This window comes from Aeromonas bivalvium (assembly GCF_046078285.1).
In the GTDB taxonomy this organism is placed as follows: domain Bacteria; phylum Pseudomonadota; class Gammaproteobacteria; order Enterobacterales; family Aeromonadaceae; genus Aeromonas; species Aeromonas bivalvium.
In genome coordinates, this window is record NZ_JBGXBV010000011.1 from 1 (window position 1) to 56775 (window position 56775).

The 56775-nt window shown below is 62.4% G+C and carries 52 protein-coding genes and 1 tRNA gene (1 of these 53 only partly in view); 37 read left to right on the forward strand and 16 right to left on the reverse strand.

Features of this window, described 5'->3' with window-relative positions; genetic code table 11:
• Nucleotides 1-7 precede the first annotated feature (7 nt).
• The 3 genes from ACEUCR_RS18250 (at nucleotide 8) to ACEUCR_RS18260 (ending at nucleotide 3683) form a co-directional block, all read left to right on the forward strand.
• Nucleotides 8-84: transfer RNA gene (locus ACEUCR_RS18250), tRNA-Asp, on the forward strand.
• A 431-nt stretch (nucleotides 85-515) separates the two neighbouring features.
• Nucleotides 516-1424, forward strand: a complete 909-nt coding sequence (locus ACEUCR_RS18255) for a bifunctional methionine sulfoxide reductase B/A protein (protein ID WP_041995260.1) — start codon at nucleotides 516-518, stop codon at nucleotides 1422-1424.
• Nucleotides 1425-1538: 114 nt separating this feature from the next.
• On the forward strand, nucleotides 1539-3683 hold the full coding sequence (locus tag ACEUCR_RS18260) for an AsmA family protein (protein ID WP_408791741.1): 2145 nt from the start codon (nucleotides 1539-1541) through the stop codon (nucleotides 3681-3683).
• 97 nt (nucleotides 3684-3780) lie between these two features.
• Here the strand turns inward: ACEUCR_RS18260 and ACEUCR_RS18265 are convergent, their stop codons facing one another.
• The 3 genes from ACEUCR_RS18265 to bufA2 form a co-directional block, all read right to left on the reverse strand.
• Entirely contained in the window at nucleotides 3781-4566 is a 786-nt protein-coding gene (locus tag ACEUCR_RS18265) for an HvfC/BufC family peptide modification chaperone (protein ID WP_408791743.1), read from the reverse strand.
• Nucleotides 4550-5401 (reverse strand): MNIO family bufferin maturase, encoded by an 852-nt coding sequence (bufB, locus tag ACEUCR_RS18270; protein ID WP_392444376.1) that lies wholly within the window; start codon nucleotides 5399-5401, stop codon nucleotides 4550-4552. Before bufB ends, ACEUCR_RS18265 begins: the two co-directional genes overlap by 17 nt.
• Nucleotides 5402-5507: 106 nt before the next feature.
• A complete protein-coding gene (gene bufA2 / locus ACEUCR_RS18275; RefSeq protein ID WP_111874716.1) occupies nucleotides 5508-5789 on the reverse strand; it encodes a BufA2 family periplasmic bufferin-type metallophore in 282 nt (93 codons plus the stop codon).
• Between the two features lie 355 nt (nucleotides 5790-6144).
• Here bufA2 and ACEUCR_RS18280 point away from each other — a divergent pair, with 355 nt between their 5' ends.
• Nucleotides 6145-6480 (forward strand): DsrE family protein, encoded by a 336-nt coding sequence (locus ACEUCR_RS18280; protein ID WP_162625882.1) that lies wholly within the window; start codon nucleotides 6145-6147, stop codon nucleotides 6478-6480.
• Between the two features lie 187 nt (nucleotides 6481-6667).
• On the opposite strand, the gene ACEUCR_RS18285 is transcribed toward ACEUCR_RS18280, so the two are convergent.
• The 4 genes from ACEUCR_RS18285 to ACEUCR_RS18300 form a co-directional block, all read right to left on the reverse strand.
• On the reverse strand, nucleotides 6668-7759 hold the full coding sequence (locus ACEUCR_RS18285) for a type I restriction endonuclease (RefSeq protein ID WP_408791746.1): 1092 nt from the start codon (nucleotides 7757-7759) through the stop codon (nucleotides 6668-6670).
• Between the two features lie 252 nt (nucleotides 7760-8011).
• Entirely contained in the window at nucleotides 8012-10840 is a 2829-nt protein-coding gene (glnE, locus tag ACEUCR_RS18290; RefSeq protein ID WP_408791794.1) for a bifunctional [glutamate--ammonia ligase]-adenylyl-L-tyrosine phosphorylase/[glutamate--ammonia-ligase] adenylyltransferase, read from the reverse strand.
• 157 nt (nucleotides 10841-10997) lie between these two features.
• Nucleotides 10998-11450: a GNAT family N-acetyltransferase gene (locus ACEUCR_RS18295; RefSeq protein WP_041995270.1), complete on the reverse strand. Its 453-nt coding sequence runs from the start codon at nucleotides 11448-11450 to the stop codon at nucleotides 10998-11000.
• Between the two features lie 125 nt (nucleotides 11451-11575).
• Nucleotides 11576-12826 carry a methyl-accepting chemotaxis protein gene (locus ACEUCR_RS18300; protein WP_408760954.1) on the reverse strand — a complete coding sequence of 417 codons (1251 nt, stop codon included), beginning with the start codon at nucleotides 12824-12826 and terminating at the stop codon, nucleotides 11576-11578.
• 102 nt (nucleotides 12827-12928) lie between these two features.
• Here ACEUCR_RS18300 and ACEUCR_RS18305 point away from each other — a divergent pair, with 102 nt between their 5' ends.
• The 9 genes from ACEUCR_RS18305 (at nucleotide 12929) to ACEUCR_RS18345 (ending at nucleotide 22676) form a co-directional block, all read left to right on the forward strand.
• Entirely contained in the window at nucleotides 12929-13678 is a 750-nt protein-coding gene (locus tag ACEUCR_RS18305; protein WP_392444374.1) for a potassium channel family protein, read from the forward strand.
• 172 nt (nucleotides 13679-13850) lie between these two features.
• Nucleotides 13851-14450 (forward strand): TIGR04211 family SH3 domain-containing protein, encoded by a 600-nt coding sequence (locus tag ACEUCR_RS18310; protein ID WP_408760956.1) that lies wholly within the window; start codon nucleotides 13851-13853, stop codon nucleotides 14448-14450.
• Nucleotides 14451-14623: 173 nt separating this feature from the next.
• Nucleotides 14624-15403, forward strand: coding sequence for an NAD(+) diphosphatase (gene nudC / locus ACEUCR_RS18315; RefSeq protein ID WP_408760957.1), 780 nt, complete (start codon nucleotides 14624-14626; stop codon nucleotides 15401-15403).
• Nucleotides 15404-15553: 150 nt separating this feature from the next.
• Complete coding sequence (hemE, locus tag ACEUCR_RS18320; protein WP_111874708.1) at nucleotides 15554-16621, forward strand: uroporphyrinogen decarboxylase; 1068 nt, start codon at nucleotides 15554-15556, stop codon at nucleotides 16619-16621.
• Between the two features lie 188 nt (nucleotides 16622-16809).
• Nucleotides 16810-17739 carry an ROK family protein gene (locus tag ACEUCR_RS18325; RefSeq protein WP_408791748.1) on the forward strand — a complete coding sequence of 310 codons (930 nt, stop codon included), beginning with the start codon at nucleotides 16810-16812 and terminating at the stop codon, nucleotides 17737-17739.
• A 46-nt stretch (nucleotides 17740-17785) separates the two neighbouring features.
• On the forward strand, nucleotides 17786-18796 hold the full coding sequence (gene epd, locus ACEUCR_RS18330) for an erythrose-4-phosphate dehydrogenase (protein ID WP_041995285.1): 1011 nt from the start codon (nucleotides 17786-17788) through the stop codon (nucleotides 18794-18796).
• 66 nt (nucleotides 18797-18862) lie between these two features.
• Nucleotides 18863-20026 carry a phosphoglycerate kinase gene (locus tag ACEUCR_RS18335; protein WP_041995287.1) on the forward strand — a complete coding sequence of 388 codons (1164 nt, stop codon included), beginning with the start codon at nucleotides 18863-18865 and terminating at the stop codon, nucleotides 20024-20026.
• 115 nt (nucleotides 20027-20141) lie between these two features.
• Complete coding sequence (gene fbaA, locus ACEUCR_RS18340; RefSeq protein ID WP_041995289.1) at nucleotides 20142-21221, forward strand: class II fructose-bisphosphate aldolase; 1080 nt, start codon at nucleotides 20142-20144, stop codon at nucleotides 21219-21221.
• Between the two features lie 153 nt (nucleotides 21222-21374).
• A complete protein-coding gene (locus ACEUCR_RS18345; RefSeq protein ID WP_408791750.1) occupies nucleotides 21375-22676 on the forward strand; it encodes an NAD(P)/FAD-dependent oxidoreductase in 1302 nt (433 codons plus the stop codon).
• 1 nt (nucleotide 22677) lies between these two features.
• Here ACEUCR_RS18345 and ACEUCR_RS18350 read toward each other — a convergent pair whose 3' ends face one another.
• From ACEUCR_RS18350 to cutA, 3 genes are all read right to left on the reverse strand, one after another.
• Entirely contained in the window at nucleotides 22678-23112 is a 435-nt protein-coding gene (locus ACEUCR_RS18350; protein WP_041995293.1) for a hypothetical protein, read from the reverse strand.
• A 134-nt stretch (nucleotides 23113-23246) separates the two neighbouring features.
• Nucleotides 23247-25028, reverse strand: a complete 1782-nt coding sequence (locus tag ACEUCR_RS18355) for a protein-disulfide reductase DsbD (protein ID WP_408791752.1) — start codon at nucleotides 25026-25028, stop codon at nucleotides 23247-23249.
• Nucleotides 25025-25342 carry a divalent-cation tolerance protein CutA gene (gene cutA, locus ACEUCR_RS18360; RefSeq protein WP_408791754.1) on the reverse strand — a complete coding sequence of 106 codons (318 nt, stop codon included), beginning with the start codon at nucleotides 25340-25342 and terminating at the stop codon, nucleotides 25025-25027. Before cutA ends, ACEUCR_RS18355 begins: the two co-directional genes overlap by 4 nt.
• A gap of 186 nt (nucleotides 25343-25528) precedes the next feature.
• Here cutA and ACEUCR_RS18365 point away from each other — a divergent pair, with 186 nt between their 5' ends.
• Together ACEUCR_RS18365 and ACEUCR_RS18370 are read left to right on the forward strand one after the other, a co-directional pair.
• Nucleotides 25529-25870 carry a hypothetical protein gene (locus ACEUCR_RS18365; protein ID WP_041995299.1) on the forward strand — a complete coding sequence of 114 codons (342 nt, stop codon included), beginning with the start codon at nucleotides 25529-25531 and terminating at the stop codon, nucleotides 25868-25870.
• A 612-nt stretch (nucleotides 25871-26482) separates the two neighbouring features.
• Nucleotides 26483-27745: a dicarboxylate/amino acid:cation symporter gene (locus ACEUCR_RS18370; RefSeq protein ID WP_041995301.1), complete on the forward strand. Its 1263-nt coding sequence runs from the start codon at nucleotides 26483-26485 to the stop codon at nucleotides 27743-27745.
• Between the two features lie 87 nt (nucleotides 27746-27832).
• On the opposite strand, the gene ACEUCR_RS18375 is transcribed toward ACEUCR_RS18370, so the two are convergent.
• Nucleotides 27833-28264: a PACE efflux transporter gene (locus tag ACEUCR_RS18375; RefSeq protein ID WP_041995303.1), complete on the reverse strand. Its 432-nt coding sequence runs from the start codon at nucleotides 28262-28264 to the stop codon at nucleotides 27833-27835.
• Nucleotides 28265-28399: 135 nt separating this feature from the next.
• On the opposite strand from ACEUCR_RS18375, the gene ACEUCR_RS18380 reads away from it, so the two are divergent.
• Nucleotides 28400-29296, forward strand: a complete 897-nt coding sequence (locus ACEUCR_RS18380; RefSeq protein WP_408791756.1) for a LysR family transcriptional regulator — start codon at nucleotides 28400-28402, stop codon at nucleotides 29294-29296.
• A 72-nt stretch (nucleotides 29297-29368) separates the two neighbouring features.
• On the opposite strand, the gene ygfZ is transcribed toward ACEUCR_RS18380, so the two are convergent.
• On the reverse strand, nucleotides 29369-30274 hold the full coding sequence (ygfZ, locus tag ACEUCR_RS18385) for a tRNA-modifying protein YgfZ (protein WP_408791796.1): 906 nt from the start codon (nucleotides 30272-30274) through the stop codon (nucleotides 29369-29371).
• A gap of 118 nt (nucleotides 30275-30392) precedes the next feature.
• Between ygfZ and ACEUCR_RS18390 the strand changes: the two genes are divergently transcribed.
• Together ACEUCR_RS18390 and ACEUCR_RS18395 are read left to right on the forward strand one after the other, a co-directional pair.
• Entirely contained in the window at nucleotides 30393-30662 is a 270-nt protein-coding gene (locus ACEUCR_RS18390) for an FAD assembly factor SdhE (RefSeq protein ID WP_041995309.1), read from the forward strand.
• A 13-nt stretch (nucleotides 30663-30675) separates the two neighbouring features.
• The gene (locus ACEUCR_RS18395) at nucleotides 30676-31062 is read left to right on the forward strand and encodes a protein YgfX (RefSeq protein WP_041995432.1); all 387 of its coding nucleotides are present in this window, start codon (nucleotides 30676-30678) and stop codon (nucleotides 31060-31062) included.
• 56 nt (nucleotides 31063-31118) lie between these two features.
• On the opposite strand, the gene nadB is transcribed toward ACEUCR_RS18395, so the two are convergent.
• Nucleotides 31119-32726: an L-aspartate oxidase gene (gene nadB / locus ACEUCR_RS18400; protein ID WP_041995310.1), complete on the reverse strand. Its 1608-nt coding sequence runs from the start codon at nucleotides 32724-32726 to the stop codon at nucleotides 31119-31121.
• A gap of 182 nt (nucleotides 32727-32908) precedes the next feature.
• On the opposite strand from nadB, the gene rpoE reads away from it, so the two are divergent.
• The 10 genes from rpoE (at nucleotide 32909) to pdxJ (ending at nucleotide 41729) form a co-directional block, all read left to right on the forward strand.
• A complete protein-coding gene (gene rpoE, locus ACEUCR_RS18405) occupies nucleotides 32909-33490 on the forward strand; it encodes an RNA polymerase sigma factor RpoE (protein WP_041995312.1) in 582 nt (193 codons plus the stop codon).
• A 22-nt stretch (nucleotides 33491-33512) separates the two neighbouring features.
• Entirely contained in the window at nucleotides 33513-34103 is a 591-nt protein-coding gene (locus ACEUCR_RS18410; protein WP_408791758.1) for a sigma-E factor negative regulatory protein, read from the forward strand.
• A gap of 36 nt (nucleotides 34104-34139) precedes the next feature.
• Nucleotides 34140-35120, forward strand: a complete 981-nt coding sequence (locus tag ACEUCR_RS18415) for a MucB/RseB C-terminal domain-containing protein (RefSeq protein ID WP_408791760.1) — start codon at nucleotides 34140-34142, stop codon at nucleotides 35118-35120.
• Nucleotides 35121-35180: 60 nt separating this feature from the next.
• Nucleotides 35181-35642 carry a SoxR reducing system RseC family protein gene (locus ACEUCR_RS18420; RefSeq protein WP_041995318.1) on the forward strand — a complete coding sequence of 154 codons (462 nt, stop codon included), beginning with the start codon at nucleotides 35181-35183 and terminating at the stop codon, nucleotides 35640-35642.
• A 115-nt stretch (nucleotides 35643-35757) separates the two neighbouring features.
• The gene (gene lepA / locus ACEUCR_RS18425) at nucleotides 35758-37551 is read left to right on the forward strand and encodes a translation elongation factor 4 (protein WP_041995320.1); all 1794 of its coding nucleotides are present in this window, start codon (nucleotides 35758-35760) and stop codon (nucleotides 37549-37551) included.
• Nucleotides 37552-37555: 4 nt separating this feature from the next.
• Nucleotides 37556-38479 (forward strand): signal peptidase I, encoded by a 924-nt coding sequence (lepB, locus tag ACEUCR_RS18430; protein WP_041995322.1) that lies wholly within the window; start codon nucleotides 37556-37558, stop codon nucleotides 38477-38479.
• Nucleotides 38480-38481: 2 nt separating this feature from the next.
• Nucleotides 38482-39153: a ribonuclease III gene (gene rnc, locus ACEUCR_RS18435; protein ID WP_041995324.1), complete on the forward strand. Its 672-nt coding sequence runs from the start codon at nucleotides 38482-38484 to the stop codon at nucleotides 39151-39153.
• A 61-nt stretch (nucleotides 39154-39214) separates the two neighbouring features.
• Nucleotides 39215-40120, forward strand: a complete 906-nt coding sequence (era, locus tag ACEUCR_RS18440; RefSeq protein ID WP_408791761.1) for a GTPase Era — start codon at nucleotides 39215-39217, stop codon at nucleotides 40118-40120.
• Nucleotides 40121-40819 carry a DNA repair protein RecO gene (gene recO, locus ACEUCR_RS18445; RefSeq protein ID WP_408791763.1) on the forward strand — a complete coding sequence of 233 codons (699 nt, stop codon included), beginning with the start codon at nucleotides 40121-40123 and terminating at the stop codon, nucleotides 40817-40819.
• 172 nt (nucleotides 40820-40991) lie between these two features.
• On the forward strand, nucleotides 40992-41729 hold the full coding sequence (pdxJ, locus tag ACEUCR_RS18450) for a pyridoxine 5'-phosphate synthase (protein ID WP_041995330.1): 738 nt from the start codon (nucleotides 40992-40994) through the stop codon (nucleotides 41727-41729).
• A 130-nt stretch (nucleotides 41730-41859) separates the two neighbouring features.
• Here the strand turns inward: pdxJ and ACEUCR_RS18455 are convergent, their stop codons facing one another.
• From ACEUCR_RS18455 to barA, 3 genes are all read right to left on the reverse strand, one after another.
• A complete protein-coding gene (locus tag ACEUCR_RS18455) occupies nucleotides 41860-42768 on the reverse strand; it encodes a peptidoglycan recognition protein family protein (protein ID WP_408791765.1) in 909 nt (302 codons plus the stop codon).
• A 3-nt stretch (nucleotides 42769-42771) separates the two neighbouring features.
• Entirely contained in the window at nucleotides 42772-43251 is a 480-nt protein-coding gene (locus tag ACEUCR_RS18460; protein ID WP_041995334.1) for a YehS family protein, read from the reverse strand.
• 79 nt (nucleotides 43252-43330) lie between these two features.
• A complete protein-coding gene (barA, locus tag ACEUCR_RS18465) occupies nucleotides 43331-46039 on the reverse strand; it encodes a two-component sensor histidine kinase BarA (RefSeq protein WP_041995336.1) in 2709 nt (902 codons plus the stop codon).
• A 227-nt stretch (nucleotides 46040-46266) separates the two neighbouring features.
• Here barA and rlmD point away from each other — a divergent pair, with 227 nt between their 5' ends.
• From rlmD to truD, 9 genes are all read left to right on the forward strand, one after another.
• Nucleotides 46267-47589, forward strand: coding sequence for a 23S rRNA (uracil(1939)-C(5))-methyltransferase RlmD (rlmD, locus tag ACEUCR_RS18470; protein ID WP_408791767.1), 1323 nt, complete (start codon nucleotides 46267-46269; stop codon nucleotides 47587-47589).
• Nucleotides 47590-47742: 153 nt separating this feature from the next.
• Nucleotides 47743-49950, forward strand: a complete 2208-nt coding sequence (relA, locus tag ACEUCR_RS18475; RefSeq protein WP_041995340.1) for a GTP diphosphokinase — start codon at nucleotides 47743-47745, stop codon at nucleotides 49948-49950.
• 79 nt (nucleotides 49951-50029) lie between these two features.
• On the forward strand, nucleotides 50030-50827 hold the full coding sequence (mazG, locus tag ACEUCR_RS18480; RefSeq protein ID WP_408748202.1) for a nucleoside triphosphate pyrophosphohydrolase: 798 nt from the start codon (nucleotides 50030-50032) through the stop codon (nucleotides 50825-50827).
• Nucleotides 50828-50968: 141 nt separating this feature from the next.
• Entirely contained in the window at nucleotides 50969-52606 is a 1638-nt protein-coding gene (pyrG, locus tag ACEUCR_RS18485) for a glutamine hydrolyzing CTP synthase (RefSeq protein WP_041995343.1), read from the forward strand.
• An 89-nt stretch (nucleotides 52607-52695) separates the two neighbouring features.
• A complete protein-coding gene (gene eno / locus ACEUCR_RS18490; protein WP_041995345.1) occupies nucleotides 52696-53997 on the forward strand; it encodes a phosphopyruvate hydratase in 1302 nt (433 codons plus the stop codon).
• A gap of 167 nt (nucleotides 53998-54164) precedes the next feature.
• Entirely contained in the window at nucleotides 54165-54473 is a 309-nt protein-coding gene (gene ftsB / locus ACEUCR_RS18495) for a cell division protein FtsB (RefSeq protein WP_041995347.1), read from the forward strand.
• On the forward strand, nucleotides 54466-55179 hold the full coding sequence (ispD, locus tag ACEUCR_RS18500; protein ID WP_392444341.1) for a 2-C-methyl-D-erythritol 4-phosphate cytidylyltransferase: 714 nt from the start codon (nucleotides 54466-54468) through the stop codon (nucleotides 55177-55179). The genes ftsB and ispD overlap by 8 nt, the downstream gene beginning before the upstream one ends.
• A gap of 79 nt (nucleotides 55180-55258) precedes the next feature.
• The gene (gene ispF, locus ACEUCR_RS18505; protein ID WP_041995352.1) at nucleotides 55259-55735 is read left to right on the forward strand and encodes a 2-C-methyl-D-erythritol 2,4-cyclodiphosphate synthase; all 477 of its coding nucleotides are present in this window, start codon (nucleotides 55259-55261) and stop codon (nucleotides 55733-55735) included.
• Nucleotides 55735-56775, forward strand: partial view of a tRNA pseudouridine(13) synthase TruD gene (gene truD / locus ACEUCR_RS18510; protein ID WP_408775874.1) — the 5' portion only. The gene runs 30 nt beyond the window's last position; only the first 1041 of its 1071 coding nucleotides appear in the window; it begins with the start codon at nucleotides 55735-55737; its stop codon lies beyond the right edge, outside the window. The genes ispF and truD overlap by 1 nt, the downstream gene beginning before the upstream one ends.

Genomic DNA, 56775 nt, shown 5'->3' on the forward strand with positions numbered 1-56775 from the left:
CGAATGCGGAGCGGTAGTTCAGTCGGTTAGAATACCGGCCTGTCACGCCGGGGGTCGCGGGTTCGAGTCCCGTCCGCTCCGCCACTAATTTGAAAGGCCTTCCCTCACGGGAAGGCCTTTTTGCTATCTGGCTTTTGCGAACGGAATGAGGAAACAAGAGACAACCGCCAGGACTGCTACTCGCCACTGGCAACTCGCTCCCTGCCTGTGGCTCCTTGTGCATGAGCCGGACTCTGTCCGTGTTCCCATCCGCTGTGCCACTGCTTGAAAGCCCTGGATCAGATGGTCGGGGCTTTTTCTTTTGTGTGGGTTAGCAGGGATAATGAAGGGTGTCATTGGTGTGCTACCTCGCTGATGTGAAAGGCCTTCCCCCGACGGGAAGGCCTTTTTGTTTGTTTGGCGTTAGCGAAACGCTCTGCCCCGTGTCACACCAGGCTTGCACCTGGCGGCTCGGGAGCATGAAATGGGAGCAGGAACTGTCCGGTCTGTTAATCATCGCAATGAGGAGGTTCGCCATGGCTACCCTGACCGAATTTGAAAAATACGTGATCGAGCAGAAGGGGACAGAGCGTCCTTTCAGTGGCGAGTATTACCGCCATGATGCCCCCGGGCGCTACCTGTGCAAGAAGTGCGGTGCCCCCCTTTATGCCTCTGAGCACAAGTTCAATGCCCACTGCGGCTGGCCGGCGTTTGATGACGAGCTGCCGGGGGCGGTGAAGCGGGTCCCGGATGCCGATGGCCGCAGGGTCGAGATTGTCTGCGCCCGCTGCGAGGGGCACCTTGGCCATGTGTTCGAGGGGGAATACCTGACCGAGAAGAATCTGCGCCATTGCGTCAATTCTGTCTCCCTCACCTTCGAGGCGAGAGAGGAGGGCTCGCAGCCACAACCTCAGATGGCCCTGGCCACCCTGGGGGGCGGCTGTTTCTGGTGTGTCGAGGCGGTATTCAGCTGCCTGAAAGGGGTGAGCCGGGTTAGCCCGGGCTATGCGGGAGGGCGTGCCGACGATGCCGACTACCGGCGAGTCTGTACCGGTCAGACCGGTCATGCGGAGGTGGTGCAGATTGAATACGATCCCGCCATCATCGACTTTGCGACCCTGCTGGAGGCCTTCTTCGCCAGCCATGATCCCACCAGCCTTCATCGCCAGGGACATGACGTGGGTCCCCAGTACCGCTCCGTGATCTTCGCCCATGATGATGAGCAGGTGAGGATTGCGAGCGCCATGATCCAGGCGTTGGATGAGGCCAAGGTATTCTCCGCCCCTCTGGTGACCGAGCTGACCGGTTACGACGGCTTCTACCCTGCCGAGGCGCATCATCAGGATTATTTCGCCAAGCATGGGGAGCAGGCTTACTGCCAGGTGGTGATCCGCCCCAAGCTGGAGAAATTCAAGACGTTGTTTGCCGACTATCTCAAGGGGTGAGCCGCCCTCTTTCCCAGGAGCTGTCGCACTGTGGCTGCGATTGGGGGCAAGTCGGCTCAGAGCCGGATGGGCCGTGATATAGTCGAGCCATCTATGCAGGAGAGTGAGTGAGCCATGAAGAAGATCCTCTATGCCGTGCTGGGGTTGGCGGCAGCCTTGTTGATCGCGATAACAAGCCTGGTGACCCTGGTTGATCCGGCACAGTTCAAGCCCCTGCTGATGGAGCAGGTGAAGAAGAACACGGGGCGGGATCTCGTCATCGACGGCCCCATCAGCTGGACTTTCTGGCCCAGTCTGGGGCTCTCCCTCGAGCAGGCAGCGCTGCGCAATCCGGCCGGATTCGCCGAGCAGGATCTGGTGCGCTTCGAGCGCGGCCAGGCCTCGGTCGCCGTGCTGCCCCTGCTCTCCCGCCGGTTGCAGGTTGGCGAGGTGTCCCTGGAAGGCGCCCATCTCTTCATCCAGACCCGTGCCGATGGCAGCTCCAACCTGACGGGGCTGACCCGCAGTGCTCAAGGGGGTGGGGCCAGCACCAGGGCGCCGGGCCAGGATGAGAGCGGGCAAGCATCAGGTCCCGAGCCTTGGCAGCTGGCCATCGAGAGCCTTTCCCTGACCCAGGCCAGTGCCCTGGTCATCGATGATCGCAACGGTTCCCGCCTGCAGCTGACGCGGCTCGATCTCTCCCTGGGTGAGCTCAAGCCCGACAGCTGGGTGCCCATGACCTTCTCCCTGAATGGCGAACATCAGGGGTTGACGCTGGCGGCCAAGGGGGGGACCCGGCTCAGGCTGGGCCGGGATCTGGCGAGCAGCGAGCTGGAGGGGCTCACGGTGGAAGGGAAATTGGCGCAGGGTGATACCCGGCTCGATCGCTTCACACTGGGGGCGGATCGCCTCACGCTGGGGCAGTGGAGCCAGCTTGGTGTGAGCGCCCAGGGTCGGCAGGGGGAGCTTGCCTTCGATCTGACTGCCAGCCTCAAGGGGCGGCTCGACGGGGCGCAGAGCCTGCTCGATCTGGCGGATGTCACCCTGGATGGAGTGCTGAAGGGGCCGGATTTGCCAAGACCCGAAATCAAGGTGGTGCTCGGCGCCGAGGGGCAGTGGGCCATGGCGAGCAAGACGCTGACCCTGTCCAGGGTTGCCCTGGGGGCCGATGAGCTGCAGCTGGCGGGCAATGGCAGCCTGATCATGAAGGATATTCCTGGGATCCGCTTCGATCTGGCGGCCGAGCGGCTGGATCTTGACGCCTGGCGCCCCACCAAAGCCAAGGAGGCGCCGGTTGCCAAAGAGGCGGGCAGCAAGCCAGTGGCTGACAAGGGGGCCGGCAAGGCCGCTGGCAGCGCCGGTTTGGCAGCAACCGGGGAGGCCGAGCCGGATCTGGCCTGGCTCAAGGGGCTGGATCTGGCGGGGCGGCTCAAGGTGGGCACCCTGATAGCCGATGGCGTCAAGGCCGAACAGGTGGATCTGGCACTGGCGGCAGATGCAGGTCTGGTCAGGATAACAGGCTTCAACGCCAGGCTGTTTGGCGGCTCTGCCCAGGGGGAGGGGGTGATAGATGCGCGCCAGCAGCCGGCGACGTTCCAGGTTCACAAGCAGATCGCCGGTGTCGATCTGCAACCCCTGCTGCAAACCCTGGCCCAGACCGATCTGCTGGCCGGGCGGGGCAGCGCCGATATCCGGCTGAGCGGGCGCGGTCTCTCCTCCCACGCCCTGCGCAGCCAGCTGGCAGGCACCCTGGATCTCAAGGTGGAGGATGGCGCCCTCCATGGCATCAACTTGCCGCAGATGCTGCGGGAGGCCAGGGCGACCCTCAAGGGAGAGAAGGCGAGGGAGGCCGGGGAGGCGCGCAAGACCGACTTCAGCGCCCTGACCGCCCATTTCCGGATCGGGCAGGGTAAGGCAAGCAGTGATGACATCCGCCTGCTGGCACCGGCGCTGCGGGTCGAAGGCAAGGGCAGCACGGCGCTGGTGCCCGAGACCCTGGATTTTCTGATGGCCACGACCGTGGTCGAGACCAGCAAGGGGCAGGGTGGCAAGGGGCTCGAGGATCTCAAGGGCATCACCATCCCGGTGATCATCGGCGGTCATTGGCGTCAGCCCAGCTATCGCCTCGACGTCAAGGGACTGCTGGCGGATAACCAGTTGCTGGAAGAGAAGGCCCGCAAGGAGGCCGAGCGGGGTCTCAAGAAGCTGCTCGGGGACAAGGCGGACGACGAGCAGATAAAAGGGGTGGCGGACCAGCTGCTCAAGGGCCTGTTCAAGTAAGAGACGCGCAGACAGACAGCCCCGCCGGGAGACCGGCGGGGCTGTTTCATGTCTGGGAGTCACCCGATCAGGCGGTCATGGTTCAGAGGGGTGACCATCACGCCGGCCGGTAGCCGCCAAGCAAGCCGTCTGCCAGCCAGCGTTGCAGATACTGACCGGCCTGGAAGGCGGCGGTGTCACCGGGCAGCAGTGCGCTGAGCCCAAGACAGAGGGTGGCGAAGTCCTGATGCTGGGTCATGCCCCGGATCAGGGTGGCCTCTTCCGCCGTCAGGCTGCGATAGCGGATGAGACGGTCCGGGCTGCGCCAGATGAGGCAGCTGACCGGCTGCGCGTCATAGAGAGGGGCAGGGGGAGGCAGTTCGGCCTTGAGGGCCTTCCATACCGCCAGGGTGTTGAAGTGCTGGAGGTGGAGGTCGGCGGAGGGGATCAGCTCAAAGCGCAGATCGGGCCAGCGCTCGGCGTCTTCGCGCTGGATCTCGGCCAGGGTCAGGGGCGAGGCGTCGGCGGCATCGAAGGCGGCCCGCAGACGCCACTCGAACTCGGCCAGCTCGCCGAGTTGCGGGTGGTCAGGTAACGCCTGGACGAGATAAGGGGCGAAGTGGGCGCCCAGCTCACGCAGGGTCCAGCTGCGGGGGGGATGCTGAGCCAGGTAGTCCCGGCAGAGGGAGGCAAACATCTCATCTCCCGCATAGGCCCAGGTCTGCTCGAAATCCTGTTGCAGGCACTCCAGCAGGCGGCTCTGGTAGGCATTGGCATAGATATGCCAGCGCAGCTCGGCTGGCAGGGGCCCGTCTCGCAGGGGGAAGGGCGGCATGGTCTCCTGCCGGTGCAAGCCTGCCATGAAGGCCAGTTGCAGCGCCTTGAGATCAGCGGGCGTCGACATTGTGCCTCCCGGGTGGCCAGTGGGGGGTCGCCATCGTCCTGGCCCGGCCGAGCTCCGTGACCAGCTCGGCGAAGGGGGGGATATGGTCATCGCGTTCTATCATGGTGCTGACGGGGCCAAAGCGGCGCACCGCCCGCTCGAACAGCGCCCAGACAGGGTCGACGATGGGATGGTCATGGGTGTCTATCACATAGTCCCCATAATCGGTGTGACCGGCGAGATGGAACTGCACGACGGCCTCTTGTGCTATGGCATCCAGATAGCCGTTGGCATCGAAACCGTGATTGCGGCTGCTGACATAGATGTTGTTGAGGTCGAGCAGCAGGCGGCATCCGCTGCGCTGGCTGAGCTGGTTGAGAAATTCAGGCTCTGAGTAGTCGGCCTGGGCAAACTCGAGATAGGTAGAGGCGTTTTCCAGTACCAGAGGGCGGCCGAGGTAATCTTGCACCCGATGGATCCGCTCGCACAGGTGGTCGAGCACCCCTTGGGTCAGCGGCAGGGGCAGCAGATCATGGCTGTTGTAGCCCGCCACCCCGGTCCAGCAGAGGTGATCCGATACCCAGGCAGGTTCGATGTGGATCATCAGCGCCTTGAGACGGTGCAGATAGTCCATGTCGAGGGGGTCTGCCGACCCTATGTTCATGGAAACCCCATGCATGACGATGGGGTAATCGGCGCGGATCTGCGCCAGGTAGTGGCATGGTTTGCCGCCAGCCACCATGAAGTTCTCCGAGAGGATCTCGAACCAGTCCACGCCGGGGGCGCCGTCCAGCACCTCCTGGAAGTGGGGGGGTCTGAGACCCAAACCAAAACCAAGCCAGGGAAAGGGTTGCATCTGGGCTCCTGAGTCGAGGGGATGGGGCTAAGCTGTGTCGTTCATGAAAAACAGGCCGGCGCCCTCTGGGGGTAACCGGCCATAGCGACAGCCGAGTGTGGCCTGCTCAGCGAATGGTGCCACCCTTGGCATTGCACTCTTCACGAGTCATGGTGAGGAAACCCTGGCCCTTGCAGGATCCCTGGCCCTTGCAGGCGTTATCTGCCGTCTTGCAGTCGTTGTGACCCTTGCAGCTGTTGACGCCATAACAGTGAACCTGACTCTCACCGTTCTGTCCCGTGTTGGGCTTGCTGGCGCCTTCCGCGAAGGCCGCGCCCGAGAGGGAAATGGCGGCCATCGCAAGAGCGGCCCCCGCCAGACGGTTCATGGTTTTACGAGTTGCGTGCATCTCTATCTCCTTGAAGGATATGGCCCGACCGTATGCCGGGCTGCCATGTGGCCACCTCTGCGAGGCGTGCCCCATACTGCTCATCTGAGCACTGTGCAGGGTGTGACGCTCAAACCATTACGAACCGGATCGCTCAATGGGTTCATCCTGTTTTCCGTCATCGCCCTCATCCAGAAGACCGCAGAGTGTCGCTTTTTCATTCAAATATTATTTTTTCGATCACATGGCCAGAGGAGGCGCCAGTCATGGCTGACCATTTCGTCCTGGTCCAGTCTGGCGCTCACTGTCAATCCAGGAGGCTCGCCTTGGGGTCGTCTGGCTGTCATCATGGGGGTCACTGACAAGGAGGCATCAGATGATACGAGTGGTCTTTCACCTGTCCGAGCGGGAACGCAGCCGGATGGCATTCAATAATATCAATAACTTGCTAGAGGATATGGCGGGGGAGCCAGGGGAGCTGGTGCTGCTGGTCAATGGCAATGGGGTGACCAGCCTGCTGACGGCCGGAGAGAGCGAGCCGCAGTGGCCCGACCTGCTGGCGCGAGGGGTCAGGCTGCTGGCCTGTGCCAACTCCCTGCGAGGCCAGCGGCTGGTTCCCGACCAGTTGCTCCCCGGGGTCGAAGTGGTCTCCACCGGTGTGCTGGCCCTGATCGAACTGCAACAGCAAGGGTTTGCTTATATCAAGTCCTGAGCAGGCATACCCCTTCTATTCACAAGCTTCTGAGTCTGCCCGATGTAGACTCAGAATGGCCAGTGACGTGATATAGGAGTGTTGCCAGCTAGCGGATCAGGCGGCTGTCAGAGGTGGTTTCGTATGACCTCGATCCATTCATGTTCTTGGCAGTCGAGGAAAGGGGCGGGACCCCCATGGATCATCATTATTCATAGACGGTTGTTGCAGCCAGCAGTTGGTCAGCAAAGTTAAAAATATCATCTATGGAACTAATTGGATGCCTGGTTTCTTTTTTCTCGTCATCAAACAGACCAAGATACTTCTGTTTGGCATTGAAATGTAACCTGCACAGTTGCTTGCGGTTATTATCATCTAGCAGGATGCCAAAATAGCTTTGGGTATCTCTCGGTGCTATCCGACTGACATCAAATTTTTGTCTCAGGATGGCTTTGACAACGTTGAAGGCCTCCATTTCCTCAATGGTCGTTTCTACCTTTGACTTCTCTTGATTAGCTGCGCTTTCATTATTCTCCGTAGATTGTTCATTATCAAAAATGGGTTGAATAGTAGATGTGCTGACACTGCTCCCGATCGCTGACTTCAGTCGTGCATTGATGCTGTCATTAAGGAACTGGTTCAGGGCCTTCTTGGTAATATCAGTGAAAGACTGCTTTACACGAACGGTAAGCACTCCGTCGTAAATACGGGAAGCAAAAAACCTCACAAAATCTTCTTCCGGTGCCCCAAATTGTTCTGCAAGCAGTTTTTTGATCTGACTGAGGTATTTGAGCTCCCCCGCGGCATCGACGACAGATTCAACATCGAAGGAGGTCTTGGTGAGCTTCAGTACTTCGGGAACGATATGCTCGTCTATATCTTCAAGGTCCAATGTCAGAAATGGCTTCTCGTCCATCTTGTTTGGGGCGTCAAGGTCGGTATAGAACTCATATTGAGCACCATTGGTCAGAATACCGATCCTGGCATTGGTGACAGAGAAATATCGAAATAGTTGCCCTGAGTGTTTGGTCGACAGTTTCTCACTGTATTTTTTGCACTCAACCAGAATTTGAACTTGCCCATCTTTGAGAATGGCGTAGTCAACCTTTTCGCCCTTTTTTATTCCTGTATCAGCGGTGAATTCAGGGATCACCTCGGTAGGGTCGAAAACATCATAGCCGAGAACTCGGTTAAGAAATGGCATGACAAACGCGTTCTTGGTCGCCTCCTCTGTCGTGATCATTGATGATTGCTGGGAAATTTTCTTGGCGAGACTCTGTAGCTGTTCTGAGAAATCCATATTTTCCTCTCTGCATGAAGAATGGGACTTGAACTCATGGGGTGATTTTCACTCTCTGTCATATCTGGCCAGAAATTGTGAGATGACATGGACAGATATTATCTTTGTCTATAGATAGCAAAGTGCCATACGATTCCAAGGTCAGAATGCTTGAAACAGGATCCAGCTCACCGCTATTGAGTGTGTTTTGAAAGAACATCGAGTCTTCGAGCAATATTGACGTGACAAGGGGCGCCATGGCGCCCCTTCTGCTCATTCTCCCAGCAACTGTTGCCAGACCGCCAGCACATGGCCCCGCTCTCGTGGCAACTGATCGTCCCCCACCTTGCGGGAGATCTCCGAGAGGTTGAGGCGATGACCCAGGTTGCGGATCTCCAGATAGGCTTGCTTGAGCCCCTCCGCCTGCTCCAGGGTCAATACCCCCGCCATCACGCACTCGTCGAAGATGCGCACGTTGTCCGACCAGCGGGTGAGGGCGTCCGGCTCGCCGCAGGCATGGGCCAGCACCAGATACTGGGCGATGAATTCTATGTCCACCATGCCGCCGGGGGACTGCTTGAGATCGAACTCTCCCTCGCCCGCCTTGAGCAGGTGATCCCGCATCTTCTGGCGCATCTCCCGTACCTCCTTGGCCAGGGTAGGCAGGTCCCTGCTCCTGGCCAGCACGGCGCGGCGGATGCGGGTAAATTCGGCGACCACGGCATCATCGCCATAGATGGGGCGGGCCCGCACCAGGGCCTGATGCTCCCAGGTCCAGGCCTCCTGTTGCTGATACTGTTCATAGGCGGCGAGGGAGGAGACCAGCAGGCCGGCATCGCCGGAGGGGCGCAGCCGCATGTCGATCTCGTAGAGGATGCCGGACGGGGTGCGGGTGCTGAACAGGTGCAGGATCCGTTGGGCCAGGCGCAGGTAGAACTGGCGGCTGTCGATGGGCTTGCGCCCGTCTGTGTAGCCGTTGGGGTCGCCACCGTGCAGGAACACCAGGTCGAGATCCGAGCCGTAGCCGAGCTCGATGCCGCCGAGCTTGCCGTAGGCCACCACGGCGAAGCCGCGCTGGCCGCTCAGCGCCACCTCGGGGGGCACCCCGTAGCGCTCGCTCATCTGGGCCCAGGCCTGATTGACCACCTCCTCGGTGATCGCCTCCGCCAGCCAGGTGAGATGGTCGCTCACCTTCATCAGCGGCAGGGCACCGGCGATGTCGGCGGCGACGATGCGCAGCAGCTGCACCTGCTTGAACTGGCGCAGCGCCTCCATCTGCTGCTCCACGTCCTCCTCGGGGATGCGCAGCAGGAACTGGCGCAGCTGGGGCTTGTACTGATCCAGCGGGGTGGGGTGGTAGAGGTGCTGGGGATCCAGCAGCTCGTCCAGCAAGATGGGGTAGCGGGCCAGCTGCTCGCTCACCAGGTTGCTCTCGTCGCACAGGCGCACCAGCTGGCGCAGGGCGGCGGGATTTTCCGCCAGCAGTTGCAGGTAGGCGCTGCGGGTGAAGATGCGGGTGAGCAGGGTGCAGACCCGCTCGAACAGGCGGGCAGGCTCACGGCTCGCCACCACCAGCCGCAGCAGCTCGGGCATCAGCCAGTCCAGGGCGATGCGCCCCTGGGGCCCGACCTGGCGGCGCCTGTACTCCTCCTTGAAGCGCAGCAGGGCGGCGCAGAGGGGCGCGGGGTCGCTCATGCCCTGGGTGGCGAGCAGTGTATCCAGCTCGGTGGCATCGAGCTCGGTGCGCCACAAGTCCAGCCAGATCTGTTCCAGATGGGCGGGGGCCTCTTTCTCTTCCCCCACCACGGCGACGAACTCCTGATGGACGACGGCCATCTCCTCGTCCAGGTACGCCATGAAGCTGTCCCAGTCGGTGAAGTCCATGGCGGTGATGAGCCGCAGGCGATCCCGCTCCTCGGTGGGCAGGGTCTGGGTCTGCTGATCCCCTATCTCCTGAAGGATGTTCTCCACCCGGCGCAGGAAGCGATAGGCCTGGAGCAGGCGCGTGCAGCGCTCCCCATCGAGGGCGCCGCTCTGTGCTATGGCCGCCAGGGCCTCGGGCAGGTGACGCACCCGCAGGGCGGGTTCGCGGCCGCCACGGATGAGCTGCAGCGCCTGGGCGATGAATTCCACCTCGCGAATGCCGCCAGCCCCCAGCTTGATGTTGCCCTCCAGCCCCTTGCGACGCACCTCGGCGGCGATCATCGCCTTCATCTGGCGCAGGCCGTCGATGACGCCAAAGTCGATGTAGCGGCGAAACACGAAGGGGCGCAGCATCTCGGTGAGGGCCTGGGCGTGCTGGCACTGGGGCCCCAGCACCCGCGCCTTGACCATGGCGTAGCGCTCCCAGTTGCGGCCATGGTGCTGGTAGTAGTCCTCCATGGCGGCAAACGAGATGGCGAGCGGCCCCGCCTCGCCGAACGGGCGCAGCCGCATGTCGACCCGAAACACCTGGCCATCCTGGGTGGGCTGGTGCAGGGCGTTGATCAGGCGCTGCCCCAGCTTGATGAAGAATTGCTGGTTGGCGAGTTCGCGCCGCCCGCCGACCGTGTAGCCGTTGTCGGGGAAGGTGAAGATGAGATCGATGTCCGAGGAAAAATTGAGCTCACCGCCCCCCAGCTTGCCCATGCCGAGGATGAGCAGGGGCTGGGGGTTGCCATCGCCATCCATGGGGGTGCCGAGCTCGGCGCACTGTTTGGCGTAGAGCCAGTCCCGGGCGCCGCAGATGAGGGTGTCCGCCAGTTTGGTGAGATGGACAAAGCTCTCTTCGACCTCGGCGCCCATGAGCAGCTCGCGCCAGGCGATCGCCAGCATGCGGCTGCGACGAAAGCGGCGCAGGGTGCGCTTGAGCGCCTCTTCGTCCGTCAGGTCGGCCAGTTGGGCGGCAAGATCGGACTCATAGTCCTGCCAGCGGTTATCCGAGTGCAGCGCCCGGGATCCCAGCAGCTCGGCCAGCAGGGTCGGCTCCTGGATCAGGGCCTCGGCGGCGAAGTCGGAGAGGGCAAACAGGGTCAGCAGTTCGTCTCTGTGGGCCTCGGCGAGCTCCCCGTAGTGGGGGGCCTGGAGCAGCAGGCGCTGCCAGTGGCGATCGGCCAGGGTCATGAGGGGCGCGGGGAGCGGCAAGGTTCTCTTCCTTACGTTGATGGCATCAGGGTCAATCTAACATCGCGCTTTCCCGCCTCCTAGCCGGGGGCGCTGGGCTCGCTCGGAAGCGTGAGCCGGATCCGGCCTGGCGCCATGTCGGTTGACGGGGGCGAGGTCAGCGGGTCAGGCGGTAGATATCCGGCTGATAGCGTTCCATCAGGCTGTCTGGATATGTCGGGGCCTGGAAGCCGAAACCGGCATACAGCCCATGGGCATCCGAGGTGGCCAGCATGAGGCGGCGCAGCCCCTGCAGCTCGGGGTGATCGAGGATGGCCGCCACCAGGGCCTTGCTGTGGCCGCGACCGCGATGGGCGGGCAGCACGAAGACATCGGAGAGATAGCCGAAGGTGGCTTTGTCGGTGATGACCCGGGCGAAGGCGACCTGCTGGCCGTCGACATAGCCGCCGACGCACAGCGAATGGTTGATGGCCCGCTGCACGGTAGAGAGGGGAATGCCGAGGCACCAGTAGGCTTCTTCGGATAAGAAGCGGTGGATGAGCGGCACGTCGAGCCGTCCCTTGTCGTCGCTGATCTCCAGCCTGTCTGCCGGTTCGTTCTGGTACTGCATCCTGGCTCCTTGCCCTGGCTGATGGAAACGAGAGAGGAGCCCGGGGGCTCCTCTTTGCTAAGGTGGCGACAAGGCCCGGGTTCGTCAAGGGCTCCATGAGCGCCTTTTGTCCCGGGCGCGCAGGCCTAGTCCAGCTTGAAGGCCTGAATATGGCGGCTGAGGGTCTGGCTGTGACCCTCCACCAGCACGGAGGCATCCTGCAGCTCGCGCAGCACCACCACAGAGCCTTCGACTATCTGCTTGACCTGCTCCAGGTTGCCGCTCATCTCCTGGGCGACCGCGCTCTGCTCCTCGGAGGCGGTGGCAATCTGGCGATTCATGTCCGCGACCCCCTGCACCCGGGCCACTATGGTGTCCAGCTGTTCACCGGCCTGGGTCACCTGCTGCACCCCGAGATCGGCCTGGGTCACGCTCTGCTCCATCAGGCCGGCGGCGGCGCGGGCACTGCCCTGCAACTGCTCTATCATCCGCTGGATCTCCACGGTGGCGGACTGGGCCCGGTTGGCCAGACCGCGCACCTCGTCGGCAACCACGGCGAAGCCACGTCCCGCCTCACCGGCGCGGGCGGCCTCGATGGCGGCGTTGAGGGCCAGCAGGTTGGTCTGCTCAGAGATGCTGCGAATGGTATCCACCACAGAGCCTATCCGCTCGACCCCTTGCTCCACGTCGTGAACCACGCTGGAGGATTGCTGGATGTTGCCGGAGAGGGTGTGAATGGTGCTGACGGTATCGGCGACGCAGCGGCTCCCCTCCTGGGCCAGCTGGCTCGTCTCGCTGGTGGAGTGGGAGGCCTGCTCGGCATGATGGGCCACCTCGCTGATGGCGCCCACCATCTGGGTCATGGCGCTGGCGAGCTGCTCTATCTGGTTGAACTCCTCACGGATGGCTTCGTTGGCCTCCTCCATGCACAGGGTGACCTGGGAGGCGATGTCGTTGAGCTCCTTGCAGGCGACCCGCTGCTCGCCGAACACCTGCTTGAGCTCCTCCTGGGAGTGGGCGACCGCCTTGGCGATGTCGCCGAACTCATCCCTGGAGGCCAGCTCGACTCTGTGGCTGAGATCCTTCTGGGCGAAGCGATCCAGCAGGCTGACCAGGTAGCGTACCTGCTTGACCATGAGGCGGGATCCCCCCATCAGCAGCACCACGAACACCACCCCCATCAGGGCCGTCTCCACCAGACCGGTCCAGATGAGGCGGGAGGCGATCTCGTTGGCCTTGACGGCGTCTATGCCCTCGCTGAGCAGGGTGCTCTCCAGGTTGCTGGCGTCAAACCAGAGCTTGGCCAGCAACAACAGTGTGCTGAATACCATCAGCAGGATCACCTTGGGAACCAGGCGGATATCACTCAGCCGCTGCTCCAGCGGGTTGAACTGCATAGCGTCTCTCCTTTCCTATGGGGAATTTTGCCTTTCACATCAGGGCTATCGGCATTATCTTCCGTTTTATTAGTTGGTTTCCCGCTTAAAGTTGGAATTTGCATGCGACATCACTTTACGCACTTGCGCACCCTGGATCTGCTGATGGCGATCCTCTCTCTGGTCTCGGTGGCTCTGGTCAGTGTCCGCTGGCTCGAGCTGGCGAGTCCCCAGACGCTTCAGCTGTTCTATGACATCGACAGCCTGATCTGCTACTTCTTCCTGGCCCACTTCGCCTATGGCTGGTGGCGGGCGCCGGATCGCTGGGCCTACCTCAAGGGGAACTGGTTCTATCTGCCGGGCAGCCTGCCCATGGTGGAACAGCTGCGCTGGGCACGGCTGATCCAGTTGTGGCGGGTCTATCAGCTGCTGCGAGACAGGCCGGATCTGCTGGCCATGTTTCGCCGCGAGCGCAACGAGACCCGCCTCTCCGGGATCCTGTTTCTGTTCTTCCTGCTGCTGGGCGTCGGGTCCGGCGCCATGTACTGGGTCGAGTCCGGTCAGCCGGGCAGCCAGATAGAGACGCCCTACGACGCCTTCTGGTGGACGCTCGTGACACTGTCTACCGTGGGCTACGGGGATCTGGTGCCCAAGACGGAGCAGGGACGCTTTCTGGCCAGCCTGCTGATCCTGTTCGGTGTCGGCCTCTACGCCGCCATCAGCGGTTTCATGGCCAGCCTGTTTCTGCAGCCGGGGGCCGGTCAGAAGGAGGAGGCGCTGCGCTACCAGCAGCTGACAGAGCAGCAGGCCCAGATACTGGCGCAGTTGCAGCAATTGCGTGACGAAATCCGTCAGCTGAAGCGAGATCCCTGACAGGCGGTGAGCAATGATGGCAAGCCGCGCCAGGGCGGGGCGGGCATGGGGCCCGAGTCCGACGGCCTCCCCCCCAGCCTTGAGGGGGAGGCCGTTTCTTTGCTTGTCCTTTGACCGTCACGGGGCTTACCATTCCTGCCACTCCCTAACCCAATGAGAGAATCGACAGACCATGCGCGCCCTTCTCGGGATACTGATCTGCCTGTGTGCCCAGTCAGCCCTGGCCGAAACCCGTTATGTTTCCGACAACATCTATATCTTCATGCACGGGGGACCGGGCACCCAGTACCGGATCCTGGGCAGCGTCAAGGCGGGCGAGGCCCTCGACGTGAAGGGCGGCCAGGCCGGCTTCACCCAGGTGGTGGATGAACGCGGCCGGGAAGGCTGGGTCAAGAACGAGGATCTGCAGCGCGAGCCCAGCCTCAAGGTGCGGGTGCCCCAGCTGGAACAGGAGCTGCAAGCCCTCAAGGATCGCCTGCAAAACCTCAATGGCGACAACGAGAAACGCTTCGCCGAGAAGGATGGCAAGATAGCCGAGCAGGAGGCGCAGCTCGCGACCCTCAAGGGGCAGCTCGACAGTCAGGGGGAGGAGCTCGCCAGCGTCAAGGCCGAGAATGATGCCCTGACCAGCAGCATCGACAACCGGGAGCACGACATGCAGATGGACTGGTTCATCCGCGGTGGTGCCATGGTGGGGGGCGGCATCCTGCTCGGTATCCTGCTGCCCATGATCCCCCGCCGTCGCAAACAGAGCGAGCGCTGGATGAACTGATCGCCCGGGCGATCGCCAGAGAGGGTCGCCATGGCGACCCTCTCTCGTTTGGGAAATCCCCCTCGATGGCGGTGGACAGCCTGCCGGGGGTCGCCATCGGGCGTCCCCGGTCGTAAGATGAGCCGAACGATCCCGCGCCCGGCGCACCGTTTCTCAACAAGAGTCTTTCGCTTATGTCATCAACCGAACAGGCCTTCTGGTTCGTGCTGGGGGGCGATCACCTCGTCCTGCTGGATGAACAGGGGCGCATTCCACAGGGCCCCAAGGCCTGCCTGCCCGCCCATCTCCATCATGTGAATTTCGACCGTTTCGATGAATGGAACGGCCTGCCTTGCCAGTTGCTGGACCTGGGGGCCGAGGTCGATACCCAGGCCATGGCTCCGCTGCGTCAACTCATGGTGGCGGGGGACGAGGAGGGTTTTCGCCTCGCCGGCCGCGCCTGGCAGCTGGTCACCTTTCGCCGCACCCATCGCTTCTGCGGCGAGTGCGGCGCCCCCATGACCCCAGAGGCGGGAGAGTGGGCCCAGGGGTGCCGTCATGGCCATGTGGTCTATCCGCGCATCTCACCCTGTATCATAGTGGCGGTGCGCAAGGGTTCGGCGCTGCTGCTGGCGGCCCATCGCCGCCATCATCAGGTGGACGACCCCATGTTCACCGTGCTGGCGGGTTTCGTGGAGGCGGGGGAGAACCTCGAGCAGTGCGTGGCGCGGGAGGTGTTCGAGGAGAGCGGCATCCGGGTGCGCAACGTACGCTATGTGTCGAGCCAGCCCTGGCCCTTCCCCCACAGCCTGATGATGGGATTTGTCGCCGAGTACGAGAGCGGCGAGATCCGGTTGCAGGAAGAAGAGCTGGTGGCCGCCGACTTCTTCGAGGCGGACCGGCTGCCGAGGCTCCCTCCCCACGGCACCATAGCACGGCGGCTCATCGAGCTCTGCCTCGCAGACGCCATCTGAGAGACCGGCCGGGAACATGGCCGCATCTTGTTTGCGCCCCCTCACATCTTTGGGGTTGAGGGGGCGTGCGAGGCGCTCTCGCCGTCCCCTGGTGCAGACAAAGTGGTATCATATCCGCCATTTTATGCGTGACACGACTCAGGAACTGGGATGAAAGAGCTGAAAAACGATCGATACCTGCGCGCCCTGCTGCGCCAGGACGTGGACATGACCCCGGTATGGATGATGCGCCAGGCTGGCCGCTATCTGCCGGAATACAAGGCGACCCGTGCCGTCGCGGGGGATTTCATGTCCCTGTGCCGCAACGCCGAGCTGGCCTGCGAGGTCACCTTGCAGCCCCTGCGCCGCTATCCCCTCGATGCCGCCATCCTCTTCTCCGACATCCTGACCGTGCCCGACGCCATGGGGCTGGGCCTCTACTTCGAGCACGGGGAAGGCCCGCGTTTCGAGCGCCCCATCAAGTCCATGGCGGACGTGCAGGCCCTGCCCATCCCGGATCCGGAAGACGAGCTCGGCTACGTGATGAACGCGGTGCGCACCATTCGCCGCGAGCTCAAGGGCGAGGTGCCGCTCATCGGCTTCTCCGGCAGCCCCTGGACCCTGGCCACCTACATGGTGGAGGGGGGCAGCTCCAAGGCGTTCACCAAGATAAAACAGATGATGTACGCAGAGCCCAAGACACTGCACCTGCTGCTGGACAAGCTGGCGGACAGCGTGATCAGCTACCTCAACGCTCAGATCAGGGCGGGTGCCCAGTCCGTCATGGTGTTCGACACCTGGGGCGGCGTGCTGACCCCGCGGGATTACCGCGACTTCTCCCTGCAGTACATGCACAAGATCGTCGATGGCCTGATCCGTGAGAATGAGGGGCGCCGCGTGCCGGTCACCCTGTTCACCAAGAACGGCGGCCAGTGGCTGGAGCAGATCGCCGCCACCGGCTGCGATGCCCTGGGGCTGGACTGGACCACCGACATCGCGGATGCCAAACGCCGGGTCGGCGACAAGGTGGCGCTGCAGGGCAACATGGACCCTTCCATGCTCTACGCCGCGCCCGAGCGCATCCGCGAAGAGGTCGCCTCCATCCTGGCGGGCTTTGGCAGCGGCAACGGTCACGTCTTCAACCTGGGCCACGGTATCCATCAGGACGTGAGCCCGGAGCACGCCGGGGTGTTCGTCAACGCGGTGCACGAGCTGTCGGCGCAGTACCACGGCCGCTGAGCGTCGTCGACCGCACAGTGAACAACGGGGCCTGCGGGCCCCGTTTTGCTGCCCGGGCTCGCGGGGGCTGCATCCTGGTCACCGCTCGGGTTACACTGCACCACCATTGAACAGGGTCGCGGACAGCATGGGCGAGGGCGCCTCCCGACGACCGGGTGAGGGTGGCGTTGAACATGGCAGGAGGCAGGATGGGCAAGGGTGCGTGGGATTGGGGCATCGACCTTGGCGGGACCAAGTGCGAGTGCGTGGTACTCGAGGGTGACGAGGTGCTGCTGCGCCATCGCATCCTCACCGAACGCCGTGGCGGTTACGAGCACATACTCGGTCAGATCGCCAGGCTGGTGGACGAGTGCGCCGAGCGGCTCGGCCAGCGCCCTGTTCTCATCGGCATGGGCACCCCGGGGGCGCGGGATCCCCAGACCGGCCTGATGAAGAACTGCAACACCACCGAGTTGAATGGCAAGCCCCTCAAGGAGGATCTGGCGCGCAGGCTGGGCGTGCCCGTGCTCATCGCCAACGACGCCAACTGCTTCGCCTTGGCGGAGACCCACCTGGGGGCGGTGCGCCAGCACCATCCCGATGCCAGGGTCGTATTTGGCATCATCATGGGCACGGGAGTGGGGGCCGGCATCGTCATCAACGGCCAGATCCTCAACGGCCACCACGGCATCGCCGGGGAGTGGGGTCACAATGTCCTGCTGCCGGAGGGGCCCGAGTGCTACTGCGGCAAGCGTGGCTGTGTCGAAACCCTCATCAGCGGCCCTGCGCTGGAGGCCTGGTATGAGGCCAAGGCCAAACGCCATCTGTCCCTGGCACGGATAGCGGCGGCGACCGCCCACGACCAGGTTGCCAGACTCACCCTGGATCGGTTGCACCTGCTGTTCGGCCAGGCCCTCGCCAACGTGGTCAACATCCTGGATCCGGATGTGATCGTAATCGGTGGCGGCGTAGGCAATGTGCAGAGCCTCTATCGCGCCGGGCGCGAGACGCTATTGCCCTTCCTGTTCAACCCCCGTTTCGCCACCCCCATGATAGCGCCGGCCCTGGGGGACAGCGCCGGGGTATTCGGTGCCGCACTGCTGGCCCGTGGCACCTTCCGGGAGGCGCAACTCTCATGATGCCTCCCCATCTTCTCCTCGTCGCAGGTAAGGACACTCAATCTCCATGATCAAGATTGCCATCAACGGCTATGGCCGCATCGGGCGCAACGTGCTCCGGGCCCTCTACGAGAGCGGTCGTGACAAGACCATCAAGATAGTCGCCATCAACGAGCTGGCTGCCCCCGAGGCCATGGTGCACCTCACCCGCTTCGACACCAGCCATGGTCGCTTCGGTCATCCGGTACAGCTGGCGGGAAGCCGCATGCAGGTGGGGGAGGATCTCATCGCCCTGTTTGCCGAGCGGGATCCGGCCAATCTGCCCTGGCGGGCACTGGGGGTGGACGTGGTGCTGGACTGCACCGGGGTCTTCGGCTCCCGGGCCGATGCCGAGCGCCATCTGAATGCGGGGGCGGGCAAGGTGCTCTTCTCCCATCCGGCGGATGCGGACGTGGACGCGACAATCGTTTTCGGGGTGAACCACCAGACCCTGACGGGACGGGAGCGGATCGTCTCCAATGCCTCCTGTACCACCAACTGCGTGGTGCCCGTCATCGAAACATTGCATCGAGAATTCGAGATAAATTGTGGTACTATTACGACAATTCATTCGGCCATGCACGACCAGCAAGTCATCGATGCCTACCACAGCGACTTGCGTCGAACCCGGGCCGCCAGCCAGTCCATCATCCCGGTGGATACCAAGCTGGCAAAGGGGCTGGAGCGGATCCTGCCCCATTTCGCCGGCAAGTTCGAGGCGATCGCGGTGCGGGTGCCGACCATCAATGTAACCGCCATGGATCTGAGCATTACTGTTCGTAAAAAAGTGACGGTTACTGACGTAAATCAAGCCCTGCAACGGGCATCCAGAGGTACATTACAGGGTATCCTGGACTACACGGAAGAGCCGCTGGTCTCCGTAGACTTCAATCATGATGCACACTCCTGCATCATTGATGGTACCCAGACCCGGGTGAGCGATGCCAACCTCGTCAAGATGTTGATGTGGTGCGACAACGAATGGGGCTTCGCCAACCGCATGCTGGATACCACCCGGGCCATGATGGCCGCAGGCTGAGAGCCTGCACCGGGCGCAAGGTTACTGTTTTTTTAACATTACCTGAAAATATATAGAGGACTGAATATGTCTGTTATCAAGATGACCGACCTGGATCTGGCGGGTAAACGCGTTCTGATCCGTGCTGACCTGAACGTGCCGGTAAAAGACGGCAAGGTCACTTCAGATGCACGGATCAAAGCGACTCTGCCGACCATCAAGCTGGCTCTGGAAAAGGGCGCCAAGCTGATGATCACCTCCCACCTGGGTCGTCCGACCGAGGGTGAATACAACGAAGAATTCTCCCTGGCCCCGGTCGTCAACTATCTGAAAGACGCACTGTCCTGCCCGGTCCGCCTGGCCAAGGATTACCTGGATGGCGTAGACGTCGCCGCCGGCGAGCTGGTCGTGCTGGAAAACTGCCGCTTCAACAAGGGCGAGAAGAAGAACGCCATCGATCTGGCCAAAAAATACGCCGCCCTGTGTGACGTCTTTGTAATGGATGCATTCGGTACTGCTCACCGCGCCGAAGGCTCCACCTACGGTGTGGCCCAGTTCGCCCCGGTCGCCTGTGCCGGCCCGCTGCTGGCCGGTGAACTGGACGCCCTGGGCAAGGCCATGCTCAAGCCCGAGCGCCCCATGGTAGCCATCGTGGGCGGCTCCAAGGTCTCCACCAAGCTGACCGTGCTGGAGTCCCTGTCCAAGATCGCTGACCAGCTGGTGGTCGGTGGTGGCATCGCCAACACCTTCATCGCCGCTGCCGGTCACAACGTCGGCAAGTCCCTGTGCGAGCACGACCTGATCGACACCGCCAAGAAGCTGGCTGCCGAGACCAACATTCCGGTGACCACAGACGTGGTTGTCGGTGCCGAGTTCTCCGAATCCACCCCGGCCACCATCAAGTCCGTTTCCGACGTGACTGACGGCGACATGATCTTCGACATCGGTCCGGATTCCGCCAAGGCCCTGGCCGACATCATCATGAACGCCAAGACCATACTGTGGAACGGCCCGGTCGGCGTGTTCGAGTTCGACCAGTTCGCCGCAGGCACCAAGGTGATCGCCGAAGCCATCGCCGCTTCCCCGGCCTTCTCCATCGCTGGCGGTGGTGACACCCTGGCCGCCATCGACAAGTTCGGCATCGCCGACAAGGTCTCCTACATCTCCACCGGCGGCGGCGCCTTCCTGGAGTTCGTAGAAGGCAAGGTACTGCCGGCTGTCGCGATTCTCGAAGAGCGCGCCAAAGCCTAATTGACCCGGGACGGGGGGCAAAAGCCTCCCGTTTCGTTTATCATGTGGCCGCTGTGCCGGTTCATGATGAACCCCCCACTTTTTATTAACGGCATACGAGACAGGACGATTAAACATGTCTAAGAAAATTTTCGACTTCGTAAAACCCGGCGTGATCACTGGTGATGACGTTCAGAAAGTGTTCGCCATCGCCAAGGAAAACGGCTTCGCTCTGCCGGCCGTCAACTGCGTCGGTACCGACTCCGTCAACGCCGTGCTGGAAGCTGCCGCCAAGGTCAAAGCCCCGGTCATCGTGCAGTTCTCCAACGGTGGTGCCGTGTTCACCGCCGGCAAGGGTCTGAAGCTGGAAGGCCAGCAAGCTGCCATCCTGGGTGCCATCTCCGGCGCCAAGCACGTGCACGCCGTGGCCGAAGCCTACGGTGTTCCCGTGATCCTGCACACCGACCATGCCGCCAAGAAGCTGCTGCCGTGGATCGACGGTCTGCTGGACGCGGGCGAGAAGCACTTCGCCGAGACCGGCAAGCCGCTGTTCTCCTCCCACATGCTGGATCTGTCCGAAGAGCCGCTGGAAGAGAACATCGACATCTGCTGCGAGTACCTGACCCGCATGGCCAAGCTGGACATGACCCTGGAGCTGGAACTGGGCTGCACCGGCGGTGAAGAAGACGGCGTGGACAACAGCCACCTGGATCAATCCTCCCTGTACACCCAGCCGGAAGACGTGGCCTACGCTTACGAGCGTCTGTCCAAGATCAGCCCGCGTTTCACCATCGCTGCCTCCTTCGGCAACGTGCACGGTGTGTACAAGCCGGGTAACGTCAAGCTGACCCCGACCATCCTGGACGCTTCCCAGAAGTACGTTTCCGAGAAGTTCGGTCTGCCTGCCAAGTCCCTGGACTTCGTGTTCCACGGTGGCTCAGGTTCCACCCTGGAAGAGATCCGCGAATCCATCTCCTACGGTGTGGTGAAGATGAACATCGACACCGACACCCAGTGGGCGACCTGGGAAGGCGTGCTGGGCTTCTACAAGGCCAACGAAGCCTACCTGCAAGGCCAGCTGGGCAACCCGGAAGGCGCCGACAAGCCGAACAAGAAGTTCTACGATCCGCGCGTCTGGGTACGTGCCGGTCAGACTTCCATGATCGCCCGTCTGGAGAAGGCCTTCTCCGACCTGAACGCCGTCGACGTACTGTAATTCACAGCACCTCGATTGCATGAAAAGGCGCCCTTCGGGGCGCCTTTTGCATTTCTGTGATCCTGGCGGGCTGGATTGACGATGGAGGGCTGGGTATTATCGATGACACCCGTTTAATTTAGTAAACGAATGCAACCAGGCAGGATGCTGAGCATGCAGACAGGAAGACAGGGACATCAGGAACACGTGGCCTCCTATTACGCGGCCACCCGCAACGACACGCAGCAGTGGCCCGAGCTCAGTGGTGAGCTGGATGCGGACGTCTGCGTCATCGGTGGCGGTTTCACCGGCCTCAACACCGCCATTAATCTGGCCCAGGAGGGCTACAAGGTGGTGCTGCTTGAAGCCAACCGCATCGGCTGGGGGGCGTCGGGGCGCAACGGCGGCCAGCTCATTCGCGGCATAGGCCACGATACCAGCCAGTTCGCCCGTTACATCGGTGAGGAGGGCGTACGGGAGCTGGATCGGATGGGGATCGAAGCGGTACAGCTGGTGCGGGATCGGGTCGAGCGCTTCGACATCGACTGCGATCTCACCTGGGGCTATTGCGATCTCGCCACCAAGGCGCGCCACCTGAAAGGGTTCGAGGAGGATGCGCAGCACCTGGCGAACCTGGGTTATGAGCATGAGTTGACGCTGGTGGCGCGCGAAGATATCCATACCGTGGTGGGATCGGATCGCTACATCGGCGGCATGATCGACATGGGCTCCGGCCACCTTCACCCCCTCAACCTGGCTCTGGGAGAGGCGCGCGCGGCGGCCAGCCTCGGCGTCGCCCTGTTCGAGCACTCCAGGGTGACCCACATCGACTACGGCGAGCGGGTCGAGGTGACCACGGCCCACGGTCGGGTGAGCAGCGATTATCTGGTGATCGGCTGCAACGCCTATCTCAACGAACTCAATCCGGAGCTGGGGGGCAAGGTGCTGCCGGCGGGCTCCTACATACTCGCCACCCAGGTGCTGGAGAAGCGGCTGCGCCAGCGATTGCTGCCGCAGAACATGGCGGTGTGCGATCAGAACGTGGCGCTGGACTACTACCGCCTCTCGGCCGATGGCCGGCTGCTGTTTGGCGGCGCCTGCAACTACTCAGGAAGGGATCCCAGGGATATCAAGGCCTTCATGCTGCCCAAGCTGCTGCGGGTCTTCCCCGAGCTCGCGGGCACCGCCATCGAGTTCCAGTGGGGGGGCATGATAGGGATTGGTGCCAACCGGTTGCCGCAGATAGGCCGCCTGGCTGATCACCCCAACGTCTTCTACGCCCAGGCCTATTCGGGTCACGGCCTCAACGCCACCCACATGGCGGGCAAGCTGGTGGCGGAGGCGATAAAGGGGGAGAGCCGAGGCTTTGATCTGTTCAGCCGCGTGCCCCACATGACCTTTCCTGGCGGTCCGGCCCTGCGTTCACCCTTGCTGGCGCTCGGTATGCTGTGGCACAGGATGAAGGATCTGCTCTAGATCAGGCGGCGGGACTGTGTACTCCCTGGGCGGGCTCGGCCAGGCGCCAGCCCTGCTCCGTCCTGACCATCCACACCTGGACCTGCTGCGCCAGCGCCTGGCCTGCCTCGAACTCGCCATATTTTCGCTCCAGCTCCATCAGCCCCATCTCCTGCTGGAAGGGGCCGGCTCTGTCATAGATCAGATCCTCGTCCTGCAGCACCCTGAGCTCTGCCAGTCCCTGTTTGAAATGGATCCGGTAGCTGACGCTGACGAGATAGACGCCTTCCTCTCGCTGCGTCTTGTCCAGCACCTGAAAATCACTGATATCAAACAGCTGGGCATCGGCGCTCCCGTGCAGCCTGGCCCTGATCTGGCCTTCTATCTCATCGGCGGCGGGCCCGGCGCTGCAGGCTGCCAGCCAGAGGGCCAGCAGGGGGATGAACCACTTTTTCATCAAGACTCCGGACGATGCGAGACGGGAAAGGGCGAATTTTGCCATGGCACGCACCATAAACAAGGGATGGCGGGAAAAATCGGCGTGGATGCCAGAAACCGAGGGCCCAGTTTGCTCCCCTGAGCCCCCCGTTGCTAACGGATCCTGTCGAGCTGGCCGAGGAACTCGGCGGGCCCCATGAAGCCGGTCACCCGCTGGCCGTTCACCTCGTTGCCATCGCGATCGAAGAAGATCAGGGTCGGCAATCCCAGCACGTTCAGGCCATTGAGCAGCTCGACGTCGGCGTCGTCGTTGGCGGTGACGTCTGCCTGCAGCAGCACCATGTCAGCAAAGCGCGCCCGCACCTCGGGGTCGCTGAAGGTCTTGTGCTCGAACTCCTTGCAGGCCACGCACCAGTCGGCGTAGAGATCCAGCAGCACCGGCTTGCCGCGGGCGGCGACCAGTTGCGTCTTGAGATCATCCTGGGTCTTGATGCGGATGAATCGGGGGGCCTGGATGTCGGCACTCGCACCGCTTTGGGTCGGCAGCAGCAGATCCTTGCCCGCGACCATGGCGCCCATCATGGCCAGCAGCAGGGCAAAGCCGCGCAGGCTCTTGCCAGGGCCATGCTCGCTCCCCTGATTGTGATGATAGAGGTAACCACACAGCGCCAGCCCCAAGCCGAGCCAGGCCAGGTTGGTGACCTGGTCGCTCCACAGCCGTGACAGCAGCAGTATGGGCACCGCCAGCAGCGCAAAACCAAACAGCTGCTTGACCACATCCATCCAGGCCCCCGCCTTGGGCAGCAGCCTGCCCCCCGAGGTGCCGAGCAGCAGCAGGGGCAGCCCCATGCCCAGCGACAGGGCGTAGAGGGCCGCGCCGCCGAGCCAGAGATCGCCGCTTTGGGCCACGTAGATGAGGGCGCCGGAGAGGGGGGCCGTGGTGCAGGGGGAGCAGACCAGTCCCGAGATAGCCCCCATGATGGCGACACCGGCGACCGAGCCGCCCTGCTGGCGGTTGGAGAGGCCCGAGAGACGGGTCTGCAGGCTGCTCGGCAGTTGCAGGCTGTAGAGCCCGAACATGGAGAGGGCCAGCAGCACGAACATGACGGAGAGGCCGATCAGCACATAGGGGTGCTGCAGGGCCGCCTGGAATTGCAACCCGGCCGACGCCACCACCAGCCCGAGCAGGGTGTAGGTGAGCGCCATCCCCTGCACATAGACGAAGGAGAGCAGGAAGGCGCGTCGGGTGGAGAGGCGGTGCCCCGCCCCTGCGATGATGCCGGTGAGGATGGGATACATGGGGAAGACGCAGGGGGTGAAGGCAAGGCCGAGGCCGAGTGCAAAGAAGGCGGCGACGCTGAGCCAGAAGCCCTGGCTGCCGAGGGCGGCGGCCAGCCTGTCCTGCTGGCTGGCGGTGGCATCCTGAGTGGCGGCGCCGGTCAGGGTGCCGGGCCGGATCGCCGGCTCGTCCGCGGCGCCAAGGGGGTTCAGGTCGATCACCTTGTCGGTGGGGGGGTAGCAGAGCCCCTCGGTGCAGCCCTGATAGCTGACGTGCAGCCGACCCCCTTCATCGACCCGGGTGAGTTGCAGCGGGATCTCCACCTGCCGGTAGTAGACCTGAGTCTTGCCGAAGAAGTCATCCTCATGGTCCGTGCCCGGCGGGAGCGCAGGGGGGGCGACGTCGGCGTTCTCCCCCTTGAAGGCGAAGCGGTGGCGATAGAGGTAGTAACCCTCGGCAATCTGCAGGCGCACCGTCAGTTGGGCCCCCTCTTGCACGGCATCGAGGGCGAAGGCCTCATCGACCTTGAGAAAGCGGGGGGCCTGCTGGCCCAGGCCGAGCAAGGCAAGGGGATCCACATTGGCCCTGACGAGGGCGGGGGCCAGCCCGGTCAGCAGGGCAGTGAGCAGCAGGAGCGGGGAGAGAAGGCGGATCATGAGGTTTCCTGTGTCAGCCAGTCAAGATAGGGCCCATGGCCGCCCGTGACGGGCAGGGTGATCAGCTCGGGGGTGTCATAGGGATGCAGGGCCAGGATCGCCTGCTCGATGGCGGCAAACAGCGGCATGCGGGACTTGATGATGAGCTGGATTTCGCTGGCGCGCTCAACCTTCCCCTGCCAGCGGTAGAGGGAGCGCACCCCGGGCAGCTGGTTGATGCAGGCCGAGAGGCGGCGCTCGAGCAGCTGCTCGCTGATGAGGTCGGCGCTCGCCTGATCCGGGCAGGTACAGAGCAGCAAGATGGCATCCGTCATGGGGCAAGGGTCTCCGTGGGTCGTACGACAGGGCGACAGGCCCCGCTCACTATACCGAGATGCGCCCCAAAAAGCACAGCAGGGCGCGCGGGGCCCGGGGGTAAATAAGAGTGTCGTGCGGGATGGACGCTCTTGAGCGGACAGGGCAAAATGAGCGGGCCTGTTCCCCTAGACGTAAGGATATGTATGACCCAACAGAACGAGCAGCAGAAGACTCGCATGCTGAGCCTGCTACGCGATGGTGAGCGCCGGATGTTGACCCAGTTGTCGGGCCTGCTGCGCAGCTGTGCGGACGAGATCAATGCCGAACTCGGCAAGGAAGAGCTGCTGGAGACCCTGGAGCAGCCCATCACGGTCGAATACCTGAGCGGCGTGGTCCAGCATCATCTGTTCGAGCGTTTGCACAAGGGGGACATGGTGGCGGCCCAGCGTCTGCTGAGCCAGTACCAGCAGGAGATCGCCGCCGTATCGGGCAAGGAGGCGAGTGCACAGCCAGAAGAGGCGCCCCTCGCCACTGCCCAGGCCTGATCCCTCTCCCCGAGCCAGAGGCAGACTTGCTGCCGCCTCTGGCCCTCCTTCCCTTCATCGGCATTTTCCGAGTCCCCTCCGCCGTCTTGACCCGGCCTGTTGCTGCCCTGCATTCCTTGTGCTCTGTTGATCCTGGGCTTGACGTCCATGGCGGCCATATCCCCTGTCTGGCTTTCTGCTTCGGGATCTTTATCTGGCCAGGCTGCTGCCTGTTGGCGTTCTGGCAGCATATTACACTATCGCCTTGCCTGCCTGTTGGGAGGCCTGTGTATCATCTTTGCTGCTGGCATTTAATTCCGTGACTCAGGCAAAAATCAGTGATTATGGTCTGATTACTTGGTGTTAAATCTCGTCATGTATCTAATATTTCATCTTTTAAACAAATTTATAGGTTGGTGCTGCTGTGGCTTTATTTGAGTCAAAGCTCTGTATTTTTGCCGAAAGTGGCGGTAAATGCTGAACTTTTGATCCAAGTCACAGGCTTTGACAGTGATATATACCATTTGTAGCAAAAATGTTTCTTGGGTGTAGAGTCTGCCTTCGTCAGATCGCGATAGTGATATTGACTACAAAAACAATACAAGACAGACAATCACACACAGGAGCAGTCCCATGGATAAGTCTCTCTCGTCCCGCATCTTCGTCGGCCTGTTTGCCGGCCTGGTGCTGGGCAGTGCCATCCAGTATCTCTTCCCCGGCCAGCCATTGCTGGATACCTGGGTCGTCGGCAGCGCCAGCGGCATAGGGGGCATGTTCGTCTCCCTGATCAAGCTGATGGTCATCCCCCTGGTCTACATTTCCATCGTCTGCGGGGTATGCGAGCTGAAAGACGTGGCGAGTTTCGGTCGCCTCGGCACCAAGACACTGCTGCTCTACATAGGCAATACAGTGCTGGCCATCACGGCCGCCCTGACGGTGGGCCTGCTGCTGCAACCCGGTCTGGGGGCCCATCTGCCCCTGGCCGCAGAGGCGGTGGACATAGGCAACACCAGCACCCCGGACATCGGCAAGATGATCATGAACATAGTGCCGAGCAACCCGATCCAGGCGTTTGCCTCCGGCGACATGCTGCAGATCATCTTCATGGCGATCCTGACCGGTCTGGCCATTCAGGCCCTGGACAAGCGCGGCGGCCCTGCGGTCAACGCGTTTCGCATCGCCAACGAGGTGATGATGAAACTGGTGGGCCTGGTGATGAAGCTGGCACCGTACGGCGTGTTCGCCCTCATGGTGCAGCTGGGTGCCACCATGGCGGCCGATACCCTGATGTCGGTGGCCAGTTATGTGCTGCTGGTGGTGGCCATGCTGGTGGGCTGGATCTTCCTGGTCTATCCGCTGCTGGTCTGGTTGCTGACCGGGATCAAGCCCGCCGAGTTTCGTCGCAAGACACGCGAGCAGGTGCTCTTCTCCCTGTCGACCGCCAGCTCCAACGCCACCATTCCGGTGACCATGCGCACCCTCACCGAGAAGTTTGGGGTCAGCAAGTCCATCGCGGGCTTCGGCGTGCCGCTTGGGGCCACCATGAACATGTCAGGTGTCTCCATCTACATCACGCTGGCGACCCTGTTCGTGGCCAACGCCACCGGCGCCAGCATCAACAGCGCGGATCTGCTCTCCATCGGCTTCACCGTGCTGATCCTCTCCATCGGAGCGGGGGGCGTGCCCGGCGGTGGCGTGGTCATGATAGGGGTGATGCTGATGCAGCTCGGCCTGCCCATGGAGGCGCTTGCCATCATCATGGCGGTGGATCGCATCAATGACATGTTCTGCACCTCCTCCAACGTGGTGGGGGATACCGCGGTCTGCGTGGTGGTGGCCAAGTCCGAGAATGGCATCGGGGTGGAAGAGGCTCAGCCCGAGCAGGCGGCGGCCTGATACCGCGTCACTGACCCGGCCGAGCGGCCGGGCAGGGTCATCGAAAGGTCCACCTCGGGGTGGACCTTTTTCATGGGAACCTGGGGGTCAGATGCCCTGCGCTGTCTGAACCGGGATGGGAAAGACCCTGTCGTAGAGCAGGTTGTAGACGAAGGCATAGACCAGATAGAAGAGCACGAAGCCCAGATCCAGCACCAGGGCTTCCAGCAGGCTGATCTCCAGCCACCAGGCCATGGCGGGCAGGGCCACGGTCAGCAGGCCCCCTTCGAACCCGATGGCGTGCCATACCCGCTGCCACAGGCTCTTGCGCGTATGCCCCTGGCGTTGTTGCAGCAAACGGTCAAATCCGAGGTTGTAGACATAGTTCCAGAGGGTGGCCAGTACGGAGAAGAAGAGGGCCAGTGGCCCCATGTGGCTCAGGGCCACCCCGGTCAACCAGCTGGCGAGGGGGGCGGCGATCAGCAGGCCAATCAATTCAAAGCCGATGGCGTGGCGCAGACGATCACGGACGGTACGCATCTCTATCTCTCTCTTCAGGTGTTGATATGGGCAGAAATCTATCGCTAAACTGCGATAGTTTCACGTTGGTATCCATCTGCTTTGTAGATACATCATGGCCCTGATGCTGGGCCAGCACTGGCAAGGAATCTCCCCATGAATCTCTCTTTGGAACAGCTCAAGGCCTTGCTGGCGGCGGCCGAGACCGGCTCTTTCTCCGCCGCGGCCCGCCGCCTCGGCAAGGCGCAATCCGTGGTGAGCAGCGCCATCGCCAATCTGGAGATAGATCTGGGGGTCGAACTGTTCGATCGCCGCGGCCGCTATCCGGTGCTGACCGCGGCCGGTGAGCGATTGCTGGTGGAGGCCAGGGCCGTGCTCGCCAGCAGCGAACAGTTGCAGGCGGTGGCCCACGAGCTCCATGGCGGGGTGGAGGCCAGGCTGACCCTGGCCATCGACGACGATTCCCAGCTGCCCTGGGTCGCCGAGGTGCTGGATCGCTTCGCCCAGACCTTCCCCGCCATCGAGCTGGAGCTGCTGTTTCCCATGCTCGAAGATCTCACCCATCTGCTGCGGGAGGGGCGGGCCCAGCTCGGCATCAGTTACGAGCGGCTGCAGGCGAGCCGGGATCTGGAGTTTCATGCCCTGGGTCGCCTGCGCCTGCCCATCGTCGTGGCACCGGCTCATCCCCTGGCCCGGTTGGCGCGGGTCGGGCTCGCCGATCTCAAGGGGGAGCGCCAGCTGATGGTCACCGGCCAGCGGGGCGGCGGGGAGCGGGAGCGTTTTCGCTTCGCGCCGAGCGTCTGGTGGGTGGAGGGGGACTGGGGCGTGCTCGAGCTCATCAAGCGCGGCCTGGGTTGGGGTTCAGTGCCCGAATACCTGTTGCAGGGGCCCCTGGCCAGGGGGGAGGTGGTGGTGCTGCCGGTGGATTTTCTCGAGCAGCAGTGGAGCATGGGACTGGAGCTGCTGTGGAGGCGGGATCAGCCGCTGGGGCAGGCGGGCCGCTGGCTCAGGGAGGCGCTAGTGACCCATGCCCGTCAGGTGTTCAGGGGGTAAACAGAGTCGGTTTCACCGCCGGGTGGGCGGCAGCAAAAAGGCCCCTGCGGGCCTTGATGCGAGTGGCGCGGCTCAGTCGTCCAGCGCGTAGGGCAGGGGTTGCAGGTGCAGCCGTGACCCCTCCTCCTGCTTGAGACGAAACAGGGCGTCGGCCTCGGTATCCTTGGGCAGCACGGCGGTGAGCCAGACCTGGCCATCCTGCTGCCAGGCATTGAGCACTAGGCCGCTGCGGCGCCAGTGCTCGCCGAGCTGCCGCTCCAGGGTATCGCCGCTGGCGACCGTGGCACTGGCCTCGCCGGCCAGCACGAACAGGGCCCGGTTGCTGGCGCCGCGATACTTGGCGCGGGCCACCGTCTCCTGGCCCATGTAGCAGCCCTTGGTGAAGCTGATGCCGCCGAGGGCCTGCAGGTTGATCATCTGGGGAATGTATTCCCCCTGATGGGCCGCCTCCAGGTGAGGGATGCCGGCGGCTATGTCCAGGGCCCACCAGAGATCCTGGCTGGCCTGCGGCAGGGCCAGGGCGGGATCCTGCTCGCTCACCAGCAACCAGCGGTCGGGGGCGACCCTGGCTGCCATGCCAGAGGGGGTCAGTCCCGTGTCGCTGAGACCGAACTCGGTGGCGATCCAGGCATCCGTGCCCGTGCCCGCGATGGCCAGGCTGGTCCAGTCGCACGGCTGGATATCGACCCGGGCGAACACGGCAAATTTCTTGAGTTCCGGCAGCTGGCGTGCCAGCAGGGAGGCCCTGGTCTGCAACAGCAGGCTCTCTTGCAGGCAGTAGAGGCGAAAATCGCCCCACAGCTTGCCCTTGGCATCGCAGTGGCCGCCCAGGGTGCTCTGGCCGGGGGCGAGGGCATTGACGTCACAGGTGACCTGACCTTGCAGGTATTTGGCTCTCTCTTCGCCGGTGAGGCGGACCAGAGCCAGGTCGGTCAGGGGGAATTGGGTAGGCTCGGCAGGGAAAACAGGGGCTTGCAGGCTCACGATCGCATTCCTGGGACAAAAGTATGTGACCTGCATGGTAAAGACGTAAGGAATGTTTGTCAGCCGGAAAATCCTGCTGTTACCATCCCCGGGTCTTTGTAAGGAGAGAGCCATGTTGAGCCCCATCGAGAAATCCCGCCTGAAGTGGGCCTGCCGTCGTGGCATGCTCGAGCTGGATGTGATCTTTATGCCCTTTTTCGAACACGAGTTCGACTCCCTGAGCGAGGCCGAGCAGCAGACCTTCATCCGTTTGCTGGCGTGCGAGGATCCCGAGCTGTTTCGCTGGAGCATGGGCCACGGGGTGCCGGATGATCCCGATTTCGCCGCCATGATCCCCCTGATCCTGGCGCGCAACCAGGCTCGCCACGACGCCAAGTTGTAAGGTCGGCATGCAGATCCCCGTCATCGTCTCCCGGCGCCAGCAGCTCTGTCTGCTGGCGTTGTTCTTGGGGATGCTCTGGCCTGTGTCTGCCCTGATCCAGGGCGGCTTGTGGGGACTGTTTCTGCCGGTCTGGGCCCTGGGCCTGACCCTGGCCCTGCGCCAGTCGCGCCGGGTGAGCGCGCCACTGCTCTGGGAGCGGGAGTGGCTGAGCTGGCAGGGCGGGCGCTACCGGATCGGACCGCGCAGCTGCATCCTGCCCGGCGCGCTCTGGCTCCAGCTGCTGGGGGAGCAGGGCGGACAAGCCCGGCTCTGGTTGTTCGCCGATGCCCTGGCCCCCGAACACTACCGCGCCCTGGCCCGGGCCGTGCACCTCAATCCGGCCCGCAAGGGGAACCGCTGACTGGCCAGAATGACAGACCCCGCACTCGGCGGGGTCTGTGGTGATGGCGCTGCGGATCAATCCCTGTCCGGGGTCAACACGGTCGGCCTGGGGTTGGCCTGCATGTCCGGGAAGTCCAGGTTGTAGTGCAGGCCGCGAGACTCCTTGCGCTGCAGGGCGCAGTTGACGATGAGCTCGGCCACCTGCAGCAGGTTGCGCAGCTCCAGCAGGTTGTTGGAGACCCGGAAGTTGGCGTAGTACTCCTGCACCTCCTGCTTGAGCAGGTCGATGCGGCGCTTGGCCCGTTCGAGCCGCTTGTTGGTACGCACTATCCCCACATAGTCCCACATCATCAGGCGCAGCTCGTGCCAGTTGTGCTGGATCACCACCTGCTCGTCCGAATCGTCCACCAGGCTCTCGTCCCAGGCGGGCAGGGCCGGGGGTTCCACGCTCATGGGCAGCTTGGCCAGGATGTCGGCCCCCGCCTGATGGGCATAGACCACGCATTCGAGCAGGGAGTTGGAGGCCATGCGGTTGGCGCCGTGCAGACCGGTATAGGTCACTTCGCCGATGGCGTAGAGCCCGGGAATGTCGGTCTGGCCGTTGTTGTCTATCATCACGCCGCCACAGGTGTAGTGGGCCGCCGGGACTATGGGCATTGCCTCCCTGGTGATGTCGATGCCGACCGCCATGCAACGCTCATAAATGGTCGGGAAGTGCTTGATGATGAACTCCGCCGGCTTGTGGCTGATATCCAGATACATGCAGTCGGCGCCCAGGCGCTTCATCTCGTGGTCGATGGCGCGGGCGACGATGTCTCGCGGCGCCAGCTCGGCCCGCTCGTCAAAATCTTCCATGAAACGGCTGCCGTCCGGGCGGCGCAGATAGGCCCCCTCGCCACGCAGGGCTTCGGTCAGCAGGAAGTTGGGGTCGTCGGGGTGGTACAGGCTGGTGGGATGGAACTGGTTGAATTCCAGGTTCGCCACCCGGCAGCCGGCACGCCAGGCCATGGCGATGCCATCCCCCGAGCTCACATCCGGATTGGAGGTGTACTGGTACACCTTGGAGGCGCCGCCGGTGGCCAGGGCCACGAAGCGGGCGCGGATCACCTCGACCTGTTCGGCGTTGCGGTTCCAGACATAGGCTCCCAGCACCCGGTTGCCCGGCAGACCCAGCTTGCGGGTGGTGATGAGATCGACCGCGTTGAAGCGCTCCATCAGCTGGATATTGGGGTGGGCGCGCACCTGGTCGACTAGCGTGGTCTGCACCGCCTTGCCGGTGGCATCCGCCGCATGGAAGATGCGGCGATGGCTGTGGCCCCCTTCCCGGGTCAGGTGATAGTGGGGCTCGCCGTGGTCGTCCTCCTCCTGATCGAAGGGAACCCCCTGCTGGATCAGCCACTGAATGGAGTCGCGGGCGTGGCGGGCGGTGAACTCGACGACCCCCGGGTCGCACAGGCCGGCGCCTGCGTTGAGCGTGTCACTGACATGGGATTCGATGCTGTCGGTTTCGTCAAACACGGCAGCGATGCCTCCTTGCGCATAGAAGGTGGCCCCCTCACTGATGGGCCCCTTGCTCAGAACCAGGACCTTGGCCTGATCTGCCAATCGCAAGGCGAGGGACAGACCGGCGGCACCGCTGCCAATGATGAGCACGTCGCAAAGGTATTCAACACTTGCTTTCATAAGTATCATTGGCCTGGATAAAGAACTGGCACCATGGTAGCCCAAGCGAGGGTAACGATGCAGCCCACATCACCTTTTTTTAAACTAAAGCGAACTTTCTCTGATTTTCCCTGTCTGAACTTGTGCGCTTAGGAAAGGCCGGAAAAGAAGAACGATAACCTTAATGGGGGTCTTACGGCCTGATGAGCGACCAGAATTTACTGGACGAACAGCTGGTTGAGCGAGTCCAACGTGGCGATAAAAACGCGTTCAACCTGTTGGTAACGAAATACCAGCACAAGGTAGTCAACCTGGTGGCCAGGTATGTCAACAATCCCGGTGATGTGCCGGACGTAGCGCAAGAGGCCTTTATCAAAGCCTATCGGGCGCTGCCGACATTCCGTGGTGAGAGTGCGTTTTACACCTGGTTGTACCGAATTGCCGTCAATACGGCCAAGAATTACATCACCTCCCAAGGGCGCAGGCCGCCCAGTAGTGACGTGGAGGCCGACGAGGCAGAATACTACGGCGGTGGAGAGGCCCTGCAAGAGGTCGCCACCCCGGAGAATCTGGCACTGACCGACGAGATCAAGCGGACAGTGTTTGCCGCCATAGAGGCGCTGCCTGAGGACTTGAGGACAGCCATCACCCTTCGTGAACTGGAAGGGCTGAGTTATGAAGAGATTGCCGAAATCATGGATTGCCCTGTGGGTACGGTCAGATCCCGCATATTCAGGGCGAGGGACGCAATCGACAAAAAGCTGAAACCTCTGACTGAGAATTAAACTGGGGAAGACAGGTTAACTTATGGCGAACAAACAGCAAATCTCGGCCCTGATGGATGGTGACCTGAGTGATGTTCAGGAACTCGATGCCCTGGCGATGGATGCCGAGGGACGGGGTACCTGGAGCCGTTACCATCTGATCGGTGATGCCATGCGGGGAGATCTGCCGCTCAATCTGCAGCTGGATCTCAGCGACAAGATAGCCATGGCCCTCGATGAGGAGCCGACCATACTGGCTCCCGTAGCGGCACCTGCCCCTCAGGTTGTGCCAGCGCGGCAGACGGCCCGGGTCCTTCCCTTTTTGCGCCGGGCGGGTCAACAGTTTGGCCAGTATGCCATCGCTGCCTCGGTCGCCGCCGCCGTCATCTTCGGGGTGCAGCAGTATCAGGGTCAGGATCCGGCACTGCAGAGCAATCCTGTGCTCAATACCATACCCATAGGGGGCAGCGCCTCGCCGGTGAGCGTGCATTACCCTCAGGATGCTGAGCGCAATGCCCGCCAGCAGGCCCTGAGCGAGCAACAGGTGAATGAGCAAAGAGCCAGGATCAATGCGTTCCTGCGCGATCACCAGTTGCAGCAGCGTCTGTTGCAAGACAAGCAGGTCCAGGAATAAGGGCCTGTCAGCCATCACTCTCTCAGGAATGTTATCGTGCGCCAGTTCAGCCGTATCCTGCTGGCCTCTGCCCTGTTGATTTGTGCCAAGGCCTCGGCCGACGAAATGTCGGCCGAGGCCTTGTTGCAGCAGATGCAGAGAGCCACCACCCAACAGAATTTCGAACTCGCCATGGTCAAGGCGAGACAGGGACGGCTCGAGCCGATCCGGATCAGCCATGCCATCATCGACGGCAAGGAAGTTGCCCACCTCAGTTATCTGGATGGCAAGGCGGTGGAATATCTGCAGCGCCAGGATGAGTTCACCTTCTTCGAGAACACCCACGAGCCATACACGCTCAAGGGGGGGCGCTTCCCCGGCATCTGGTCCACCCTGGTCAACATGCCGCTGGCGCGGGTGCTGGCCAGTTATGATCTGGTGGTGGCCGGTCGCAGCCGGGTGGCGGGTCGGGTCTCCCAGGTGGTCCGCATGGTGCCCAAGGAGGCGGACAAGTATGGTTTCGTGCTCTGGCTCGATGAAGAGAGTCATTTGCTGCTTAGGTCGGACATGATCGACAAGGAGGGCAATCTGGTGGAGCAGGTGCTTGGGGTGGATCTCGATCTGATGTCGGCGCCGTCCCCCTGGCTGGTCACCCTGGCCAACAGCAAGCTGCCCCATGCCCTGACGCTGGAGGATGCCTATCCCGCCCCCCAGCAGGTGCTCAACTGGCAGGTGACCTGGTTGCCGGAAGGCTTCAAGCTGCTCTCGCAAGACAAGCATCAGCTGGTGACCACCAGCACCCCGGTGGACTATATGATGCTCTCCGATGGCCTGGTGGATCTCTCCGTCTATGTGGCCAGGGTCGACCCGGATCAGGCGGTGCGCCAGCAATTGATCCGCCAGGGGGCCACCTCTCTGGTCAGCTTCGTCAACGATGTCGGGGTCGAAATCACCGTGGTGGGGGAGATCCCGGCCGACACCGCCAAGCGCATCGCCGAGTCGGTACGGCCGCTCTCTCGCAATGAGACGGTGCAGTAAGGACGCCCATGACGTATGGTGGGCGGGATCCCATGGCGCAGGAGTGACACCTTGGATGAAATGAGCGAAGAGCTGGCGACCGTGGTCGCCATCGACGATCGGCACGTCTGGGTCGAGTGTGAGCGGCGCTCCGCCTGCAGTGGTTGCCAGCAGCAGCCCCATTGCGGCACCGGTACTGTGGCCAAGGCCTTTCCCCAGGGTCACCAGCGGATCCGGGTCGCCCGCACCATGACGCTGGCGGTGGGCCAGCAGGTGCGCCTTGGCATTCCCCGGCAGAGCCTGCTGCGGGGGGCTGCTCTGGTCTATGTGCTGCCGCTGTTCTGCCTGCTGGTGGGCGCCCTGTTCGGCCAGCTCTGGCTGGCTCCTCTGCTTGGCGCGGGGGAGGGGGTCACCATCCTCAGTTGTCTGGGGGGCGGTGCCCTGGGTTTCTTGCTGGTACGTTTTTATTCGAACCGTCTCGATCGGGGGGCTTATGGTCCCCGTATTCTGGGAGCCGTGCTCACCACTCGCTCCCTTGTTTAACCATGTTGGCCCCCCTTGATTGACCCGCCGACTAAAGATTGGCCGTTTAGCGGGTTATCCAGTAAAATCCTGCCTCCATATCCGGCCCTAACCTAATTTGAGTGATCCCTGCTCGATGAAATACATTCGTAACTTTTCGATTATTGCGCACATTGACCACGGTAAATCGACCCTGTCGGACCGTCTGATCCAGACTTGTGGCGGCCTGTCCGACCGCGAGATGCAGGCTCAGGTGCTTGACTCCATGGATCTGGAACGCGAGCGCGGCATTACCATCAAAGCGCAGAGTGTGACCCTGAACTACCAGGCCAAAGACGGTAACACCTACCAGCTGAACTTTATCGACACCCCGGGTCACGTGGACTTCTCCTATGAGGTATCCCGCTCGCTGGCTGCCTGTGAAGGGGCGCTGCTGGTGGTCGATGCCGGTCAGGGGGTTGAGGCACAGACTCTGGCCAACTGCTACACCGCCATGGAAATGGAGCTGGAAGTGGTGCCAGTGCTCAACAAGATCGACCTGCCTGCCGCCGAGCCCGAGCGGGTTGCCGAGGAGATCGAAGACATAGTCGGTATCGATGCCGTCGATGCGGTGCGTTGCTCCGCCAAGACCGGCCTGGGCGTCGATCTGGTGCTGGAAGAGATCGTCGCCAAGATCCCGGCCCCGGAAGGTGACCCGGACGCCCCGCTGCAGGCGCTGATCATCGACTCCTGGTTCGACTCCTACCTGGGGGTCGTGTCGCTCGTGCGGATCAAGAACGGTTCCCTCAAGAAGAACGACAAGATCAAGGTGATGAGCACCGGTCAGGTGTGGGGTGTCGATCGCATCGGTATCTTCACGCCCAAGCAGGTCGATACCCAGGGTCTGGGTTGTGGCGAGGTAGGTTGGGTGGTCTGCGGCATCAAGGACATCCACGGCGCCCCCGTGGGCGATACCCTGACCCAGGCCAAGCACGGTGCCGACAAGGCGCTGGCCGGTTTCAAGAAGGTGAAGCCCCAGGTCTATGCGGGCCTGTTCCCCATCTCCAGCGATGACTACGAGTCCTTCCGTGACGCCCTGGACAAGCTCTCCCTCAACGACGCCTCCCTGTTCTTCGAGCCCGAGAGTTCCACCGCCCTGGGCTTTGGCTTCCGTTGCGGCTTCCTCGGCATGCTGCACATGGAGATCATCCAGGAACGTCTGGAGCGGGAATACGATCTGGACCTCATCACCACGGCGCCGACCGTCGTGTATGAAATCGAACTCAACGACGGTTCGACCATCCACATCGACAGCCCGGCCGCCATGCCGCCGGTGAACAACATCAAGGAGATGCGCGAGCCCATCGCCGAGTGCAACATCTTGTTGCCCCAGGAGTACATGGGCAACGTCATCACTCTGTGCATCGAGAAGCGCGGCGTGCAGACCAACATGGTCTATCACGGCAAGCAGGTGGCACTGACCTATGAAATCCCCATGGCGGAAGTGGTGCTCGACTTCTTCGATCGCCTGAAATCCACCAGCCGCGGCTATGCCTCTCTGGATTACGGCTTCAAGCACTTCCAGACCTCCGACATGGTGCGTCTGGACATCATGATCAACGGCGAACGGGTCGATGCCCTGGCCATCATCACCCACAAGGAGAACGCCCAGTTCCGCGGTCGCCAGGTGGTGGAGAAGATGCGTGAGCTGATCCCGCGCCAGATGTTCGACATCGCGATCCAGGCTTCTATCGGCAACCAGATCATCGCTCGCAGCACGGTCAAGGCCCTGCGCAAGGACGTGACCGCCAAGTGCTACGGCGGCGACGTGAGCCGCAAGAAGAAGCTGTTGAACAAGCAGAAAGAAGGCAAGAAGCGGATGAAGTCCCTGGGCCGTGTCGACGTGCCCCAGGAGGCCTTCCTCGCCATTCTCCATGTAGGAAAGGATTGATCTGATGGCAAGCACGTTTTCCCTGATCCTGGTCATCGTCTGTCTGGTGACCGGCGTCATCTGGTGTGTCGACAAACTGGTGTGGTCCAAGCAGCGGGCCGCCAAGATCGCCGTGGCCCGTGCCCATGGCGGTGCTGGCCTGGACGAGAAGACCCTGGCCAAGGTGGCGCCGGTGCCGGTATGGATAGAACAGACGGCGGGGATCTTCCCCGTCATCACCCTGGTGCTGATCCTGCGCTCCTTCCTGTTCGAGCCGTTCCAGATCCCGTCGGGATCCATGATGCCCACCCTGCTGGTGGGAGACTTCATCCTGGTGGAGAAGTTTGCCTATGGCCTCAAGGATCCCGTGACCAACACCAAGTTCCTCGAGACGGGTGAACCGTCACGGGGCGACGTGGTGGTGTTCAAGTATCCGCTGGATACCCGGGTCGACTACATCAAACGGGTGGTCGGCATGCCGGGGGATAGGGTCATCTATCGCAACAAGCAGATCATGATCCGGCCCAAGTGCGAGGAACAGGAAGGGAAAACCTGCCCGGGCTTCCAGAAGCTCGACGTCACCTTCGACAAGCGGGGTGAGTTCAGCCAGATGGGGATCCCCCTGGATCGCTTCACCGAGCAACTGGGTGCGGTGAGCCACGATACCCTGCGCAATCCCATGATGCCGGACCTGGTGGATCGCTACTATCGCCAGCCCGGTACCTACCCGGACGAGTGGGTGGTGCCCGAGGGTCACTACTTCGTGATGGGGGACAACCGCGACAACAGCACCGACAGCCGTTTCTGGGGCTTCGTGCCCGAGCAGAACCTGGTGGGCAAGGCGGTCGCCATCTGGATCAGTTTCGAATTTGAGCGCGACGAGAGCTCCTGGCTGCCTGGCTGGGTGCCGACCGGCGTGCGCTTCAACCGCATTGGCGGAATCGAGTGATGATGAATATCAAGATGAACAGACTGCAGTCCCGTCTCGGGCATGTCTTTTCGGACAAGGATATGTTGACCCGGGCCCTGACGCACAGAAGCGCCGGGTCCCGCCACAACGAGCGACTGGAGTTCCTCGGGGACTCCATCCTCAGTCTGGTGATTGCCGATGACCTGTTCCACCGCTTCCCGCAGGCGGCGGAAGGGGATCTCAGCCGGATGCGCGCCACCCTGGTGCGTGAGAAGACGCTGGCCGAACTGGGCCGCGAATTCGAGCTCGGGGATCATCTGATCCTGGGCCCGGGCGAGCTCAAGAGCGGCGGCTATCGCCGCGAGTCCATCCTGGCGGACACGGTCGAGGCAATGATCGGCGCCATCTATCTGGATACCGACCTTGAGACGGTACGTGGATTGCTGCTCGGCTGGTACGCCAGCCGCCTGGAGGAGATCAAGCCGGGCATAGAGCAGAAGGATCCCAAGACCCGTCTGCAAGAAATATTGCAGGGAAGCCGCAAATCCCTGCCGACCTATACCGTGACCAAGGTCAAGGGGGAGGCCCACAACCAGGAGTTCACCGTCCAGTGCGACGTCGAAGGCCTGGCTGAGCCCCTCATCGGGGTCGGCACCAGCCGTCGCAAGGCCGAACAGGCCGCAGCGCAGCAAGCATTGGAAAGACTGTCATGACAGGGATTGTTGATGTAACAGGCCGCTGTCTTTCAACACAACAAGCATTGGAAAAACTGTCATGACGGATACAGATACCACCTATTGCGGCTTCGTCGCCATCGTGGGCCGCCCCAACGTGGGCAAGTCCACCCTGCTCAACAAGCTGCTCGGCCAGAAGGTCAGCATCACCTCGAAGAAGCCCCAGACCACCCGTCACCGGATCCTGGGGATCGACACCGAGGATCACTACCAGACCATCTATGTGGATACCCCGGGTCTGCACATCGAAGAGAAGCGGGCCATCAACCGCCTGATGAACCGCGCCGCCACCAGCTCCCTGGGAGATGTGGCCATGGTGGTGTTCGTGGTGGACGGTACCCACTGGACCAAGGATGACGAGATGGTGCTGGGCAAGCTGCGCCACCTCAAGTGCCCCGTGGTGCTGGCGGTCAACAAGATCGACAACGTCAAGGAGAAAGAGGATCTGCTGCCCCACCTGGAGTGGCTGGGCCAGCAGATGAACTTCGCCCACATACTGCCCATCAGCGCCGAGAAAGGCACCAACGTGGCCAAGATCCGCGAGTGGGCCAAGAATCTGCTGCCGGAAAACGTCCACTTCTTCCCGGAAGATTACGTGACCGACCGCTCCTCCCGCTTCATGGCCTCGGAGATCATCCGCGAGAAGCTGATGCGCTTCACCGGCGAGGAGCTGCCCTACTCGGTGACGGTGGAGATAGAGCGCTTCAAGGTGGAAGAGAGCGGCATCTATCACATCAACGCCCTGATCCTGGTGGAGCGGGATGGCCAGAAGAAGATGGTCATCGGCAACAAGGGTGAAAAGATCAAGACCATAGGCACAGAGGCGCGCATCGACATGGAACGCCTGTTCCAGAACAAGGTGCACCTGGAGCTGTGGGTCAAGGTCAAGGCGGGCTGGGCCGACGACGAGCGGGCCCTGCGCAGCCTGGGTTATGGTGATGACTGATTGCTGAGCCCAGCCTTCGTCATCCACAGTCGGCCCTATCGGGAGACCAGCCAGCTGGTCGAGGTCTTCACCCAGGATAGTGGCCGATTCACCCTGGTGGCTCGCGGTTCCCGCGGGCCACGTTCCCCTCTCAAGGGGCTGCTGCAACCCTTCTCCCTGCTCGCCCTCAGCTGGCGCGGCAAGGGGGATCTCAAGAATCTGGTCCAGGTCGAATGCCCGGATCACTCCCTGCGCCTCGGTGGCGATCTGCTGTTCTACGGCCTCTATCTGAACGAGCTGGTCTACTACCTGCTCGAGGCGAACACCCCCTTCCCCGAGGTATTCGACGCCTATGCCCATGCGCTGATGGCGCTCACCGACGGTGAAACCCCGGAGCTGCCCCTGCGTCGCTTCGAGTTTCTGCTGTTGCAGGCCCTGGGCTATGCGGTGGACTTCGAATATGCCGCCGACGACGAGGCCCGGATCCAGCCCGATCTGCTCTATGGCTTCGAGCGGGAGCTTGGCTTCGTCGCTTGCGAGCGGGCGCCGGATCCCCGTACCCTGTTTCTCGGTGCCCATCTGCTGGCCTTCGCCGAGGGGCGGTTCGATACCCCTCCCTTGTTGCAGGCGGCCAAGCGTTTCAGCCGGCTGGCGCTGCAACCTTATCTGGGTAAACGCCAGTTGAAGAGCCGGGAGCTGTTTTTGAAGCGAAAAAGCTAACACCGATTGGCGCTGCAACTTCCCAACTGTCAGCAAGCGCTAGCTAAAGAGCCGGGGGCTGTTTTGACGCAAAGTGCGACAACCCCGCAGTGAGACAGGCAGGCCCCTGGCGTCGAGCCGTCGACCTCGAGACCTGCAACGGATTTCAACACGGACTTTCAAGGAGTTATCAATGAGCGAAATCTATCTGGGTGTGAACATCGATCACATCGCCACCCTGCGCAATGCCCGTGGCACCCAGTATCCGGATCCGGTTCAGGCCGCCTTCGTGGCCGAGCAGGCCGGAGCCGATGGCATTACCGTCCATCTGCGGGAAGATCGCCGCCACATCACCGACCGTGACGTCGAGATCCTGCGCCAGACCATTCAGACCAGAATGAATCTGGAAATGGCGGTCACCGAGGAGATGATCGCCATCGCCTGCCGCATCAAGCCCCATTTCGTCTGCCTGGTGCCGGAGAAGCGTACCGAGGTGACCACCGAGGGGGGCCTGGACGTGGCCGGTCAGCTGGACAAGGTGAGCGATGCCGTGCGCCGCCTGAGCGAGGTGGGTGCCAAGGTATCGCTCTTCATCGACGCGGACTACCAGCAGATCGATGCAGCCGTGCTGAGTGGCGCCCCCTTCATCGAGATCCACACCGGCCGCTATGCCGATGCCACCACGGATGCCGAGCGCAACGCCGAGTTCAAGCGGATCGCCGCCGGCGCCTCCTATGCCGCCGACAAGGGGCTCAAGGTCAATGCCGGCCACGGCCTGCACTATCACAATGTGCAGGCGATCGCCGCCATCCCCGAGATCTATGAGCTTAATATCGGCCACGCCATCATAGGCCGCGCCGCCTTCGACGGCCTGGCCAAGGCGGTCGCCGACATGCGCGCCCTGATGCAGGAAGCCCGCACCAACGTCTGATCCCGCCAGGGTGAGGTATCCATGAGCGAGCCGCCGGCAGGGAGACTGCCGGCGGCTTCTTTTTTGGGGCTGGTGGGGTCTGGCAGACTTGGCGCCTCAGGCTGGGGGCGTCCTGGGCGCGCAATAGGGGTCAGGGCGCCGGATAGTACTTTTCCAGCAGGGCGGTGAGGATGGCCTGACTCTCGGGATCGGGCTCGCTGTCCACCTTCTCCTGGCGAAAGTGGAGCTGGAAGGCGCGCAGGGCATCCCGGCTCGGCGCATCCCACAGGCCAGTGGCGGGCAGATCATAGCCATAGCGGGCGAGGGCCTGCTGCCAGCGACCGGCATCCCAGCGGGCGGACGGGGAGCGCGCCAGCTCGGCGCGCAGGGCGGCAACCCGGGACTCATCGGGCCAGGCGCCGACGCCGTACTCGAAGTAGAGCCGTCGCCAGGGGAAGCGGGGACCGGGATCCAGCTTGCGGGTCGGTGCCACATCGCTGTGGGCCAGCACCTGGGTCGGCGCTATCCGATAGCGGGCCACGAGGTCTCGTACCAGGGCCCCCACGGCGGCGATCTGGGGTTCGGTGAACTGCTGCCAGTGACGGCGATCGATGGCCAGGTGCGCTTCCCGGGCATCGTAGCCCAGGTTGACTATCTCTATGCCCAGGGAACTGGCATTGAGCCCGGCCTGGTGATGCCAGCGGCTGCGCCCCGCATGCCAGGCCCGCTGGCTGTCCGGCACCAGCTGATAGACGGGCAGGGGGGAGACGGCGGGCTCGCGGGGTACCAGATAGTGGGCGCTCACCTTGTGGCGGGCCCGGGTCAGCAGGCGCAGGGAGTTGGCGTCATCCTCGTCCGTGTAATGGAGGATGATGAAGGCGATGCGATCATCCTGGCTGGCACTGTGATGGCGGTGATCGAGGCGGTAACTGGCGGGCTGGCAGCCCTGCAGGGCGAGGATGACCAGCAGGAGCAGGGCCCAGGCAAGGGAGGGGCGCCGCGCCGCGCTCCCCACTCGGCCTGGGGGCCGATGCAGGGGGAGGTGCGATGGCGCGGCCATGGCTCAGCCGCGCAGTTGTGCGGTCAGGCCGAGCAGGAAGTTGCGCAGGATCTGATCCCCGCAGTCCTGGTAATGCTTGTGATCCTTGGCACGAAACAGGGCGCTCAGCTCGGACTTGGAGAGCTTGAAATTGGCGGCCTTGAGGGTGGCGAGCATCTCCTCTTCCTTGAAGTTCAGGGCGATGCGCAGCTTCCTCAGGATGAGGTTGTTGTTGATCCGGTTGGGGATCTGCTGGGGCGGCGCGTCTTCTTTCACACCGCGGCGCACGGCGATCATGCCGTCGAGAAACTGGCTGAGGGCCGAGTCCGGGCAGGCGGCAAAGCCCGCTTCCTGCTCTTCCCCTTCCTCGGCTTCCTTCATCAGCCAGCTGTGCAACTGGGCGTGGCTGACAGTCAGATTGCCTTTGGCAAACATCTCGACCATCTGATCGTTGCTGATGTTGAGGGCGTAGCGCAGGCGACGCAGTATATCGTTGTTGGTCATGGTGACTCCTGTAAAAGCGGGCAACTGTATCACTTGGCGGGGATGGCGTCAGAAAAAGCGCCGCCCTGCTGCCTCTTTGCTAAAGGTAGCGGGGCGCCTCGGCCCGTACCTGTTCGATGGCGTCCTGCAGCTCCAGCAGCTCGGGCTCGAGCTCGGCGACGGCGACTCCATCGCGCAGCTGCTGCTCCAGCTGGGAGAGCAGCCGCTGCAGGCCGGGCACCCCCGAGTAGGCGCAGCCGCCGTTGAGGCGGTGCAGCTGATCCAGTACCTCCTGGGAGGGGGCCTCGCCCCGGATGGCGGCCTCGAGCAGGGCGTCCACCTCGTCGAAACTGATGAGCAGCATGGTCAGCATCTCCTGGGCCAGTTCCGGCTTGCTGGCGGCCTGGCGCACCGCCAGGGTCCAGTCTATCTGCTGGGGGCCGCTGCTCTGGTGACGGCGATGGGCGAAGTCCTTGATGAGCTGGGCCAGCATGGCCTCGTCGATGGGTTTGGCCAGGTAGTCATCCATCCCCTGGCGGATCAGCCGCTCCCGCTCGCCCGGAATGGCATGGGCGGTGACCGCGACTATGGGGGTCTCGGTGTTGAGGGACTGGCTGCGAATGGCCTGGGTGGCGCTGATGCCATCCATGATGGGCATCTGTATATCCATGAAGATGATGTCAAAGCCCTGACTCTGGGCCTGATGGACCGCCTCCTTGCCGTTCTTGCACACCACCACCTGGCTCACCATCTCCTTGAGCATGGCGGCGATGAGCTTGAGGTTGGCGGCATTGTCGTCCACCGCCAGCACCCGTATGTCTTCGATATGGCGTGGTTGGGGAGCGGGCAGCAGCTCGTTCTTGGTCGCCTCGGGGGAGAGCAGGGCGTGCAGCAGTTTGCGATGATTGACGGGCTTGGAGAGACAATGCAGGGCCCCATGTTGGTGCATTTCCTCATACAGGGCTGGCTCGTGACTGCTGAGCAGCACGATGCGATTCTGCCGCCCCTTGAGGCCATCGAGCCGAGCCAGCACGGATTCGGAACCGTGGCGCTGGCTGCTGCCGATGATCACCATGTCCTGGTCGGCGATGGCGGGCCAGGGGGCATCGGGCTCGACCAGGGTGACATCCAGCCGCCACTCCTCCAGCAGGGCGCAGAGGGCCGCCCGGGTGAACGGATCCGGCTCCAGCAGCCAGACCCGGCGACCCCGGATGCGATCCAGCGGCAGCTGATCCGCCTGGGGCAGGAGGGAAACCTCCAGGTCCAGGCTGAAGGTGAACACGGATCCCTGGCCGAGCTCGGACTCGAAGCGGATGAGGCCGCCCATCTGCTGCACCAGCTTCTGGGTGATGACCAGGCCAAGCCCTGTGCCGCCGTAGCGGCGGGAGATGGAGGAGTCCGCCTGGTTGAAGGCCTGGAACAGCTGGCGTTGCTGATCTGGCGAAATGCCGATGCCGGTGTCGCGGATCTGCACATTGAGGCGGCACTTGCCCTGATGCAGGGGGCCGCTCTGGCTGATGTGGACGTCCACATTGCCCTGTTCGGTGAACTTGATGGCGTTGCCGGCCAGGTTGGTGATCACCTGCTGCAGGCGCATGGGATCGCCGGTGAGGTGATCCGGCACCTCGGCATCGATCCGCAATGAGAGCTCCAGCTGCTTGTCGTGGGCGCTGGGGCCCAGCAGGTGCATGGTCTCGTTGAGGGTGTCGCGCAGGCTGAAGGGGATGTGCTCCAGCTGCAGCTTGCCCGCCTCCAGCTTGGAGAAGTCGAGGATGTCGTTGATGATGCTGAGCAGGTTGCGGGCCGACTTCTCTATGGTCTGCATGTAGTCGGTCTGGCTCGGGGTCAGCGCCGTCTTGAGCAGCTGGCGGGTGAAACCGATGACACCGTTGAGCGGGGTGCGCAGCTCGTGGGACATGTTGGCCAGAAATTCGGATTTGACCCTGGCCGCCTCCTGGGCCCGCTTCTTGGCCATGTCGAGCTCGACGTTCTGGATCTCTATCTGTTCGAGGGTTTCCCGCAGATCCGAGGTCGCCTGATCGATGTTCTGCTGCATCTCCTCGTGGTATTCCGACAAGGCCTTGGCCATGGCGTTGATGCCGTTTTTCAGCATGTCCAGCTCGCCGGTGAGCTGGCCGCTGACCCGGGTATCGAGCCGCCCCTCCCTGATCTTGTGCACCGCCTTCACCATGTCGGTGATGGGCTGGGTCACGCTCTTGACCAGGCGAAAGCCGAACAGGGCGCTGACGGCGATGCCGATCAGCACCATGATCACCGCGAAGAAGGTGTCTCGGTACTGCAGTATCATGGCCCTGTCCATGGTCATCTGCATCGAGATGTAGCCGATGACGGGGGGATCGAGATCGCTGGGCAGCGGGAAGCCGTCCAGACTGGTCTCTGCCTGGATCGGGGTGCGCAGTATGATGTCGTCGCCATAGCGGCTGACGCTGGTCAGCTCGGGGATGGGGCGGCCATCCGGCAAGCGCAGCCGGGTGAAGTCGCGATGGTAGTTGGACGTCACGAACAGCTGATTGTCCTGGGTGAAGACGGCGATGGACTTGATGAGCGGCGAGTTCTTGCGATGGGTCAGGCCGATTAGCCGCTTGAGCGACTCGCGACTGTGCTGGGTCATGCCGTATTCGCTGGCGATCGCCAGGGGCTCTATGATGTTGATCCCCTGATCGATGAGGTTGTTTTCCAGCTGCTGATAACGGTGGAAGGTGAAATAACCGGCCATCAGGCCGCCGATGATCAGGGTCGGCAATATGGTGAAGGCGAGCACGCGAGCCCGCAGGCCGTATTTGGTCATTGGAGAGCCCCCCCGATGAGCATGGACATGGGGGTCAACGAAGAGGCGCGGGCCCGCAGGTGGTATCGGGTCATGCGGGCGATCCCCCGATGAGCAGGGAGGACAATAGGGTAAATGAGCGAGGGCGGGCTCTCAGGCCGTATTTGGTCATACTATTATTCTTGTGGGACAATAGCCTGCTGCAGATTCCACAATCATGACATAGCCACCTATAGGCACCAAGTTTTATGGCCCAGTTTTTCAAGCCCCAAAAGAAATCCATCCAGCCCCAACGCATTGAATTTACGGTAGACAGTCTGGACCATCACTGTGTCGGCATCGGCCGCCATCAGGGCAAGGCCATCTTCGTCGAAGGGGCGCTGCCCGGCGAGCGGGTCAAGGCTCGCATCGTCGATGACAAGAAGCACTATGGCCACGGTGCCTTGCAGCAGGTGGTACAGCCGGCCGGCAACCGCATCCCTCCCTTCTGCGACCATTACCGCGAATGTGGTGGCTGCAATGCCCAGCACATGTCCCAGGCCGACCAGCAAACGGCCAAGCAGGCCGGGCTGGTCAGTCTGTTCGAGCGCCTTGGCAACATCCAGGCGCCCGCCCTGGCTCCGGTGCTGGGCGGGGAATCCCGTGCCTATCGCCGGGTCTGTCGCCTGGCCATCAAGTTTGACAAGAACGGCCGCTGCACTCGGGTCGGCTTTCGTCGTCGTCAATCCAGCGACCTGGTGGAGATAGGGGCTTGCCCTGTGCTGGTCGATCCGCTCTCGGCCCTGATCACGCCGCTGCGCGAGTGTCTCAACCGCCTCAAGAGCCAGCGGGAGCTGGGCCATGCGGAGCTCATCCAGGCCGAGCAAGGGATCCTGATGCTGCTGCGTCATACCGGTCGCCCCAACGAGGCGGATCGCGCCCTGCTGGTGGCGTTTGCCCAGGCCCAGGGGATTGACCTCTACCTGCAGGCGGCCGATGAGCGCATCGAGCCCCTGAGCCAGCAGTTTGAGCCCGCTTACTCGTTGGATGGCCTGACTCTTGCATTTGCTCCCGCTGACTTCATCCAGATCAATGGCGGCATCAATCAGGCCATGGTGGCCCAGGCCATCGACTGGCTCGGCGTCGGTGCCGGTGACAAGGTGCTGGATCTGTTCTGCGGCATCGGCAACTTCACCCTGCCTCTGGCGCGCAAGGCCCGTGAAGTGGTCGGGGTGGAAGGGGAGCTTGCCATGGTGGCTCGGGCCAGCCAGAACGCAAAGCGCAATGGCATCGACAATGCCCGCTTCTACAAGGCGGATTTGAGCGGCGACATCGCCGGCATGTCCTGGGCCCGGGAAGGGTTCGATCTGGTGCTGCTGGATCCCGCGCGACCCGGTGCGCTGGAGGTGATGGACCATGTGGTGAAACTTTCCCCCAGGCGGGTGGTCTACGTTTCCTGCAATCCGGTCACCCTGGCCCGGGACAGCAAGGTGCTGGTGGAGGGGGGTTATCGTCTCAGCCGCCTCGGCATGCTGGACATGTTCCCCCATACCGGTCATCTCGAATCCATGGCGTTGTTCGAGCTGGGATGAATGCAGTAATCTGATGCCTCGCCGGGGAGAACAACGGTGGTCGGCCAGCTACGCCGGCTTGAAATCGGGTTGTTGCGTCCCCATTTGAGGCGAGTCTCGTCAAAGTGCGGGGTCAGGTGTGAGCCTGGGCCCCAACAATTAAGGATTGATACCATGGTTGCGGTTCGCGATATTCACTTGAAAGACAACTTCACCCTGGATGAGTGGGTCAGCTCCCTCTCCCTTGGTGAGGCTGAAAAGGATCAGCTGCGAACCGCATACCAGTATTGCGTGAGCCAGGGGGAGGAAGCACTCACCTCCCGCCTGCTGGTGCGCGGTGTGGAGATGGTGGGCATCCTGATGATGCTCAACATGGATGTCGCCACCCTCAAGGCGGCCATCCTCTACCCCTTCGTCGAGGCGGGTCTGATCCCGGCCGCCCGGATGGAGGAGGATTTTGGCTCCAAGATCGCCAAGCTGGTGGAAGGGGTGCTGGAGATGGAAGCCATCCGCTCCCTGCAGACCTTGCACCGCAGCGAAACCTCCCCGGAGCAGGTGGACAATGTGCGGCGCATGTTGCTCGCCATGGTGGAGGATGTGCGCGCCGTGGTGATCAAGCTGGCGGAGCGGATCGCCTGCCTGCGCGAGGCCAAGCTGGCGGATGAGGAGACCCGGGTGCTGATGGCCCAGGAGATCACCAACATCTATGCGCCCCTGGCCAACCGGCTCGGCATAGGTCAGCTCAAGTGGGAACTCGAGGATCTGGCCTTTCGCTACCTGCACCCGGAGACCTACAAGCAGATTGCCAAACAGCTCGACGAGAAGCGACTCGATCGGGAGCGCTATATCCGCGAGTTTGTGCAGTCCCTGCGCGATGCCCTTGCCGAGGCCGGCGTCGAGGCGGAAGTCTACGGTCGCCCGAAACACATCTACAGCATCTGGCGCAAGATGCAGAAGAAGCATCTCGAATTCAACGAACTGTTCGACGTGCGCGCGGTGCGGGTCATCACCAAGCGGCTGCAGGACTGCTATGCGGCGCTCGGCATAGTTCACACCCATTTCCACCACATTCCCCGCGAGTTTGACGACTATGTCGCCAACCCCAAACCCAACGGTTATCAATCCATCCATACCGTGGTGGTGGGCAACGAGGGCAAGGCGGTGGAGATCCAGATCCGTACCGACCAGATGCACCAGGATGCCGAGCTCGGCGTCGCCGCCCACTGGCGCTACAAGGAAGGGGCCCAGGCCAGCAAGACCACCAATTTCGAAGACAAGATCGAGTGGCTGCGCAAGCTGCTCGCCTGGCAGGAAGATCTCTCCGAGAGCGGCTCCCTGCTCGAGGATCTGCGCAGCCAGGTGTTCGAGGAGCGGGTCTATGTGTTCACCCCGAAGGGGGATGTCATCGACCTGCCCGCCGGCGCGACACCCCTCGATTTTGCCTATCACGTCCACAGCATGATCGGCCACCGCTGCATCGGCACCAAGATAGATGGCCGCATCGTGCCCTTCACCTATACGCTGCAGACCGGTGATCAGGTGGAGGTGATCACCCAGAAGGAGCCGAACCCGAGCCGCGACTGGATGAACCCGAACGCCGGCTTCCTGCGTTCCAGCCGTGCGCGGGCCAAGGTGGCCACCTGGTTCAGAAAGCTGGATCGGGACAAGAATGTCGCCGCCGGCAAGGAGCTGCTCGACAAGGAGCTGGACAGACACAACCTCACCCTCTCCAAGGTGGACAAGGTGGTGCTGGAGCGATTCAATGCCGAGGAGCTCGACGATCTGCTGGCGGGGATCGGCAGCGGCGACATCCGCATCAACCAGCTGCTCAACTACCTCGACACCCGCTACAACAAGCCGACGGCGGAGGAGGAAGATCGCCGCCTGCTGGCGAAGCTGGAGCAGAAGGCCAATACGCCGTTCCGACCCAAGCCCAAGGATCACATCGTGGTGGAAGGGGTGGGCAACCTGATGACCCATATCGCCCGCTGCTGCCAGCCGATCCCGGGGGATGCCATCCAGGGCTTCATCACCATGGGGCGTGGCGTCTCCATCCACAGGGACGACTGCGAGCAGCTCAAGGAGCTGTCCCGTCGCAACCCGGAACGACTGATCGATGCGGTGTGGGGGGAGAACTACTCCGGCGGCTATGGCCTCACCATCCGCATCCTCTCCAATGACAGATCCGGTCTGCTGCGAGACATCACCACAGTGCTCGCCAACGAGAAGATCAACGTCATGGGGGTGCGCTCGCGCTCCAACGTCAAGGATCAGACCGCCGAGATCGACATGGAGCTGGAGATCTACAACATCAATGCCTTCAACCGGGCCCTGGCCAAGCTCAGCCAGCTCAACGACGTGATCAGTGCCAAGCGCCTCTGATCGCTGATAAAAAGTGACCGGCCCCTGTGGCCGGTTGTTCTTTATGAACCTTCTTGAACGAATCGAAAGCGAAGATCCCATGTCCCAACGTTACGACCTCCCACAATTGCTCGATATCATGGCTCGCCTGCGGGATCCGCAAGGGGGTTGTCCCTGGGATCTCAAGCAGAGTTTCCAGACCATAGTGCCCCACACCCTCGAAGAAGCCTATGAGGTGGCCGACGCCATCGAGACCGAAGATTGGCAAGGTTTGAAGGGGGAGCTCGGGGATCTGCTGTTCCAGGTGGTCTTCTACGCCCAGCTCGGCAAGGAGCAGGGGCTGTTTGATTTCGCCGACATCGTCGATGCCGTGAGCGAGAAGCTGATCCGCCGCCACCCCCACGTCTTCTCCGATGCCGATCTTGGCGACGAGCAGGCGGTGAAAGCGAACTGGGAGGCAGAGAAAGCCAAGGAGCGGGCGGCGCGCGACAAAGAGAGTGTGCTGGACGATATCCCCCTCTCCCTGCCCGCCCTGACCCGGGCCGCCAAGATCCAGAAGCGCTGCGCCAGTGTCGGTTTCGACTGGAAGACGCTGGGCCCTGTGGTGGACAAGATCCACGAAGAGCTGGACGAGGTGATGGAAGAGGCGCTGATGGCCGATGTGGACGAGGCGCGGGTGAGTGACGAGCTCGGCGATCTGCTGTTTGCCACAGTCAATCTGGTGCGCCATCTGGGCAAGGATCCGGAGCAGGTGCTGCGGGGCGCCAATGCCAAGTTCGAGCGCCGCTTTCGTCAGGTTGAGCAGTTTATCGCCGCCGAAGGGCTCAAGATGACCGACTGTTCCCTGGAAAAACTCGATGGGGCCTGGGACAGAGCCAAGCAAACCGAGCAAAGTTGATTTGGCGCAAGGCGCCTGGCGTGCGGGCCTGATAGATTTTTGTTCATTGTTTGGGAGAGGGGGTTTTGGTATACTGTTTCCCCGTCCTGCTTCATCCCCGAAGCACCCCTTAAAAATCCCTAAACTTCTTTCAGGTTCAGCATGACGACAAAATATATTTTTGTAACTGGTGGCGTTGTTTCATCCCTCGGCAAAGGCATTGCCGCAGCTTCTCTGGCAGCCATTCTGGAAGCCCGTGGTCTGGATGTGACCATCATGAAACTGGACCCCTATATCAACGTGGATCCGGGCACCATGAGCCCGACCCAGCACGGTGAAGTATTCGTGACCGAGGACGGGGCCGAGACCGATCTGGATCTGGGCCACTACGAGCGCTTCATCCGCACCAAGATGACCCGCCGCAACAACTTCACCACCGGCCGCATCTACGCCGACGTGCTGCGCAAGGAGCGTCGTGGTGACTACCTGGGTGCCACCATCCAGGTGATCCCCCACATCACCAACGCCATCAAGGAGCGGGTGATCGCCGGTGCCGAGGGCCATCAGGTGGCCATCGTCGAAGTGGGCGGTACCGTGGGCGATATCGAGTCCCTGCCGTTCCTCGAGGCCCTGCGCCAGCTGGCCGCGGAAGTGGGTCGCAACAACGCCATGTTCATGCACCTGACCCTGGTTCCCTACCTGGCCGCCGCCGGCGAGGTGAAGACCAAGCCGACCCAGCACTCCGTCAAGGAGTTGCTCTCCATCGGTATCCAGCCGGATGTGCTGATCTGCCGCTCCGATCGCGCCATCCCGGCCGTTGAGCGCGCCAAGATCGCCCTGTTCTGCAACGTGCCAGAGCGCGCCGTCATCTCCATGAAAGACGTCGACTCCATCTACAAGATCCCGGCCCTGCTCAAGTCCCAGAACCTGGACACCTACTTCATCGAGCGCTTCGGTCTGGAGTGCAAGGAAGCGGACTTGTCCGAGTGGGAACAGGTCATCTATGAAGAGGCCAACCCGACTGCGGAAGTGACCATCGGCATGGTAGGCAAGTATGTCTCCCTGCCGGATGCCTACAAGTCCGTCAACGAGGCGCTCAAGCACGGCGGTCTGAAGAATCGTCTCTCCGTCCACATCAAGTACATCGACTCCCAGGACATCGAGACCCGCGGTGAAGAGCTGCTGGAAGGGCTGGATGCCATCCTGGTCCCGGGTGGCTTCGGCGAGCGTGGCGTGGAAGGCAAGATCCTGGCGGCCCGTTATGCCCGCGAGAACAAGATCCCCTACCTCGGCATCTGTCTCGGCATGCAGGTGGCGTTGATCGAGTTCGCTCGCAACGTGGCGGGTCTGGAAGGGGCTCACTCCTCCGAATTCAAGAAAGACTGCACCTATCCAGTGGTCGGCCTCATCACCGAGTGGGTGGATGAAGAAGGCAACGTGGAGACCCGGACCGAGAAGTCCGATCTGGGCGGCACCATGCGCCTGGGCTCCCAGCTCTGCCACCTGGTCGACGATTCCAAGGTGCGTCAGATGTACGGCAGCCCGACCATTTACGAGCGCCACCGTCATCGCTATGAAGTGAACAACAAGCTGCTGCCGCAGATCGAGGCGGCAGGTCTGAAGGTGACCGGTCTCTCCGCCGACAAGAAGTTGGTGGAAATCATCGAGATCCCGGATCACCCCTGGTTCGTGGCCGCGCAGTTCCACCCGGAGTTCACCTCGACTCCCCGTGATGGCCACGCCCTGTTCGCCGGTTTTGTGAAGGCGGCGGGCGAGTATCAGAAGCGTAATCTGAAGTAATTGAAAATAAATGCGGTTGGGGCTCTGGGCCACAGCCGCTTTTTTTGGCATATTTTTGTTGTTTTTTTACGAAACCTGAGGAAATACACATGTCCAAGATCGTTAAAGTGATCGGTCGTGAAATCATCGACTCCCGTGGTAACCCGACCGTTGAGGCCGAAGTTCACCTGGAAGGTGGTTTTGTTGGTATGGCAGCCGCTCCGTCTGGCGCGTCCACCGGTTCCCGCGAAGCGCTGGAACTGCGTGACGGCGACAAGAGCCGTTTCCTGGGTAAAGGCGTGCTCAAAGCCCTCGAAGCCGTCAACGGCCCGATCGCTCAGGCTCTGCTGGGTAAAGATGCCAAGGACCAGGCCGCTATCGACCAGATCATGATCGACCTCGACGGCACCGAGAACAAATCCAAGTTTGGCGCCAACGCCATCCTGGCCGTGTCCCTGGCCAACGCCAAAGCCGCCGCTGCCGCCAAAGGCCTGCCGCTGTACGCTCACATCGCCGAGCTGAACGGCACCCCGGGTGTCTACTCCATGCCGCTGCCCATGATGAACATCATCAACGGTGGTGAGCACGCCGACAACAACGTCGACATCCAGGAGTTCATGATCCAGCCGGTTGGCGCCAAGACCCTGAAAGAAGCCGTCCGCATGGGCGCCGAAGTGTTCCACAACCTGGCCAAGGTGCTGAAGTCCAAGGGCTACAACACTGCCGTCGGTGATGAGGGTGGCTTCGCTCCCAACCTGAAATCCAACGCCGAAGCGTTGGAAGTGATCGCCGAGGCCGTTGCCGCTGCCGGTTACAAGCTGGGCACCGACATCACCCTGGCCATGGACTGCGCCGCGTCCGAGTTCTACGACGCCGAGAAGAAAGAGTACAACCTGAAAGGCGAAGGTCGCATCTTCACCTCCAACGGTTTCACCGACTTCCTGGCCGACCTGACCACCAAGTTCCCGATCGTCTCCATCGAAGATGGCCTGGACGAATCTGACTGGGAAGGCTTCGCCTACCAGACCGCCGAGCTGGGCAAGAAGATCCAGATCGTGGGTGACGACCTGTTCGTCACCAACACCAAGATCCTCAAGCGCGGTATCGACAACGGCATCGCCAACTCCATCCTGATCAAGTTCAACCAGATCGGTTCCCTGACCGAAACCCTGGCTGCCATCAAGATGGCCAAGGACGCCGGCTACACCGCCGTCATCTCCCACCGCTCCGGTGAGACCGAAGACGCCACCATCGCCGACCTGGCCGTGGGTACCGCTGCTGGCCAGATCAAGACCGGTTCCATGAGCCGCTCTGACCGTGTCGCCAAGTACAACCAGCTGATCCGTATCGAAGAAGCCCTGGGTGCCAAGGCGCCGTTCAACGGCCTGAAAGAAGTGAAAGGCCAGGCGTAATTCCAGCCGTCCTTCCACCGCTCAAAACCCCGCCACCTCGGCGGGGTTTTTTCATTCCCGGGGGCACCGCACGGCTTTTCTGTGCCGGTCGGTGCGCGGATGTGTCTGCTTTCTTTTGTCTTTCCCGCGAATATGGGAAACTAAGCCGCTTGATGGAGACCTAGTGCATGCGGCTATTCACCCTGATCCTGTTCCTCCTGCTGGGAGGCCTGCAATACCACCTCTGGCTGGGGAAAAACGGCCTGTCCGATTACCAAGAGAGGTCCGATGCCATTGCTCGGCAAGAGCAGGACAATCAGGCGCTCAAGGAACGTAATAATTTGATTTACCGCGAGATAGACGATCTGACATCCGGCCTTGAGGCGATCGAAGAGCTGGCGCGCAACGATCTCGGTTATATCAAGCAGGGGGAGACCTTCTACCGGATCATCCCGAACAAGCAGGATGAGCCTGCCGACGGTGACACGGATGAGTGAAGCCGCCTCACCGGGTCTGACGGCCGTGGTGCCTGCCGCCGGCATCGGCAGCCGCATGGGAGCCTCCTGCCCCAAGCAGTACCTGCCGTTGGCAGGCAAGACGATTTTGGAACACACCCTGGACGCTCTTCTGAGCCATTCGGCCATTGCCCAGGTCATAGTCGCACTGGCGCCTCATGATACCTGGTTCGAGACCCTGTCCGTGGCGCGGGATCCGCGTATCCTGCGGGTTCAGGGCGGCGCGGAGCGTGCTTACTCTGTGCTCAACGCCCTCCATGTGACGACGGGGCCGTGGGTGCTGGTCCATGATGCGGCGCGCCCCTGCCTGACCCATGGCGACCTTGATGAGCTGATTGCCGCCGCCATGGCCAGTGGCGGCGCCATCCTCGGCAGCCGGGTGCGCGACACCATGAAACGCACCGACGGGGCAGGCAACATAGTGGCGACCGTCGATCGCGACGGCTTGTGGCATGCTCTGACGCCGCAGATGTTTCCCACCGGCACCCTGAAGCGGGCGCTGGAAGAGGGACTGGCCCTGGGCGCCCTCATCACGGACGAAGCCTCCGCTATGGAGCGCGCCGGTTTTACCGTGAAGATGGTGGAGGGGCGTGCCGACAACATCAAGGTGACCCGCCCGGAAGATCTCTCCCTGGCCGAGCTCTTTTTACAACAACAGAGTGCGCGCCAGCAGGCGCGACCCGATTGACCCGCAGAGGGGCCCGCATGATCCGCATTGGACATGATTTTGATGAGACAGATTTCTGTGTATTGAGGGGGGATCAGGCATGATGCGAATTGGACATGGTTTTGACGTGCACAAGTTCGGGGGCGTGGGCCCCTGCATGCTGGGTGGGGTCGCTGTTCCCTACGAACAGGGACTGCTGGCCCACTCCGATGGGGATGTGGTGCTGCATGCGGTGAGCGATGCCCTGCTCGGGGCCATAGGCGCCGGTGACATCGGCCGCCATTTCCCCGATACAGCCGCGCAATTCAAGGATATCGACAGCCGGATCCTGCTGCGGGACGTGTTTGCCCGAGTACAAGAGGCGGGCTACGCCATCGGCAACCTGGACGTGACCATCATAGCCCAGGCCCCCAAGATGGCGCCCCATATCGATGCCATGTGCGCGGTACTGGCCACCGATCTGCAATGTGATTTGAACCGGGTGAACGTCAAGGCGACCACCACAGAACAACTCGGGTTTACGGGGCGCAAGGAAGGCATTGCCACCGAAGCCGTCGTCTTATTGGTAAGAACATAATGCTGCAACAACTCGCATACCTGCACGGCGCCCCCACCGCCCGTGGCATTCTCAAGGCCGAGGCCGCTGATTTCATGGTGGTCGAGGATCTGGGCTTCGAACCCTGCGGCGAGGGGGAGCATATCTTCGTCCGGGTGCGCAAAACCGGCGAGAATACCGCCTGGGTCGCCGGCTTGCTGGCCGATGCGGCCGGGGTTGCCCGCAATGCGGTGACCTGGGCTGGGCTCAAAGATCGCCACGCGGTGACCGAACAGTGGTTCGGCATCCACCTGCCGGGCAAGGGTGAACCGGATCTCTCGGTCATCGAGAGCGACAGCATCCAGATCCTGCAGGCCAGACGCCACAACAAGAAGCTGCGGGTCGGTTATCTCAAGGGCAACCACTTCCGCCTGCGCCTCACCGGGCTCGAACAGTCCGAAGGGCTGGAGGCCCGGCTGCAGGCCATCGCCACCCTGGGGGTGCCGAACTACTATGGCGAGCAGCGCTTTGGCCGCGGCGGCAACAACCTGGAGGCGGCCAAGGCGATGTTCGCCGGCAAACGCATCAAGGATCGCAACAAGCGCTCCCTCTATCTCTCCGCCGCCCGCAGCATGTTGTTCAACGCCATCGTCAGCGCCCGCATCGAGCAGGGGCTGGCCAGCCAGCTGCTGGCCGGCGACTGCCTGATGCTGAGGGGCAGCCATTCCATCTTCAGCGAAGAGAGTGTGACCCCCGAGCTGGAGGCGCGGCTCGCCTCCGGCGACGTGCAGCTCACCGCCCCCCAGTGGGGCCGTGGCCGACTGGCGAGCCAGGGCGCCGCCGCCGAGTTCGAGCAAGGGGTGCTGGCCCCTTACGGCGAGTGGTGCGAGGGGCTGGAGAAGGCCGGGCTGGATCAGGACAGGCGTCCGCTGCTGCTCAAGCCGGAGCAGATGAGCTGGCAGCTGGATGACGCGGCGCTGACCCTGTCGTTCTTCCTGCCGGCCGGGGCGTTTGCCACCAGCCTGGTACGCGAGCTGATGCTGGCCGAAGAGGCCGACCATGGCTTCAAGGGTCAGGCGGAT

Coding starts and splice junctions, on each gene's coding strand:
- lepB (WP_041995322.1), top strand. CDS start 37,556: ATGGCAAGCACGTTTTCCCTGATCCTGGTCATCGTCTGTCTGGTGACC.
- ispF (WP_041995352.1), top strand. CDS start 55,259: ATGATGCGAATTGGACATGGTTTTGACGTGCACAAGTTCGGGGGCGTG.
- ACEUCR_RS18390 (WP_041995309.1), top strand. CDS start 30,393: ATGTTGAGCCCCATCGAGAAATCCCGCCTGAAGTGGGCCTGCCGTCGT.
- ACEUCR_RS18280 (WP_162625882.1), top strand. CDS start 6,145: ATGATACGAGTGGTCTTTCACCTGTCCGAGCGGGAACGCAGCCGGATG.
- bufA2 (WP_111874716.1), bottom strand. CDS start 5,789: ATGCACGCAACTCGTAAAACCATGAACCGTCTGGCGGGGGCCGCTCTT.
- ACEUCR_RS18305 (WP_392444374.1), top strand. CDS start 12,929: ATGCGACATCACTTTACGCACTTGCGCACCCTGGATCTGCTGATGGCG.
- cutA (WP_408791754.1), bottom strand. CDS start 25,342: ATGACGGATGCCATCTTGCTGCTCTGTACCTGCCCGGATCAGGCGAGC.
- ACEUCR_RS18285 (WP_408791746.1), bottom strand. CDS start 7,759: ATGGATTTCTCAGAACAGCTACAGAGTCTCGCCAAGAAAATTTCCCAG.
- mazG (WP_408748202.1), top strand. CDS start 50,030: ATGTCCCAACGTTACGACCTCCCACAATTGCTCGATATCATGGCTCGC.
- ACEUCR_RS18460 (WP_041995334.1), bottom strand. CDS start 43,251: ATGACCAACAACGATATACTGCGTCGCCTGCGCTACGCCCTCAACATC.
- hemE (WP_111874708.1), top strand. CDS start 15,554: ATGAAAGAGCTGAAAAACGATCGATACCTGCGCGCCCTGCTGCGCCAG.
- ACEUCR_RS18325 (WP_408791748.1), top strand. CDS start 16,810: ATGGGCAAGGGTGCGTGGGATTGGGGCATCGACCTTGGCGGGACCAAG.
- epd (WP_041995285.1), top strand. CDS start 17,786: ATGATCAAGATTGCCATCAACGGCTATGGCCGCATCGGGCGCAACGTG.
- relA (WP_041995340.1), top strand. CDS start 47,743: ATGGTTGCGGTTCGCGATATTCACTTGAAAGACAACTTCACCCTGGAT.
- ACEUCR_RS18310 (WP_408760956.1), top strand. CDS start 13,851: ATGCGCGCCCTTCTCGGGATACTGATCTGCCTGTGTGCCCAGTCAGCC.
- ACEUCR_RS18300 (WP_408760954.1), bottom strand. CDS start 12,826: ATGCAGTTCAACCCGCTGGAGCAGCGGCTGAGTGATATCCGCCTGGTT.
- eno (WP_041995345.1), top strand. CDS start 52,696: ATGTCCAAGATCGTTAAAGTGATCGGTCGTGAAATCATCGACTCCCGT.
- ACEUCR_RS18375 (WP_041995303.1), bottom strand. CDS start 28,264: ATGCGTACCGTCCGTGATCGTCTGCGCCACGCCATCGGCTTTGAATTG.
- ACEUCR_RS18455 (WP_408791765.1), bottom strand. CDS start 42,768: ATGGCCGCGCCATCGCACCTCCCCCTGCATCGGCCCCCAGGCCGAGTG.
- pyrG (WP_041995343.1), top strand. CDS start 50,969: ATGACGACAAAATATATTTTTGTAACTGGTGGCGTTGTTTCATCCCTC.
- ACEUCR_RS18370 (WP_041995301.1), top strand. CDS start 26,483: ATGGATAAGTCTCTCTCGTCCCGCATCTTCGTCGGCCTGTTTGCCGGC.
- nadB (WP_041995310.1), bottom strand. CDS start 32,726: ATGAAAGCAAGTGTTGAATACCTTTGCGACGTGCTCATCATTGGCAGC.
- fbaA (WP_041995289.1), top strand. CDS start 20,142: ATGTCTAAGAAAATTTTCGACTTCGTAAAACCCGGCGTGATCACTGGT.
- rlmD (WP_408791767.1), top strand. CDS start 46,267: ATGGCCCAGTTTTTCAAGCCCCAAAAGAAATCCATCCAGCCCCAACGC.
- rnc (WP_041995324.1), top strand. CDS start 38,482: ATGAATATCAAGATGAACAGACTGCAGTCCCGTCTCGGGCATGTCTTT.
- pdxJ (WP_041995330.1), top strand. CDS start 40,992: ATGAGCGAAATCTATCTGGGTGTGAACATCGATCACATCGCCACCCTG.
- ACEUCR_RS18420 (WP_041995318.1), top strand. CDS start 35,181: ATGAGCGAAGAGCTGGCGACCGTGGTCGCCATCGACGATCGGCACGTC.
- ACEUCR_RS18345 (WP_408791750.1), top strand. CDS start 21,375: ATGCAGACAGGAAGACAGGGACATCAGGAACACGTGGCCTCCTATTAC.
- ACEUCR_RS18255 (WP_041995260.1), top strand. CDS start 516: ATGGCTACCCTGACCGAATTTGAAAAATACGTGATCGAGCAGAAGGGG.
- ACEUCR_RS18355 (WP_408791752.1), bottom strand. CDS start 25,028: ATGATCCGCCTTCTCTCCCCGCTCCTGCTGCTCACTGCCCTGCTGACC.
- barA (WP_041995336.1), bottom strand. CDS start 46,039: ATGACCAAATACGGCCTGCGGGCTCGCGTGCTCGCCTTCACCATATTG.
- ftsB (WP_041995347.1), top strand. CDS start 54,165: ATGCGGCTATTCACCCTGATCCTGTTCCTCCTGCTGGGAGGCCTGCAA.
- rpoE (WP_041995312.1), top strand. CDS start 32,909: ATGAGCGACCAGAATTTACTGGACGAACAGCTGGTTGAGCGAGTCCAA.
- ACEUCR_RS18265 (WP_408791743.1), bottom strand. CDS start 4,566: ATGTCGACGCCCGCTGATCTCAAGGCGCTGCAACTGGCCTTCATGGCA.
- ACEUCR_RS18295 (WP_041995270.1), bottom strand. CDS start 11,450: ATGCAGTACCAGAACGAACCGGCAGACAGGCTGGAGATCAGCGACGAC.
- ACEUCR_RS18410 (WP_408791758.1), top strand. CDS start 33,513: ATGGCGAACAAACAGCAAATCTCGGCCCTGATGGATGGTGACCTGAGT.
- ACEUCR_RS18350 (WP_041995293.1), bottom strand. CDS start 23,112: ATGAAAAAGTGGTTCATCCCCCTGCTGGCCCTCTGGCTGGCAGCCTGC.
- lepA (WP_041995320.1), top strand. CDS start 35,758: ATGAAATACATTCGTAACTTTTCGATTATTGCGCACATTGACCACGGT.
- ACEUCR_RS18335 (WP_041995287.1), top strand. CDS start 18,863: ATGTCTGTTATCAAGATGACCGACCTGGATCTGGCGGGTAAACGCGTT.
- era (WP_408791761.1), top strand. CDS start 39,215: ATGACGGATACAGATACCACCTATTGCGGCTTCGTCGCCATCGTGGGC.
- ispD (WP_392444341.1), top strand. CDS start 54,466: ATGAGTGAAGCCGCCTCACCGGGTCTGACGGCCGTGGTGCCTGCCGCC.
- ACEUCR_RS18380 (WP_408791756.1), top strand. CDS start 28,400: ATGAATCTCTCTTTGGAACAGCTCAAGGCCTTGCTGGCGGCGGCCGAG.
- nudC (WP_408760957.1), top strand. CDS start 14,624: ATGTCATCAACCGAACAGGCCTTCTGGTTCGTGCTGGGGGGCGATCAC.
- ACEUCR_RS18260 (WP_408791741.1), top strand. CDS start 1,539: ATGAAGAAGATCCTCTATGCCGTGCTGGGGTTGGCGGCAGCCTTGTTG.
- bufB (WP_392444376.1), bottom strand. CDS start 5,401: ATGCAACCCTTTCCCTGGCTTGGTTTTGGTTTGGGTCTCAGACCCCCC.
- ACEUCR_RS18365 (WP_041995299.1), top strand. CDS start 25,529: ATGACCCAACAGAACGAGCAGCAGAAGACTCGCATGCTGAGCCTGCTA.
- glnE (WP_408791794.1), bottom strand. CDS start 10,840: ATGACCCTGGCCGATCGCCACTGGCAGCGCCTGCTGCTCCAGGCCCCC.